Annotated in this window: 42 protein-coding genes, 2 pseudogenes and 1 riboswitch (1 of these 45 only partly in view); of the genes and pseudogenes, 25 read left to right on the top strand and 19 right to left on the bottom strand. The window is 69.7% G+C overall.

Features of this window, described 5'->3' with window-relative positions:
- Positions 1-452: 452 nt before the first annotated feature.
- Positions 453-663, bottom strand: a pseudogene (locus tag V2J18_RS18385) (rubredoxin).
- Positions 664-711: 48 nt separating this feature from the next.
- Here V2J18_RS18385 and thiE point away from each other — a divergent pair.
- Together thiE and hemL are read left to right on the top strand one after the other, a co-directional pair.
- Entirely contained in the window at positions 712-1,353 is a 642-nt protein-coding gene (gene thiE / locus V2J18_RS18390; RefSeq protein ID WP_064748479.1) for a thiamine phosphate synthase, read from the top strand.
- Positions 1,346-2,629 (top strand): glutamate-1-semialdehyde 2,1-aminomutase, encoded by a 1,284-nt coding sequence (hemL, locus tag V2J18_RS18395; protein ID WP_336132541.1) that lies wholly within the window; start codon positions 1,346-1,348, stop codon positions 2,627-2,629. Before thiE ends, hemL begins: the two co-directional genes overlap by 8 nt.
- Positions 2,630-2,717: 88 nt before the next feature.
- Here hemL and V2J18_RS18400 read toward each other — a convergent pair whose 3' ends face one another.
- Positions 2,718-4,838, bottom strand: a complete 2,121-nt coding sequence (locus V2J18_RS18400) for a TonB-dependent siderophore receptor (protein ID WP_336132542.1) — start codon at positions 4,836-4,838, stop codon at positions 2,718-2,720.
- A gap of 526 nt (positions 4,839-5,364) precedes the next feature.
- Positions 5,365-6,585: an acetylornithine/succinyldiaminopimelate transaminase gene (locus tag V2J18_RS18405; RefSeq protein WP_064748474.1), complete on the bottom strand. Its 1,221-nt coding sequence runs from the start codon at positions 6,583-6,585 to the stop codon at positions 5,365-5,367.
- Positions 6,586-6,744: 159 nt separating this feature from the next.
- Here V2J18_RS18405 and V2J18_RS18410 point away from each other — a divergent pair, with 159 nt between their 5' ends.
- Complete coding sequence (locus tag V2J18_RS18410; RefSeq protein WP_064748473.1) at positions 6,745-8,337, top strand: M20/M25/M40 family metallo-hydrolase; 1,593 nt, start codon at positions 6,745-6,747, stop codon at positions 8,335-8,337.
- Between the two features lie 397 nt (positions 8,338-8,734).
- Entirely contained in the window at positions 8,735-10,009 is a 1,275-nt protein-coding gene (locus tag V2J18_RS18415) for a DUF3472 domain-containing protein (RefSeq protein WP_336132543.1), read from the top strand.
- A gap of 82 nt (positions 10,010-10,091) precedes the next feature.
- On the opposite strand, the gene V2J18_RS18420 is transcribed toward V2J18_RS18415, so the two are convergent.
- Together V2J18_RS18420 and V2J18_RS18425 are read right to left on the bottom strand one after the other, a co-directional pair.
- The gene (locus V2J18_RS18420) at positions 10,092-10,907 is read right to left on the bottom strand and encodes an SDR family oxidoreductase (RefSeq protein WP_064748471.1); all 816 of its coding nucleotides are present in this window, start codon (positions 10,905-10,907) and stop codon (positions 10,092-10,094) included.
- Between the two features lie 285 nt (positions 10,908-11,192).
- Positions 11,193-11,861, bottom strand: coding sequence for a protein kinase family protein (locus V2J18_RS18425; protein ID WP_336132544.1), 669 nt, complete (start codon positions 11,859-11,861; stop codon positions 11,193-11,195).
- 190 nt (positions 11,862-12,051) lie between these two features.
- Between V2J18_RS18425 and V2J18_RS18430 the strand changes: the two genes are divergently transcribed.
- The gene (locus tag V2J18_RS18430) at positions 12,052-14,070 is read left to right on the top strand and encodes a bifunctional DedA family/phosphatase PAP2 family protein (protein ID WP_064748469.1); all 2,019 of its coding nucleotides are present in this window, start codon (positions 12,052-12,054) and stop codon (positions 14,068-14,070) included.
- A 27-nt stretch (positions 14,071-14,097) separates the two neighbouring features.
- Here the strand turns inward: V2J18_RS18430 and V2J18_RS18435 are convergent, their stop codons facing one another.
- The 3 genes from V2J18_RS18435 to V2J18_RS18445 all read right to left on the bottom strand — a co-directional run bounded on the left by V2J18_RS18435 (position 14,098) and on the right by V2J18_RS18445 (position 16,989).
- The gene (locus V2J18_RS18435) at positions 14,098-14,679 is read right to left on the bottom strand and encodes an LON peptidase substrate-binding domain-containing protein (RefSeq protein ID WP_336132545.1); all 582 of its coding nucleotides are present in this window, start codon (positions 14,677-14,679) and stop codon (positions 14,098-14,100) included.
- A 104-nt stretch (positions 14,680-14,783) separates the two neighbouring features.
- Positions 14,784-16,169, bottom strand: coding sequence for a UDP-N-acetylmuramate:L-alanyl-gamma-D-glutamyl-meso-diaminopimelate ligase (gene mpl / locus V2J18_RS18440; protein ID WP_336133137.1), 1,386 nt, complete (start codon positions 16,167-16,169; stop codon positions 14,784-14,786).
- Between the two features lie 241 nt (positions 16,170-16,410).
- On the bottom strand, positions 16,411-16,989 hold the full coding sequence (locus V2J18_RS18445) for an adenylate kinase (RefSeq protein WP_064748477.1): 579 nt from the start codon (positions 16,987-16,989) through the stop codon (positions 16,411-16,413).
- Between the two features lie 178 nt (positions 16,990-17,167).
- Between V2J18_RS18445 and V2J18_RS18450 the strand changes: the two genes are divergently transcribed.
- The 5 genes from V2J18_RS18450 (at position 17,168) to V2J18_RS18470 (ending at position 21,864) form a co-directional block, all read left to right on the top strand.
- Positions 17,168-18,424: a 6-phosphofructokinase gene (locus V2J18_RS18450; protein WP_064748467.1), complete on the top strand. Its 1,257-nt coding sequence runs from the start codon at positions 17,168-17,170 to the stop codon at positions 18,422-18,424.
- 40 nt (positions 18,425-18,464) lie between these two features.
- Positions 18,465-19,463 carry a hypothetical protein gene (locus tag V2J18_RS18455; protein ID WP_141233504.1) on the top strand — a complete coding sequence of 333 codons (999 nt, stop codon included), beginning with the start codon at positions 18,465-18,467 and terminating at the stop codon, positions 19,461-19,463.
- Positions 19,464-19,486: 23 nt separating this feature from the next.
- Positions 19,487-20,284 carry a helix-turn-helix domain-containing protein gene (locus V2J18_RS18460; RefSeq protein ID WP_141233503.1) on the top strand — a complete coding sequence of 266 codons (798 nt, stop codon included), beginning with the start codon at positions 19,487-19,489 and terminating at the stop codon, positions 20,282-20,284.
- A gap of 110 nt (positions 20,285-20,394) precedes the next feature.
- Positions 20,395-20,835: a VOC family protein gene (locus V2J18_RS18465; protein WP_064748464.1), complete on the top strand. Its 441-nt coding sequence runs from the start codon at positions 20,395-20,397 to the stop codon at positions 20,833-20,835.
- A 225-nt stretch (positions 20,836-21,060) separates the two neighbouring features.
- A complete protein-coding gene (locus V2J18_RS18470) occupies positions 21,061-21,864 on the top strand; it encodes a hypothetical protein (RefSeq protein ID WP_141233502.1) in 804 nt (267 codons plus the stop codon).
- A gap of 129 nt (positions 21,865-21,993) precedes the next feature.
- On the opposite strand, the gene V2J18_RS18475 is transcribed toward V2J18_RS18470, so the two are convergent.
- The gene (locus V2J18_RS18475; protein ID WP_064748462.1) at positions 21,994-22,512 is read right to left on the bottom strand and encodes a hypothetical protein; all 519 of its coding nucleotides are present in this window, start codon (positions 22,510-22,512) and stop codon (positions 21,994-21,996) included.
- Positions 22,513-23,022: 510 nt separating this feature from the next.
- On the opposite strand from V2J18_RS18475, the pseudogene V2J18_RS18480 reads away from it, so the two are divergent.
- Positions 23,023-25,062 (top strand): annotated as a pseudogene (locus V2J18_RS18480) (sodium-translocating pyrophosphatase); the annotation flags it as partial.
- Between the two features lie 246 nt (positions 25,063-25,308).
- Complete coding sequence (locus tag V2J18_RS18485; RefSeq protein ID WP_425606121.1) at positions 25,309-25,545, top strand: OmpA family protein; 237 nt, start codon at positions 25,309-25,311, stop codon at positions 25,543-25,545.
- Positions 25,546-25,666: 121 nt separating this feature from the next.
- Here V2J18_RS18485 and V2J18_RS18490 read toward each other — a convergent pair whose 3' ends face one another.
- Together V2J18_RS18490 and V2J18_RS18495 are read right to left on the bottom strand one after the other, a co-directional pair.
- On the bottom strand, positions 25,667-26,158 hold the full coding sequence (locus tag V2J18_RS18490) for a discoidin domain-containing protein (protein ID WP_336132546.1): 492 nt from the start codon (positions 26,156-26,158) through the stop codon (positions 25,667-25,669).
- On the bottom strand, positions 26,155-27,150 hold the full coding sequence (locus V2J18_RS18495; protein WP_336132547.1) for a sterol desaturase family protein: 996 nt from the start codon (positions 27,148-27,150) through the stop codon (positions 26,155-26,157). The genes V2J18_RS18490 and V2J18_RS18495 overlap by 4 nt, the downstream gene beginning before the upstream one ends.
- A 361-nt stretch (positions 27,151-27,511) precedes the next feature.
- On the opposite strand from V2J18_RS18495, the gene ppa reads away from it, so the two are divergent.
- Complete coding sequence (gene ppa, locus V2J18_RS18500; protein WP_064748458.1) at positions 27,512-28,060, top strand: inorganic diphosphatase; 549 nt, start codon at positions 27,512-27,514, stop codon at positions 28,058-28,060.
- Between the two features lie 89 nt (positions 28,061-28,149).
- Here ppa and V2J18_RS18505 read toward each other — a convergent pair whose 3' ends face one another.
- The 7 genes from V2J18_RS18505 to thiC all read right to left on the bottom strand — a co-directional run bounded on the left by V2J18_RS18505 (position 28,150) and on the right by thiC (position 39,106).
- A complete protein-coding gene (locus tag V2J18_RS18505) occupies positions 28,150-28,587 on the bottom strand; it encodes a VOC family protein (RefSeq protein WP_064748457.1) in 438 nt (145 codons plus the stop codon).
- A 336-nt stretch (positions 28,588-28,923) separates the two neighbouring features.
- Positions 28,924-31,854: a TonB-dependent receptor plug domain-containing protein gene (locus tag V2J18_RS18510; protein WP_064748456.1), complete on the bottom strand. Its 2,931-nt coding sequence runs from the start codon at positions 31,852-31,854 to the stop codon at positions 28,924-28,926.
- Positions 31,855-32,013: 159 nt separating this feature from the next.
- Positions 32,014-32,334 carry a hypothetical protein gene (locus tag V2J18_RS18515; protein ID WP_141233501.1) on the bottom strand — a complete coding sequence of 107 codons (321 nt, stop codon included), beginning with the start codon at positions 32,332-32,334 and terminating at the stop codon, positions 32,014-32,016.
- Between the two features lie 321 nt (positions 32,335-32,655).
- The gene (locus V2J18_RS18520; RefSeq protein ID WP_064748455.1) at positions 32,656-33,576 is read right to left on the bottom strand and encodes a helix-turn-helix domain-containing protein; all 921 of its coding nucleotides are present in this window, start codon (positions 33,574-33,576) and stop codon (positions 32,656-32,658) included.
- A gap of 143 nt (positions 33,577-33,719) precedes the next feature.
- The gene (locus V2J18_RS18525) at positions 33,720-36,056 is read right to left on the bottom strand and encodes a winged helix-turn-helix domain-containing protein (RefSeq protein WP_336132548.1); all 2,337 of its coding nucleotides are present in this window, start codon (positions 36,054-36,056) and stop codon (positions 33,720-33,722) included.
- A gap of 289 nt (positions 36,057-36,345) precedes the next feature.
- Positions 36,346-37,026 carry an ion channel gene (locus tag V2J18_RS18530; protein WP_336132549.1) on the bottom strand — a complete coding sequence of 227 codons (681 nt, stop codon included), beginning with the start codon at positions 37,024-37,026 and terminating at the stop codon, positions 36,346-36,348.
- A 202-nt stretch (positions 37,027-37,228) separates the two neighbouring features.
- On the bottom strand, positions 37,229-39,106 hold the full coding sequence (gene thiC, locus V2J18_RS18535; protein WP_064748452.1) for a phosphomethylpyrimidine synthase ThiC: 1,878 nt from the start codon (positions 39,104-39,106) through the stop codon (positions 37,229-37,231).
- 64 nt (positions 39,107-39,170) lie between these two features.
- Positions 39,171-39,273: riboswitch (TPP riboswitch) on the bottom strand.
- A 167-nt stretch (positions 39,274-39,440) separates the two neighbouring features.
- Between thiC and V2J18_RS18540 the strand changes: the two genes are divergently transcribed.
- Positions 39,441-40,100, top strand: coding sequence for a hypothetical protein (locus V2J18_RS18540; RefSeq protein ID WP_336132550.1), 660 nt, complete (start codon positions 39,441-39,443; stop codon positions 40,098-40,100).
- Positions 40,101-40,164: 64 nt separating this feature from the next.
- Here the strand turns inward: V2J18_RS18540 and V2J18_RS18545 are convergent, their stop codons facing one another.
- Entirely contained in the window at positions 40,165-41,322 is a 1,158-nt protein-coding gene (locus V2J18_RS18545; protein WP_336132551.1) for a M23 family metallopeptidase, read from the bottom strand.
- A gap of 775 nt (positions 41,323-42,097) precedes the next feature.
- Between V2J18_RS18545 and thrA the strand changes: the two genes are divergently transcribed.
- The 11 genes from thrA to leuC all read left to right on the top strand — a co-directional run.
- Positions 42,098-44,674, top strand: coding sequence for a bifunctional aspartate kinase/homoserine dehydrogenase I (thrA, locus tag V2J18_RS18550; protein ID WP_336132552.1), 2,577 nt, complete (start codon positions 42,098-42,100; stop codon positions 44,672-44,674).
- Positions 44,671-45,648, top strand: coding sequence for a homoserine kinase (locus V2J18_RS18555; protein ID WP_425606059.1), 978 nt, complete (start codon positions 44,671-44,673; stop codon positions 45,646-45,648). Before thrA ends, V2J18_RS18555 begins: the two co-directional genes overlap by 4 nt.
- Positions 45,649-45,838: 190 nt before the next feature.
- The gene (gene thrC / locus V2J18_RS18560; RefSeq protein ID WP_336132554.1) at positions 45,839-47,137 is read left to right on the top strand and encodes a threonine synthase; all 1,299 of its coding nucleotides are present in this window, start codon (positions 45,839-45,841) and stop codon (positions 47,135-47,137) included.
- A gap of 674 nt (positions 47,138-47,811) precedes the next feature.
- The gene (gene ilvD / locus V2J18_RS18565; RefSeq protein ID WP_336132555.1) at positions 47,812-49,545 is read left to right on the top strand and encodes a dihydroxy-acid dehydratase; all 1,734 of its coding nucleotides are present in this window, start codon (positions 47,812-47,814) and stop codon (positions 49,543-49,545) included.
- 54 nt (positions 49,546-49,599) lie between these two features.
- Entirely contained in the window at positions 49,600-50,628 is a 1,029-nt protein-coding gene (ilvC, locus tag V2J18_RS18570) for a ketol-acid reductoisomerase (RefSeq protein WP_064747193.1), read from the top strand.
- A complete protein-coding gene (gene ilvG, locus V2J18_RS18575; protein WP_064747192.1) occupies positions 50,628-52,397 on the top strand; it encodes an acetolactate synthase 2 catalytic subunit in 1,770 nt (589 codons plus the stop codon). Before ilvC ends, ilvG begins: the two co-directional genes overlap by 1 nt.
- Positions 52,381-52,617 carry an ACT domain-containing protein gene (locus tag V2J18_RS18580; protein ID WP_064747191.1) on the top strand — a complete coding sequence of 79 codons (237 nt, stop codon included), beginning with the start codon at positions 52,381-52,383 and terminating at the stop codon, positions 52,615-52,617. The genes ilvG and V2J18_RS18580 overlap by 17 nt, the downstream gene beginning before the upstream one ends.
- Before the next feature lie 185 nt (positions 52,618-52,802).
- Complete coding sequence (locus V2J18_RS18585; RefSeq protein WP_336132556.1) at positions 52,803-53,663, top strand: aminotransferase class IV; 861 nt, start codon at positions 52,803-52,805, stop codon at positions 53,661-53,663.
- Between the two features lie 3 nt (positions 53,664-53,666).
- Positions 53,667-54,830: a threonine dehydratase gene (locus V2J18_RS18590; protein ID WP_425606061.1), complete on the top strand. Its 1,164-nt coding sequence runs from the start codon at positions 53,667-53,669 to the stop codon at positions 54,828-54,830.
- Between the two features lie 5 nt (positions 54,831-54,835).
- Positions 54,836-56,434, top strand: a complete 1,599-nt coding sequence (locus tag V2J18_RS18595) for a 2-isopropylmalate synthase (protein ID WP_336132557.1) — start codon at positions 54,836-54,838, stop codon at positions 56,432-56,434.
- Positions 56,435-56,514: 80 nt separating this feature from the next.
- Positions 56,515-57,671, top strand: partial view of a 3-isopropylmalate dehydratase large subunit gene (gene leuC, locus V2J18_RS18600; protein WP_336132558.1) — the 5' portion only. Its footprint extends 292 nt past the window's final position; only the first 1,157 of its 1,449 coding nucleotides appear in the window; its start codon is at positions 56,515-56,517; its stop codon lies off the right edge, out of view.

Below are 57,671 nucleotides of genomic sequence, written 5' to 3' on the forward strand. Positions count from 1 at the left end.
TCGATTCGTCAACACTCGTCGAAACCGCTGCTTTCCGCGCTTCCCACCGGCGATCTTCCTGCCAGCGGGCCGCGCATCTTACAGCCTGTTTCCGATCCGTCAACACGTATCGAAACCGCCGCCTTCCGCGCGCCCCCGAAGCAATCCAGCTCGTCCCGGGGAGCCGCACATTATGCAGACATGAACAGGGCTTGGGAAGAGGTCGCGCGCCACTTCAGCGAAGTTTTTTCGAACCACCGAGTCACCCCGTAGGTAGAAGGGACCGCTTTTTTGCCGCCCGCCGTCGGGCTACTGCTTGCTGCCCTCACCTCCCGCCAAGCGCGACAGGGGCGCTACTAACAGGATGGCAGCGAATGGGTCCGCAGATTCCCCGCTAGGCCCGGAAACCATATGAACGAAAAGGCCCGCGCAGTCGCGCGGGCCGTTCGGCGATGCGGGAGGGACTTAGCCACTCAGACCTGCATCATCTCGAAGTCGTCCTTGGTCACCCCGCAATCGGGGCAGGTCCAGGTATCCGGCACGTCTTCCCAGCGCGTGCCCGGGGCCAAGCCCTCTTCCGGCAAGCCCTTGGCTTCGTCGTAGATGAAGCCGCAGACGACACACATCCAGGTGCGGTAGGCGGTGGTCGCGGCGGACTCGGACATGGGCGGATAATGCGTGGATTGCGGGACGCGCATTGTCCCATTCCGCCCTCCCCTACGGAAGCCGCCCATGACCTCCCGCTGGCCGCGCCGCGGCCTGTATGCGATCACGCCCGACGAAGCCGACACCCCGCGTCTGCTGCGCCGGGTCGAAGCCGTGCTGGGCGCCGGCGCGCACTGGCTGCAATACCGCAACAAAGCCGCCGACGCCGCGCTGCAACGCGCTCAGGTGCAGGCGCTGCAGCCGCTGTGCCGCGCCCACGGCGTGCCGCTGATCGTCAACGACGACTGGCGCCTGGCCGCCGAGCTCGGCGCCGATGGCGCGCACCTGGGCGAGGACGACGGCGAACTGCCCGCCGCGCGCGTCGCGCTCGGCAGCCGGGCCATCCTCGGCGCCTCTTGCTACGACGACATCGCCCTGGCTCGCGCCGCCGCCGCGCAGGGCGCCAGCTATGTCGCGTTCGGCGCGTTTTTCGTTTCGCCGACCAAGCCGCATGCGCGCCGCGCTTCGCCCGCGTTGCTCGCGCAGGCGGCGGCGCTGGGGCTGCCGCGGGTGGCGATCGGCGGCATCGCCCCGGACAATGCCCGGCCGCTGGTCGATGCGGGCGCCGACCTGCTCGCGGTCATCAGCGGCGTGTTCGACGCCCCCGACCCGGCCGCCGCGGTACGCGCCTACCTTTCCTGTTTCGAAGAAGACTCCCGCCATGACTAACGCTCGTTCCCACGATCTGTTCACCCGCGCCCAGGCGCTGATTCCCGGCGGCGTCAATTCGCCGGTGCGCGCGTTCAAGTCGGTCGGCGGCGAACCATTCTTCGCCCAGCGCGCCGACGGCGCCTATCTGTACGACGTCGACGGCAACCGTTACGTCGACTACGTCGGCTCGTGGGGGCCGATGATCGCCGGTCATGCGCATCCGCAGGTGCTGGCCGCGGTCGAACGCACCATGCGCGACGGCCTCAGTTTCGGCGTGCCGAACGCGCTGGAAGTGACCATGGCCGAAGTCATCACCCGGATCGTGCCGAGCTGCGAAATGGTGCGGATGGTGAACTCCGGCACCGAGGCGACGTTGTCGGCGATCCGGGTCGCCCGCGGCGCCACCGGCCGCAGCCGCATCGTCAAGTTCGAGGGCTGCTACCACGGTCACGGCGACAGCTTCCTGGTCAAGGCCGGCAGCGGGGTCATGACCCTGGGCCTGCCGAATTCGCCGGGCGTGCCCTCGGCCCTGGCCGACCTCACCCTGACCCTGCCCTACAACGATTTCGACGCCGCAACGAAGCTGTTCGACGAAGCCGGCGGCGAAATCGCCGGACTGATCATCGAACCCATCGTCGGCAACGCCAACTGCATCCTGCCTCGCGAAGGCTATCTGCAGCACCTGCGCGAGCTGTGCACGAAGCACGGTACCGTGCTGATCTTCGACGAGGTGATGACCGGCTTCCGCGTCGCCCTGGGCGGCGCTCAGCAGCGCTACGGCATCGCCCCGGACCTGAGCACCTTCGGCAAGATCATCGGCGGCGGCATGCCGGTCGGCGCCTACGGCGGCCGCCGCGAGCTGATGCGGCAGGTGGCGCCGGCCGGCCCGATCTACCAGGCCGGTACGCTGAGCGGCAATCCGGTGGCGATGGCCGCGGGCCTGGCGACGCTCGAGCTAATCCAGGCCCCGGGCTTCCATGCCGAACTCGAACGCCGCACCCATGCCCTGTGCGACGGTCTGGAAGCGGCCGCGCGCGAGGCCGGCATCGCCTTCGTCACCACCCGCGCGCCGGGCATGTTCGGGCTGTATTTCCGCGACGGCGCGATCGAGAGCTTCGACGACGCCAAGGCCTCCGACAGCGCGCGTTTCAACCGCTTCTTCCACGCCATGCTCGAGCGCGGCGTGTATCTGGCGCCGTCGGCGTTCGAAGCCGGCTTCGTGTCGAGCGCGCACGGCGATGCGGAAATCGCCCACACCCTGGAAGCGGCGCGGGCCGCCTTCGCGACCCTGTAAACCCCGCCGCGCGTTGGCGAAACGAAAAGGGGCCGACCGCGTCGGCCCCTTTTTTTGTCGGCTCATGCCGCGATCGCCCGTCGCCGGCTCAGAACCGGTAGGTCGCGCTCAAGCCGATGTTGCGGCGGGCGCCGAACCAGCAATCGCCGCGGCCCATGCAGATGCTGAAGTAGCGCTTGTCGGTCAGGTTGTTGACGTTGAGCGCCCAGCGCCATGCGCCGGCGTCGAGCGACACCATCGCATCGGCCAGGGTCACCGACGGCGTGGTCGGCGCGGGCGGGCTGTCGAACGCGCTCATGTAGCGCAGGCCCAGGCCGGCGGCGAAGCCGTCGCGGCCGCCGATGCTGAAACGCTGCTTGCCCCAGACTGCGGCCTGATGGCGCGGAGTGGCCTCAAGCTGCTTGTCGTTGTCGAGATAGTTGTAGTGCGCGGTGAGGTCGAAGCGAGAGGTCAACCGGCCGGTCAGCTCCAGCTCGAAACCGCCGACCGTGGTCTTGCCCGCCTGCACGTTGACGTTGGGGTTGGCCGGATCGGGGACCAGACGATTCTCTTCGCGCAGCTCGTAGGTCGCGGCCGTGAAGCTCAGATCGCGGCCGGCGGGCTCGAACTTGAGTCCGGCTTCGATCTGCTCGCCCCGTTGCGGCTTGTAGCGCGCGCCGGTCAGCGCATGGGTGCCGGCCACCGGGGTGAACGACTCGCTGTAGCTCAGGTAGGGCGACCAGCCGGCCCAGTCGTGGAACATCACGCCTAGGCGCTTGGTGGTGGCGCTGGACTTCTCGTCTCCGGCGCCGGCCAACCCGCTCTTGGCGCGATCGTGGCGCAGCCCGGCGACGACGATCCAATGCTCGCCGATGCGCATCTGATCCTGCAGGTACAGGCCGACCTGGCGCTGGCGGGTCTTGACCGCCGGGCCGAACGCCGGCGGCGTGTGCGGCAAGTACACCGGGGCGTAGATGTCGATCGCCGGCATGGTGCCGCCGCGGTCTTGCGCGCTCTCGAACAGCTGCCGCTCGTCCTGCTTGAAGCGCACCGCGTCCACGCCCGCCAGCATCTGGTGCGCGACCGCGCCGGTGTCGAATCGGCCTTCGACATGCTGGTCGATGTTCTGCATCCGCACCCGGGTATCGGCGAACCAGCCTTCGCGCCGGATGACCCGCTGCTGCGCATCCACGAAGGGATTCGACGGACCGCTGAACGGATCGCCGTAGGCGCTGGCGTAATCGACCTTGTTGCGGGCGGCGCGGAAGGCCTGGCGCAGGGTCCAGTTTTCGTTGAGGCGGTGTTCGAATAGCCAGCCTGCGGTGGTGCGGTCGGTGTCGTAGTGGTCGCCCGGATTGCCGATAAAACGGTGCGACGGCACGCGCCCGTTCGGGTTCGACGCCAGCAATCCGCTCCAACCGAAGAACTGCGAGGTCGAGCCGGTGCGGTCCTGCTGCCAGCGCAGCTGCAGGGTCAACGAGGTGTCTTCGCTGGGCCTCCAGGTCAACGAGGGCGCGATCAGGCGACGGTCGTCGTCGACGTGATCGACCTGGGTTTCGCTGTCGCGGTAGACGCCGACGATGCGGTACAGCCAAGTGCCGTCCTCGGTGAGCGGCCCGGTGAAGTCGGCATTGAGCTGACGGCGATCGAAGCTGCCGACTTGCACGCCGATCTCGCGCTGCGCCTGAGCCTGCGGGCGCTTGCTGACCAGGTTGATGACGCCGGCGGTGCTGCCTTGCCCGAACAGCATCGACGAAGGGCCGCGCAGCACTTCGATGCGCTCGAGCAGGTAGGGATCGGTGCGCGCCGAGCTGGTGTAGTAGTTGAACGAGCTGCGCAGACCGTCGAGGTATTCCTGCGGCGAGCTGCCGCGGATCAAGGTCCAGTCGCCGCGCGAATCCAGGCCGTAGGCGTCGGAGCGCACGCCGGCCGCGTAGTTGAGCGCGTCCTGGACGTTGAGCGCGCCTTGGTCGGTCATGCGCTCGCGGGTGACCACGGTGATCGCTTGCGGGGTTTCGTCGATCGGCGTGTCGGTCTTGGTCGCGGTGACGGCGCTGCCGGCCTTGTAGCCATCGCCCGCCCCTTGCACCACGACATGGTCGAGCGTGGTGGCCCGGTCGCGATCGGCTTCGGCCGGCGCAGAGTCGGCGCTCGCGGCGAACGCCGACAGGCTCAGGGGGACAGCGATGGCCAAGGCCAGGGGCGCCAGGCGCGGACGGCGGCGGGACATGAGGGGGCGGCTCCGAAGGGTTGTAGCAAACGAGAATTATTATCGTTTGAATCGACCGCACGGGTAAAGACCCGTATTTTCCAGAGCTTCCGCGTCAGACCGGGCTGCCGGTCAGCGCCGAGCGGCGAAACGCGCGTCCCCTCATTCGACGCGGCAGTCGCGCGGACTCGGCATCGGAACGCGGCCGAGCTAGATACGCAATGAGCGGACGCCGATCCGGCCCGGCTGCAGAGACATGTACGGGACTTGCTGTTCGCCGGCGCGGCCGTCGCATAGCCGCAGGCTGGGCCGGGACGGCGGCGAGCGCACGCGCCACCGTCAGCGCCATCCTCCGACCAGCGACGGGGTCGAGGTCGAACGGCGATTCGACGTGCCGGCGCGGCGCGATCGGCGCCTGGCCTTCGTCCGTCCGGCGCGGACCGACGAAAGCGGCGACGTGTTCGTCCGCGATGGGCAAAGCTCGCCGGCGCACGGCCGGCGAGCAGGCCGCAGAAGACGCAGCGCTTCGTCGCTGCGTCCAGGGGCCTCAGCGGCCGAGGAACTTCAGCAGCGCCGCGCGCAGGCGCGACAGGCCTTCGGCGACATCGGCGTCGCCGATATTGAGGGCCGGCACGAAGCGCAGCACGTCCGGGCCGGCCTGCAGCAGCAACAGGCCTTGCCCGACGCACAGGTCGAGGATCTCCCCCGCCTTTCCGGCATGCGCCTCGCGCAGCTGCGCGCCGATCATCAGGCCGCGGCCGCGGACCTCGGCGAACAACGCCAGCTCGGCGTCGAGGGCGAGCAGACCGGCGCGGATCGCCGCGGCCTGACGCTCGACGTTGGCCATCAGCGCCGGCGAACGCAACTCGCGCAGCGCCGCGCCAGCGACGGCGGCGGCGAGCGGGTTGCCGCCGAAGGTGGTGCCGTGGGCGCCGAACTGCATCGCCTGCGCCGCCTGGGCGCCGACCAGCATGGCGCCGATCGGGAAGCCGCTGCCCAGGGCCTTGGCCAGTGTGACCACGTCCGGGGTCACGCCGTAGGCATGGCAGGCGAACAACTGGCCGGTGCGGCCCATGCCGCACTGGATCTCGTCCAGGATCAGCAACGCTCGATGGCGGTCGCACAGCGCACGCAGGCCCTGCAGGAACGCCTCGTCGGCGGCGGTCACGCCGCCCTCGCCTTGCACCGGCTCGACCAGCACCGCGCACACCGCACCGTCGGCCATGGCCGCTTCGGCCGCGGCCAGGTCGTTGAAATCGCTGTAGCGGAAGCCCGGCGGCAGCGGTTCGAAACCTTCGTGGTACTTGGGCTGCGCGGTGGCGGTGACCGCGGCCAGGGTGCGGCCGTGGAAACTGCCGCGGAAGCTCAGGATCACCCGCCGCTCGGGTTCGCGGCCCTGTCCGGTCGCCCACTTGCGCGCGAGCTTGATCGCCGCTTCGTTGGCTTCGGCGCCGGAGTTGCACAGGAACACGCGCTCGGCGAAACCGGAAGCCGACACCAGTTGCTCGGCCAGCTGCAGCGGCGGCTGGCTGACGAAGACATTGCTGGTGTGCCAGAGCTTGCCGGCCTGTTCGGTCAGGGCCTGAATCAGCGCCGGATGGGCGTGGCCGAGCGCGTTGACCGCGATGCCGGCGCCGAAATCCACGTATTCGCGACCGTCCAGGTCCCAGATGCGCGAACCCTGGCCACGATCGAGAACGATCCGACGCGGGCGGTAGACAGGCAGGTAGTAGCGCTCGGAGAGGGCGTAGAGCGAGGCGGTGTCCATGGACGGCGGCGGTTCGCGGTGCGGGGAGGAAGCGGCCATTGTCGCGCATCGTGCCGGGCCGCGCAGCGGCGCCGGCCCGGCTGCGGCAGAATCGCCGCTGCCGCGTCCGCCGGCCGCAACCGCCCGCCGGCCCGCGCTGCCGTCATCGAGGGAGTTCCGATGCGCATCCGCCGTCGCCCCGCCGCCCCGTCGCTCCGCTTGCTGCCCGCCGCCTTGGCCCTGGTGCTCGGTCCCGCCTTCGCCGCACCGCCGGCGCCGCTGTCCATGGACACCGATCAGGCATTCGATTCGGCCTCGGTGGCGCCGTTCGCCGGCGCCTATCCGGACGTCTACGCCCGGCTCGAACAACGCCGCGAACAGGATCTTGCGCATTTGCAGCGCTGGCTGCGCCAGCCCTCGGTCAGCGCGCAGAACCGCGGCATCGGCGAGATGGCCGAACTGCTGCGCAGCGATCTGCAGGCGCTGGGCTTCCGCGATACCGCTGTGGTGCCGACCGCGGGCCATCCCGGCGTGTACGGCTATTACGACGCCGGCGCCGAACACACCCTGATCGTCTACATGATGTACGACGTGCAGCCGGTCGAACCGAGCGGCTGGAAAGTCGACGCCTTCGCCGGCGAACTGGTCGACGAACCCGGCCTCGGCCGGGTGCTGATGGCGCGCGGCGCGACCAACCAGAAAGGCCCGCAGCGCGCTTTCCTCAACGCCTTGGACGCGATCGTGCGCGCGCGCGGCAAGCCGCCGCTGAACCTGATCGTACTGGCCGAAGGCGAGGAGGAACTCGGCTCGCCGCACTACCCGCAGATCGTCGCCCGCTACGAGCAGCGGCTGCGCCGCGCCGACGGCGTGTTCTTCCCGATGAGCACCCAGGACCGCGACGGCCAGGCGTCGATGTTCCTCGGCGTGAAAGGCATTCTGTACATGGAGCTGGAGGCCAAGGGCAACCCGGTCAGCGGCGGCCCGCAGCGCAGCGAGGTGCACGGATCGCTCGCGGCCAAGCTCGATTCGCCGAGCTGGCGGCTGGTGCAGGCGCTGGCGACGCTGACCACGCCCGACGGCGAGATCGCCGTGCCCGGCTATCGCGATGCGATCCGCAAACCCAGCGCGGAAGAGCAACGCTTATTCAATGGCCTGGTGCTCGGACGCAAGGCCGACGAGGCCAAGCAGCTGGCCGCCGTCGGCGCGGCGCGCTGGAAGAACGGCCGCCGCCTGCGCGATGCCGCGGCGGCCGAAGTGTTCGATACCACGCTCAACATCGACGGCCTGGTCGCCGGCTACACCGGCGAAGGGGTCAAGACCATCCTGCCGCACCGCGCGCTGGCCAAGGTCGATTCGCGACTGGTACCGGACCAGACGCCCGAGCAGGCGCTGGCGCTGATCCGCAAGCACCTGGACGCGAACGGCTTCAACGACATCGAGGTACGCCGGCTGTCGGGCTATCCGCCGGCGCAGACGTCGATCGAGGCGCCGCTGAGCCGCGCCGTGTTGAGCGTCTACCGCAAGTACGGGCAGACCCCGCCGGTGGCGCCGCGCATCGGCGGCAGCGCACCGTATTACGTGTTCACCCAGACATTGGGGCTGCCGATGCTCGCCGGCGGATTGGGCCACGGCGCCGGCGCGCACGCCCCGAACGAATACACGGTGATCGACCCCGCGCCGGGCTCGAAGGTGGCGGGACTGGTGGAAACGGAGAAGTTCTACGTCGACTTGCTGTACGCGTTCGCGCAGGCCTTGCAACAACCGCAGCGCTGAATCGGGGGCGGCGGCGGTCGGCCTCTGCGCCGGCCCTGCGGCGGCATGGCGTCGCCATGACCGGCAACGCCCCCGCGCGCATCGTTGCGAATCTGCGTCACGTTTCTCGCGACCCCGCGAGCCGACGGGCCTGCGCGCAGGTCCGGACGCCGGCGCAAAACCCGATCTGCCTCCGCCACGGACGAGGCGCGCATCGGCGCAATTTCGTCCGTTTCTCCCATTGCGCAAGCCACCGACGACTTTCACGGACGCCGGTTTTCGGCGCAACGCCCCGTCGCTGCGTACTGGCGGATTTACACGGCGTTGCGTCCATTGACGCGTTCGGAAAAGCAGTGACGTAATCGCCGCCGCGCTCCGCCGCCCCGCGTCATCCACTGTCCGCCCACGGAGAACGACCATGCGAAAAGCCGCCGTCTGGCTGTTGCTGTCCCTGAGCCTGTTGTCCGCCCCATCGTTCGCGCAAACCAAGACCCTCGTACCGCTGGGCGGAAACGCCTTCATCACCCGACCCGCGCCCGCGGGCGAGGAACTCGTCGACGACACCGGGTTGCACAACTGGAGCTCGGACAAGGCGGTGGCCAGCGTCTATTTCTTCACCCATCGCGTCGGCAAGGTCGAGCTCTCGCTGGTAGGGGCGCTGCACGGCGCGACCCGCAGCACGGTCGAAGTCTCGATCGGCGGCCAACGCCGGCTCGCGGCGTTGTCGGGCACCGCGACGTCGTCCTTCCATGTCGGCAGTTTCGCCATCGCCCGCCCCGGCTACGTCAAGGTCGACCTGCGCGGCGTCAGCACCGACGGCGGCTACTACGGCGATATCTCCGGGCTGGAAGTAAGCGGCAGCGCCGCGTCCGCCGGCCTGGTGTTCGCCGACGATCCGGCCAACTTCTACTGGTCGCGGCGCGGTCCGTCGGGCCATCTGGGCTTCGCCGTGCCGGAGAACACCGAATACTTCTACAACGAGGTCACGGTGCCGAAGGGCCACGACCCGATCGGCTCCTACTTCATGGCCAACGGCTTCTCGCAGGGCTATTTCGGGATCCAGGTGAATTCGGCCAGCGAACGCCGCGTGCTGTTCTCGGTGTGGGACTCGCCCGCCGGCAAGACCACCTTGCTGAAGAAAGGCCCCGACGTGATCGCGCAGGACTTCGGCGGCGAAGGCACCGGCGGGCAGAGTTTCCTGCGTTACGACTGGAAGCCCGGCCACACCTATCGCTTCATCACCCGCGCACGTCCGGACGGCCAGGGCAACACCCTGTTCTCGGCCTGGTTCGGCACGCCCTGCGTGCTCGGCCGCGGCGATTGCCGGTGGAAATTCATCGCCAGCTGGAAGTACGAAGGCGTCTCCACCTACCAGAAGGGGGTGTACTCCTTCATCGAGTCGTTCAATCCGGACTACGGCTACCTCGACCGCCTGGCCCTGTACGGCAATCAGTGGGCGGTGTCCGCCGACGGTCTGTGGACGGAAGTGAAGTCGGCGCGCTTCACCGTGGATGCGACGGCGCAGAACCGCCAGCGCCTGGACATCACCGGCGGCGCCGTCGCGCCGGCCTTCTATCTGCGCAATACCGGCTTTTTCAGCAGCGCGGCGGCGCCGGGCAGCGTGTTCGCCCGCAGCGCCTCGTGGTTCAAGCCGCGCGTGAACCTGGCGGCGCTGCCCGAATCCGCTCCCTGAGCCGAGCCGAGCAGCGCATCGTCCGGTCGCGTGCCGCAAGAAGAAGCCCCGCGTTCGCGGGGCTTTTTCCTGCGCTGGCGCCTCAGCCGAGGAACAGGTCCGGCAACAACGGCTTGTCCGGATCGACCGCGTAGCGGCCGAAGTCGGCGACGCCGGCCTCGCTCAGCACTTCTTCGTCGATCAGGAAACGGCCGTAGAACCCCTGCGCCGGCCGGATCAGCACCTCGCGCACCGCATCGGCGACGATCTCCGGCTTGCGGCAACGGTCCACCGGAACGCCGGGGATGAGGTTCAAGGCATCGGTGGCGATGATGGTCTTCGGCCAGAGCGCGTTGACCGCGATGCCGCTCGGGCCGAATTCGCCGGCCAGGCCCAGGGTCACGAAGCTCATGCCCATCTTGGCCAGGGTGTAGCCGGTATGCGGCGCCCACCACTTGACGTCCAGGCTCGGCGGCGGCGCCAGGGTCAGGATGTGCGGGTTCGCGGCCTGGCGCAGATACGGCAGGCAGGCCTGGGCGCACAGGAAACTGCCGCGCGCGTTGACCTGCTGCATCAGGTCGAAACGCTTCATCGGCGTGTCCAGGGTGCCGCGCAGCCAGATCGCGCTGGCGTTGTTGACCAGGATGTCGATGCCGCCGAACGCGTCTGCGGTCGCCGCGACCGCGGCCTGGACCTCGTCTTCCTCGCGGATATCGCATTTGAGCGCCAGCGCGCGCCCGCCGGCCGCCTCGACTTCGGCGGCGACGCTGTGGATGGTGCCGGGCAGCTTGGGATTGGCGACCGCCGACTTGGCCGCGATGGCCACGTTGGCGCCGTCGCGCGCCGCGCGCAGCGCGATCTCGCGGCCGATGCCGCGCGAGGCGCCGGTGATGAAGAGAGTTTTGCCTTGGAGGGTCATTGGGGGGCCGGGATTGGAGATTCGGGATTCGGGATTCGCAAGCCGGGATTCGGGATTCGAGAATCGGGATTCGGCAAAGCGGGCTCTTTCACATCCTAATCCCTACGCCAGCGTCTGGACGAGACGAGGAGTCTGCATCGCACCCGTCGCGGGCACGATCGCTCCATCGATCCAGACTCGTCGATCGACGGCAACGATTCAGCCCTCACCCGCAAGCCGGCGAGGGCTCCGCCACCTCGCCTGCGCTCGAGCGAATCCCCAATCCCGAATCCCCAGCCCCGGCTCTCAGGGCTTCGGCCCCTGCCCCTCGTTGTCTTCCCAATGCAGGATTCGGCGGGTGACGAAGCGGTAGACCGGTTTGCCGGTGGCGAACCAGGCCTCGCGCAGCCAGGAGCGGCGCTGGAGCAGGCGGCGCTCTACCGGAGTGAGCGCTTGTGCGCAATAAGTGCGCTTGTGTTTGAGCAGATGGCGCAAATCCTCGCGCGCGAGCAAACGCATCCAGCGCGCGCGCGGATCGCCGCGGGTGGCGAGCTGGAAATCGATGATCGCCGGACGGCCGTCGGCGAGCACCAGCCAGTTGGCTTCCTTGGCCAGGTCGTTGTGCGCCAGGCCGCGCCGGTGCAGCCGCTGCAGCAGCCGCCGGGCCTGACGAAAATAGGCCAGGTCGCCGTGCGGCGGGCGCTGGTACATCGCCGCGCCGTCGAGGTAGCTGCGATCCAGGCAGCGGCCGTCCCAGGCCAACAACTGCGGTGTCGCTTCCAGGCCGTCGACGCGCCGCAGCGCGCGCGCCTCGCGCCGCGCCAGCCACCACGCCGGCAGCCGCAGCCACCACGGCACGCGACCGAGATCGCGCCGCACGAACAGCCCCTGCGGCCCACGCATCAGAGCGATGCGGCCGAAGCTGTCGGCCTTGAGCGCCGCGACTTCGCTGGGCAGGGTGGGGTCTGTGGGCATGGCGGCAAGTGTACTTGTAGCGGGGATTGGGGATTGGGGATTGGGGATTGGGGATTGGGGATTCGGGATTCGGGATTCGCAAAGCCAAGGCCAAAGCCGAGCCCTGGCTCTAGCCGATCCTCAATCCCGAATCCCCAATCCCCGCCGTCCGGTCATCCTCGCCACAGCAGGCCCTGCCTATAATCGGCCGATGGAACCTGCCTGGCTCGAAAGCGCGACCGCATGGATCGCGGCCAATCCCATCGCCGCCGGCATCGTGATCTTTCTGATCGCGTTCTGCGATGCGCTGGTCATCGTCGGCATCGTCGTACCCGCGTTGCCGCTGCTGTTCGCGGTCGGCGCGCTGGTCGGCCTGGGCCACATCAACGGCCCCTATGCCTTGGTCTGTTCGACCCTGGGCGCCTTCGCCGGCGACGGGTTGAGTTACTGGGTCGGCTATCGCTGGGGGCCGACCTTGCGCGAACGCTGGCCGTTCTCGCGTTATCCGCAATGGCTGGACCGCGGCGAGAATCTGTTCCGCCGCCACGGCAGCAAGAGCATCGTGATCGCGCGCTTCGTCGGCGCGGTGCGGCCGTTCGTGCCGGCCATCGCCGGCATGCTGCGCATGCCGATGCGGCGCTATGCGATCCCCAGCCTGCTCGCCTGCGCCGCCTGGTCGGGGCTGTTCCTGGCGCCGGGCTGGATCCTGGGCGCATCCTACGACGCGGTCGCCGCGGTCGCCGACCGGCTGGCGGTGGTGTTGGGCGGCTTGCTGGCCGCCCTGGCCTTGGTCTGGGCCGGCGTGCTCTACACCTGGCGCTGGTTCGCCAACCACGCCGACAACCTGCTCGCGCGCGCGCTGCGCTGGACCCGCGCGCATCCGCGCCTGGGCCGCTACGCCGCGGCGCTGATCGATCCCAACCGGCCGGAGTCGGCCTCGCTGGTGATGCTGGCGGTCTGCCTGCTCGGGATCAGCTGGATCTGGTTCACCCTGCTGGCCACGCTGCTGGCCAGCGGCGGGCCGCTGGCGATCGACCACAGCGTGCACGAGTTCATGTGGACCCTGCGCAATCCGCTCGCCGACCGGCTGATGGCCGGCCTGGCCAGCCTCGGCGATCCGGCCGTGCTGGCGCCGGCGGCGTTGGCGGTGCTGGTCTATCTGGCCTGGCGCCGGCGCTGGATGGCGGCGGCGCATTGGGTCGGCGCGATCGTGTTCGGCCTGGCGCTGACTTCCTTGCTGGAGGCGGCGATCGACATGCCGCGTCCGCCGACCGCGCCGGCCGGCTTCGGCTTCCCTTCGGTCGCGGTGACCATGACCACGATCGTGTTCGGCTTCTTCGCCGTGCTGATCGCGCGCGAGCTGCCGGGCCGGCAGCGGGTCTGGCCGTATTTGTTGGCCGGCGTGGTCACCACCCTGGTCGGCTTCTCGCGCCTGTACCTGGGCGCGCACTGGCCCAGCGACCTGGTCGGCGGCACCTTGTTCGGCATCGTCTGGCTGCTGGTGCTGGGCATCGCCTACCGCCGCCACGTCGCCCGCTCGTTCTGGATGCGGCCGCTGGCGGTGCTGTTCTACACCGTGTTCGCGGCCGCCGCGCTGTGGCATGCGCCGCGTTCGGCCGATGCCTTGCTGGCCAAGTTCGCCGCCGCCCAACCCACCGCGGTGCTCGATGCGCAGGCCTGGTGGCGCAGCGATTGGGCCAGCCTGCCGGCGCAGCGCAACGAGCGCGATGCGCGCGGGCGCTGGCCGCTGGACGTGCAGGTCGCCGGCCCGCTGCCGCCGCTGCGCGCCAGCCTGGAAGCCGCCGGCTGGCGGGTGCAGGAACAGGCCAACTGGCTGTCGACCATCGCCTTGCTCGACGACGACACGCCGGCGCGCGAACAAGCGGTGCTGCCGGCCACCCTCGATGCCCAGGCCGAGGCCCTGCTGATGCTCCGCGACGGCCCCAGCCCGGACCTGCAATACGCGCTGCGCCTGTGGCCGGCGCCGGCGGTGCTCTCCGACGGCACGCCGCTGTGGGTCGGCACGGCGCAGACTTTGCGCCTGACCAAGCCCTTCGATGCCGCGACGCTGTGGCTGCCGCAATCCGACGGCGGCCGCGCCCATGCCGAAGTGCGCAAGGCGCTGACCGGCTTCGTCCTGCTCGAACAAGCGCATCCGAAGAACGGCGCGCCGGTGCTGCGCCTGCGTTCGCAGTACCGGTTGCCGCAAACCGTCGCGCCCGCGCCTTGATCCGGCTGCCGCGCCGAGCGCGGCGGCTCAGTGCAACAGCGTCAGCAGGTGGTCCAGGCGCCGGTGCGGGTCGTCGAGCTGCAGCAGCCATTGCCGCTGCGCCGGCGCCAGCGGCAGCAGTTCGGCCAGGCGCCAGCCGACCCAGGCCGCTTCGTCGCGGCGCGCATGCGGCGCCAGATGGTGCTCGCCGCCGGCCTTCTCCAACAGCCCTTCGAGCAAAGTCGCCAGCAACGAATGCTCCGGACGCAGTTCGTCGTCAGGGTCCGGCGCGCACCATTCGACTTCGGCGACTTGCAGACCGTTGTCGCGCACCCGCACCCGACCGGCATGGAAACGGCGGGCGCCGCGCACACGCAGCAACAACAGGCCGTCGTCGCCGGTGCCGAAATCCTCGATCAACGCCTCGGTGCCGAATGCCGCCGCGGTAGCGGGCGCGCCGGTCTCCTGGCCTTCCATGATCAGGCACACGCCGAAGCCGCGTCCCTCGCGGCCGCAATCGCGGATCAGGTCGAGATAGCGGCGCTCGAACACGCGCAGGCCGATCGACGCGCCGGGCACCAGCACCGTATGCAGCGGAAACAGTCCCAGCGGTTCGCGGTCGGCGGACATGGCCGCAGTGTACTCGCGGCCCGCTCGGCGTCGAGAGACGACGGACGCGTTCGCAGGACGACGCGGTCCGCAGAGCGCCGGCCGCGGCGCGGCCGGCGCAGGGCTCAGCCCGTACGGGCGTCGCGCAGGGCGGCGAAGAAGCGGCGCGGCGCGCCGTCGAACCCGCCGTTGGACATGAACACCACGTGGTCGCCGCTACGCACGCGTTCGCGCAGCGCGGCGATCAAGGCATCGGCGTCGGCCACCGCGACGCCTTCGCCGCGCAGGCCGGCGACGACCTTGCCGGCGTCCCAGGCCAACTCGGGGCGATGCAGGAACACCACCGCATCGGCGCCGTCCAGCGACGGCGCCAGCGCCTCGGCGTGCGCGCCCAGGCGCATGGAATTGCTGCGCGGCTCCATCGCCACCACGATCCGCGCCGTACCGACCCGGGCGCGCAGCCCGGACAGGGTGGTCGCGATCGCGGTCGGATGGTGGGCGAAGTCGTCGTAGACGGTGACGCCGCCGGCCTCGCCGATCACTTCCAGGCGCCGCTTGACGCTGCGGAAGCGGGCCAGCGCCGGCAGCACCGTGGCGACTTCGACGCCGACCGCGTGGGCGGCGGCCAGGGCGGCCAGGGCGTTCATGACGTTGTGGCGGCCGAGCAGCGGCCAATGCACTTCGCCGATCTCGCGTCCCTGGTGCAGCACGGCGAACGCGCTGCCGTCCTGGTGGATCAGGCGCGCGCTCCAATCGAACGCCGCGCCGTCGCCGGCGTCGAGGCCGAAACGTTCGACCGGGGTCCAGCAGCCCATCGCCAGCACTTCGGCCAGGCGCGCGTCCTCGCCGTTGACGATCAGGCGGCCGCGGCGCGGCACGGTGCGCACCAAATGGTGGAACTGGCGCTGGATCGCGGCGACATCGGGAAAGATGTCGGCGTGGTCGTATTCCAGGTTGTTGAGGATCGCCACCAGCGGCCGGTAGTGGACGAACTTGCTGCGCTTGTCGAAGAACGCGGTGTCGTACTCGTCGGCCTCGACCACGAACTCGCGCCCCGACCCGACCCTTGCCGACACGCCGAAGTCCTCGGCCACGCCGCCGATCAGGAAGCCCGGCCGGCGACCGGCGGCTTCCAGCAGCCAGGTCAGGATGGTGGTGGTAGTGGTCTTGCCGTGGGTGCCGGCGACCGCGAGCGTGTCGCGGCCCGGCAGGACCCGCTCGGACAGCCACTGCGCGCCGGAGGTGTAGCGGCGGCCGTCGTCGAGCACCTGTTCGACCGCGGCATTGCCGCGCGAAAGCGCGTTGCCGACCACGACTTCGTCGCAATCCGGCGAGATGTTTTCGGGGCGGTAGCCCTGGCTCAGGACGATGCCGAGCTGCTCGAGCTGGGTCGACATCGGCGGATACACCGCCTGGTCGCTGCCTTCCACGTCGTGGCCGAGTTCGCGCGCGAGCGCGGCGACGCCGCCCATGAACGTACCGGCGATGCCCAAGATATGGAGCTTCAAGATCCGAGTTTCCAAAAGAGTTTGCGAATGCTCGACCAAGCGACTCCCGCTGGCACCGACTCCCCGCTCCCGCTGGCGGGAGCGGGATGGGTGAGGGCACGCGCAAACGGCCGACGACGAAACCATCCTACCGACGCGCCTGGGCCTTCAATACCGGGATCTGGATTCGAACGAACGGAGCGGGCGGCCGCTCGCGGCCCACGCCCCAGCCCTCTCCCGCCGACGGGAGAGGGAGCGAAGCGGCTCAGCCCACCGTCGGCGCCGGTTCCAGCGCTTCGATGATGCGGGTGAACACGTCGTCGAGCGAACCCACGCCGTCGACCACGGTCAGCCGGCCGTGCTGGCGGTAGTACTCGATCACCGGCGCGGTCACGTCGTCGTAGACCTTCAGGCGGGTGCGCACGGCGTCCGGGCTGTCGTCGGGGCGGCCCTGGGCGGCGGCGCGGCCGGCGATGCGGTCGACCAGCAGTTCGGTCGGCACCTCGAGCTGGACCGCGAAGTCCATCGGCTGGCCGATCTTCTTCAGCAGCACGTCCAGCGCATCGGCCTGGGCCAGGTTGCGCGGGTAGCCGTCGAGGATGAAGCCGCCGGCGGTATCGGGACGCGAGAAACGGTCCTCGAGCATGCCGAGCAGGATCTCGTCGCTGACCAGGTTGCCGGCGTCCATCACCGCCTTGGCCTCCAGGCCGAGCTTGGTGCCGGCCGCGACTTCGGCGCGCAGCAGGTCGCCGGTGGAAATATGCGGCACCTGCAGATGCTCCTTGAGCCGCGCAGCCTGAGTGCCCTTGCCGGAACCCGGCGCGCCCAGAAGTACCAATCGCATCAACATCGCTCCTAAGACACATGAAACCGCGCCCGGCGCGGCGCGCCGGACCAGGCCCGGGCCAGCCCCAGGCTGGCCTGCTCGCGGGGCGGCGCTACACTCGGAAGCTGCCGACCACCCGCCGGGCGAAAGATTGCGGCCAGCTTACCGCACTCCGGCGCAAATCTCTGGAATCCCCATGCCCCAAGGAACCCTGCTGTACGCACAGTCCGGCGGCGTGACCGCCGTCATCAACGCCACCGCCGCGGCGGTCATCGAGACCGCCCGGGCCCGCAAGGTGAAGGTCCTGGCCGCCCGCAACGGCATCCTCGGCGCCCTGCGCGAGGAACTGATCGACACCTCCAAGGAGTCGGCGGCGGCGATCCGCGCCCTCGGCCATACCCCCGGCGGCGCCTTCGGCTCCTGCCGGCTCAAGCTCAAGTCGCTGGAGGCCGACCGGGCCCGCTACGAGCGCCTGCTGGCGGTGCTGCAGGCCCACGACGTGCGCTGGTTCCTCTACAACGGCGGCAACGATTCGGCCGACACCGCGCTCAAGGTCTCGCGCCTGGCCGCCGAATTCGGCTATCCGCTGACCTGCGTGGGGGTGCCCAAGACGGTCGACAACGACCTGGCGGTGACCGACTGCTGCCCGGGCTTCGGCTCGGCCGCCAAGTACACCGCGGTCTCGGTGCGCGAGGCCGCGCTGGACGTGGCGGCGATGGCCGAGACCTCGACCAAGGTGTTCGTCTACGAGGCCATGGGCCGCCATGCCGGCTGGCTGGCCGCCGCCGCCGGCCTGGCCGGGGACGGCCCGGACGCCGCCCCGCACCTGATCCTGTTCCCCGAGCGGCCGTTCGACGAGGCCGACTTCTTCGCCAAGGTGAAGGCCACGGTCGAGCGGGTCGGCTACTGCGTGGTGGTCGCCAGCGAGGGCATCCAGACCGCCGACGGACGCTTCGTCGCCGACGCCGGCGGCGGCAAGGACTCCTTCGGCCACACCCAGTTGGGCGGGGTCGCCTCGCACCTGGCCGGGCGGGTCAAGGACGCGTTGGGCTACAAGGTCCACTGGACCCTGCCCGACTACCTGCAGCGCTCGGCCCGCCACCTGGCCTCCAAGACCGATGTCGATCAGGCCCGCGCGGTCGGCAAGGCCGCGGTCGAGCTGGCGCTGAAGGGCCGCAATGCGGTGATGCCGGCGATCGTGCGCACCTCGCAGGCGCCGTACCGCTGGAAGATCGAGCCGGTCGCATTGGACAAGGTCGCCAACCACGAGAAGAAGATGCCGGCCGGTTTCGTCCGCAAGGACGGCTACGGCATCACCGCCGCCGCCCGCCGCTACCTGGAGCCGCTGATCCGCGGCGAGGCGCCGCCGCCGTACGGCCGCGACGGCCTGCCCAAGTACGTGACGCTGAAGAATGTCGCGGTGAAGCCCAAGCTGCCGCCTTACCAGGACTGAGCGCCCCCAGCCCCTCCGTCGCCCCTCAGGAACCGTTCGAATGGAATCCGGAACGTTCTGCCCGCGCTTGCCCTGGACTGCCGCCCTCGCGCTGGCGCTGATCGCCGCCCCGGCCCTCGCCGGCGAGGGCTACGTGATCCACCGCGAAGGCGCCAAGCCCAAGCGCAGCCTGATCTACGCCGACGCCGGCTCGGTCGAGCCGGCGCTGACGCTGGAAGAGCAGACCCAGCTGCTGTTCGAGCGCGGCCCCGACGCGGTCGAGGCCGCGCGTGCCGCGGCGCCGCGCGCGCTGCAACTGATCGAGGTGCGCGAGCACCGCGACGCCCCGGACAAGCTGATCCACGAGCTTCAGATCGACTGCGCGGCCGGCCGGGTGCGGGTGATCGCCGGCGAGGCCCACCTGCGCAACGACACCCGCCGGCCCCTGCCGGCCCGGGACTGGGCGCCCGCCTCCGCCGGCTGGCTGCAGCAGGCGCAGCGTTTCGCCTGCGAGCCCGCCGCGCGCGACGCCGCGCACGGCATGCAGGTCCTGTCGCAGCCGATCGGCCTGCTCGATGCGGTCGACCGGACTTGGGCCGAGCAATGGCCCGACGGCCGCCGCCCGCCCTACACCGGCGACCGCAGCGAGGCCGCGGTGCAGGCCCAGGAACAGAAGATCGACCAAGCCATCAGCCAGCTGTCCAGCAGCATGGAACAACTGCGCAGCAATCTGCAGGCGCAGGAGCGCGACGCGAGCGAGCAGGCCGCGCAGGCCGCGCGCCAGGCCGAGCGGCGCGCGCAGACGCCGGCGCCGGCCCTGGAGCAATGGATCGAGGCGCCGGTGCAGTTGCTGGTCGGCACCTGGGGCGAGCCCAAGGCCTATCGCGACGAGGCCGACGCGCGTTGGCTGGACTACGTGATCGCCGCCGACGGCGGCGCGTCGTCCGCGCGCTGCTCGGTGCATTTCCTGGTCCGCGACGGCCGGGTGCGCGATTACCAGACCGGCGGCTCCAGCGCCCATTGCCGGCAGGCGCAGCTGCCGCCGGGGCCGAGCCTGTGAAACCGCCGGCACCGACCGCGCCGGTGCCCGCGCCCTTGCGGCCCTGGGTGGCGCAGGTGTGGTCGTGCGCGCGTCCGCACCGGCCGGAGCCGGGCGCGCGCGAACACGGCCTGCCCAGCGGCGCGATGCATCTGGCGGTGCGCCTGGACGGTCCGCCCCTGCGCCTGTACGCCGACGCCGGCGACATGCGCGGCCGCGACTTCGGCCCAGCGATCGTGGCCGGCGTGCGCAGCGGCTATTGCATCAAGGACCTGTCCCGGCCCGCGGCTTCGGTCGGCGCCGTACTGCGGCCCGGCGCGGCGCTGGCCTTGTTCGGCGTGTCGGCGGCCGAGCTGGCCGGCCAGCACGTCGATCTGCGCGAGCTGTGGGGCAGCCGGGCCGAGTCCCTGTACCAACAACTCGCCGCCTGCCCCGATCCGCAGCGCCGCCAGGCGCTGTTCGAACGCTTCCTGCTCCGACGCCTGCGCGGGGCGCGCGGCCTCGATCCGCAGATCGCCCTGGCCGCGCGCACCCTGCAGCGCGAACCGGCAGCGGTGGCGGCGATGGCGGCCGGCGCCGGACGCAGCCATCGCCATTTCATCGCCGCTTTCCGCGACGCCACCGGCCTGTCGCCGAAACGCTACGCGCGGGTGCAGCGCTTCCGCCGCCTGCTCGAACGCCTGAGCGCGCTGCCCGATCCGGACTGGGCCGGGCTGGCCCTGGATGCCGGCTATGCCGACCAATCGCATCTGATCCGGGAATTCGGCGAGTTCGCCGGAGTCAGCCCGGGGCGCTATGTCGCCGCCCGGGTGCGCTCGCCGCATCATCTGCCGATCGGCTGAACCGGCGCTCCGGAAACGCCGCGGTCAATTTCGTCCAATCCGCCCGCCGCGCACGGCCCTAACCTGCGCCTACCGTCGATCCCCCGACTTTCCCGCCTCCGGAGCCCGCCATGGCCGTGCACGAACTGTTCCCCTATCTGTGCGTCGCCGACGCACGCGCTGCGGTCGAGTTCTACTGCGGCGTGTTCGGCGCCACCGAGAAATTCCGCCTGGTCGAGCCCGGCGGGCGCGTGGGCCACGTCGAACTGGATTTCGCCGGCGCCACCTTGATGCTGTGCGAGGAGTTCCCCGAGATCGACGTGCGCCGGCCCGATCCTGCGCGCGGCCACAGCCACAGCCTGCACCTGCATGTCGACGACGCCGACGATGTGGTCGCGCGCGCCGTGGCCGCCGGCGCGCGGCTGGCGATGGCGCCGCGCGATCATTTCTACGGCGAACGCTCCGGCACCGTGATCGACCCGTTCGGCCATCGCTGGAACATCGGCCACAGCATCGAGCAGGTGACGCCGGAGGAAATGCAGCGGCGCTATGAGGACGAGCCGGGTTGCTGAACCGTGCCGCGGCGGACGCCGGTCCGGCGTCCGTTCAGGCACACATCGCGTGCGAACGAACGATGACAAGGTGTGCGCTGCGTCGGAGCTTCGGCGCATAAGCACATTCGTCCATCTCAAAAACCGTTGATTCGACCCGGCGATTGCGGCAATCTGCCGGCGCGCGCGTTCATGCGAATGATGGCGGGACGCACGGATGCCGTTTCGACTTACAAGGAGGCCTTCGTGAAAGGCAAGTTGCTGACGCTGTTCGCCCTGTTGCTTCCCTCCACCTCGGCCCTGGCCGGCCAGTGCGAGGACAACTTCACCAAAACCGGCAACCCGCTCAAGGGCACCGAGTATTCCACCACGCTGACCGTGCCCGGCCTGGGCGTGCCCAGCGCGATCGCGCAGATGCACAACATCGCGCTCGAAGACGGCATGAACATCATCGACGAGAACGCCGAGTCCGGCGCGATGTTGCTGGAAGTCTCGCCGAACGTGGCCCATCGCGGCCTGCAGGTGTACTTCACCGCTGCGCCGGGCGGTTTGACCAAGATGCTGCTCAAGACCCGCCGCGGCTCGCTGGCCAACGCGGACTCGATCAAGACCTCGATGTGCAAGATGCTGTACCAGCTCAAGCCCGGTAAGGCGCCGGCGACCAAGAGCGTGGGCGCCAAGCCGATCACGATCTCGGCGATCAAGCTCGGCGACCAGGTCGGCCAGACGGTGAAGGACAACGCCGGCCTGATCGACGCCCGCTTCAAGGGCAAGACCTACCGCATCAGCGGCTACTTCGCCGGTTCCGAGCCGAGCAGCCGCGGCATGGAAGTGTTCTACGACATGACCCCGTCGCTGCTGCCGGGCTACGTGCAGAGCGAGTCGACCAAGCTGTTCTACACCCGCATCATGTGCGTCATGGCCAAGGACCAGCGCGGCCATGCGCTGAGCCTGCGCGAAGGCGACAAGATCGATCTGACCGGCACCTTCGCCGAGTACCAGAGCAATACCCGCACGGCGGTGATCAGCGACTGCCGGCCGTCCAAGTAAGCGGACGCCGCGACGAACGAGACAGGGGCCGCATTCGCGGCCCCTTTCTTTTGCGCGCATTCTTGCGCGAGGGTAGCGCGCGGTTTCTGCGCCGGACGCCGCGCGGCCGGGCCGCGCGCTCGGACGGGTTCAGGCGCCGCAGGCCTTGCCTTCCACGCTCATCGAGGCGGCGAACATCGGAATCGCGGCGAGCTGGGCGGCGCCGGCCTTCTGCTTCTCGTCCTGCAAGTACAGGCGCGAACGGCCCTGCGCGTCCAATCGCGGCGGCGCGGCCGCGGCCGGCTTGCGCCAGATCCGCAACACCGCCTGCTGCTGCGGGCAGGCCGCGTTCGGCACCCGGATCAGATCGTTGAACGTCCAGCCCGCCTGTTCCGACGGCTGCGCCTTGGCCGCATCGACGAAACGCGCGCGCGGCTGGCAGGTCGGGCTGGTGCGCACGACCGCGAACTTGTAGGGCTCGGCCGCCTGGCCGGTGAACAGGCCCTCGATGCGCGCGCAGGCCTCGGGGATCTGGCGCAGGGTGTGCACGCGCCCGGCCGCTTGCGCCGGTATCGGCGCGCGTTTGATTTCAGGGACCGGGTCGGCGGCGGCATGCGCGCCGCCGGCCAGGCCGGTGCATAGCAGGGAAGCGATCAGCACGCGTCGCATCGTCGGCTCCGTTCTGTTCAGGCCATTCGTTCAGGCCGGGGCAGACTGGCACGCAGCGGCTGAACCGGTCCCGGCCGCCCGGGCGCGCTCCGATCGGCAAGCGCCGCGCCCGGGCCTGGGCGGGCTGCGCGCGCACATGCCGCGAGACGTCCCGCCACGCGATCGTCCGCGCGCGCATCGGCGGATCGATCCGCGCTTGTCCGGCACACCGGCGCGCTCGCCTGCGCAGCGCGCGCAGGCATCCGCGCAACGGCACGGCGGCGCAGCCGATCCGTGACTGGGGTCGCAGCCGCTCGCGTGCGCTCGGCGGCGCACCGCGCGCGGCGAGGTTTCGCCCTACCGGCCCCTATGCCATAGTCGCTACGACGCCGTGTCCGCAACACGGCGTCGCTGCAATGCAGCACCTGCAGCGCAACACGCGATCCGCGGAATCGCCCCACGCGCAGCCCGCGGCAAAACCGATCGACCTGTTGTCCCGTGATGTCCACTTCTACGTTCGGGGAGGGGTTCATGCTGGAGCAGTACGGTTTGACCTTGGCGCTGGGCTGCGCCGTCATCGCGATCCTCTACGGTATCGTCTCCGCGCGCTGGATCAGCGCACAACCCGCCGGCAACCAACGCATGCAGGAGATCGCCGGCGCGATCCAGGAAGGCGCACGCGCCTATCTCAACCGCCAATACACCACCATCGGCGTGGCCGGCGCGGTCTTGTTCGTGGTGATCGGACTGTTCCTCAATTGGCCGACCGCGATCGGTTTCCTGCTCGGCGCGGTGCTGTCCGGCGCGGCGGGCTACATCGGCATGAACGTATCGGTGCGCGCCAACGTGCGCACCGCCGAAGCCGCGCGCAAGGGCATGGGCCCGGCGATGGACGTGGCGTTCCGCGGCGGTGCGATCACCGGCATGCTGGTGGTCGGCCTCGGCCTGCTCGGCGTCGCCGGCTACTACGCCGCGCTCGGCCATTTCGGCATCCTCGGCGAAAAGGCGCTGCATGCGCTGGTCGGCCTGGCGTTCGGCTCCTCGCTGATCTCGATCTTCGCCCGCCTCGGCGGCGGCATCTTCACCAAGGGCGCCGACGTCGGCGCCGACCTGGTCGGCAAGGTCGAAGCCGGCATTCCCGAGGACGATCCGCGCAACCCGGCGGTGATCGCCGACAACGTCGGCGACAACGTCGGCGACTGCGCCGGCATGGCCGCCGACCTGTTCGAGACCTACGCGGTCACGGTGATCGCGACCATGCTGCTCGGCGGCCTGATGGCGGCCGACATCGGCCGCCACGGCGTGCTGTATCCGCTAGTGCTGGGCGGCGTGTCGATCATCGCTTCGATCATCGGCACGTTCTTCGTCAAGGTGGGCGACTCCAATAACGGCCGCGGCGGCTCGATCATGGGCGCGCTGTACAAGGGCGTGATCGTCTCGGCGGTGCTGGCGGCGATCGCGTTCTATCCGATCACCGCCGAACTGATGCGCGACGCCAAGTACGGCGCGACCAACCTCTATGTCTGCGCCCTGATCGGCCTGATCCTGACCGGCGCGATCGTCTGGATCACCGAGTACTACACCGGCACCCAGTACGGCCCGGTCAAGCACGTCGCCGCCGCTTCGACCACCGGCCACGGCACCAACATCATCGCCGGCCTCGGCGTATCGATGAAGTCCACTGCCTTGCCGGTGATCGCAGTGTGCGTGGCGATCTACGCGTCCTACGCGTTCGGCGGCCTGTACGGCATCGCCATCGCCGCGACCTCGATGCTGTCGATGGCCGGCATGATCGTCGCCCTCGACGCCTACGGCCCGATCACCGACAACGCCGGCGGCATCGCCGAAATGGCGGAACTGCCGTCGGAGGTGCGCGACGTGACCGACCCGCTCGACGCGGTCGGCAACACCACCAAGGCGGTGACCAAGGGCTATGCGATCGGCTCGGCGGCGCTGGCCGCGCTGGTGCTGTTCGCCGACTACACCCACAACCTGCACACCGCGCACCCCGGACACACGTTCGCGTTCGACCTGTCCGACCACATGGTCATCATCGGCCTGCTGATCGGCGGCCTGATTCCCTACCTGTTCGGCGCGATGGCGATGGAAGCGGTCGGCCGCGCCGCCGGCGCGGTGGTCGAGGAAGTGCGGCGCCAGTTCCGCGAGATCGCCGGGATCATGGAGGGCACCGGCAAGCCGCAGTACGACAAGGCGGTCGACATGCTGACCAAGTCGGCGATCAAGGAAATGATCCTGCCCTCGTTGCTGCCGGTCGCGGTGCCGGTGATCGTCGGCCTGCTGCTCGGGCCCAAGGCGCTGGGCGGCCTGCTGATCGGCACCATCGTCACCGGCCTGTTCGTGGCCATTTCCATGACCACCGGCGGCGGCGCCTGGGACAACGCCAAGAAGTACATCGAGGACGGCCATCACGGCGGCAAGGGCTCGGAGGCGCACAAGGCCGCGGTCACCGGCGATACCGTCGGCGATCCGTACAAGGACACCGCCGGCCCGGCGATCAATCCGCTGATCAAGATCATCAACATCGTCGCCCTGTTGCTGGTGCCGCTGTTGCCGGTCGCCGGCACGGCCGGCGATGCCGCCACGGCGACCCACGGCACCAGTTCGGCCGTGGCCGCGGCCACCGGCGAACCGGCGCCGACGCCGGGCGATGCCGCCGCCGACACGGCGGCGCCCGCGTCCGGCGAGCCGGCGGCGAGCGCGGACGCGAGCGCCGGCGCCGACTCGCGCAACGCCAAGCTGTACTTCGACGTGGGCTCGGCGACACCGCCGGCCGATGCCGCCGCCGAACTGGCCGGCGTGGTCGCCGCGCTCAAGGCCGAGCCCGAGCGCAAGGCGCGCATCTCCGGCTTCCACGACACCAGCGGCAGCGCCGCGACCAATGCCGAACTGGCCAAGCAGCGCGCGCAAGCCGTGCAGGCCTGGTTGGAAAGCCAGGGCATCGTCGCCGGACGCATCGCGCTCGACAAGCCGGCGGTCACCACCGGCAGCGGCGACGCCAGAGAGGCCCGGCGGGTCGAAGTGACGGTCGAGTAAAGCGCACCCGAACCCGGACGACGACGGCGGCTGCGGCCGCCGTCGTCGTCGATGCCGAGGAGAAACGCACGCAACGCGGGAGGCCGCCTTCGCTGCGATGTCGCGATCCGTTGCGCCCTGCTCAGCGCACCTCCAGCTCGTAGATGCGCGTGGCCGGGTCCGCCGGGTCCTGCGCCGGCTGATGGACGTCCAGGCGCACGTAGCGCGCCCAGGTCGGCGCGATGACATGGGTGCGCACCCCTTGCCGGTTGTCGCGCACCTGCACGACCTCGCGCCAGCGCTCGCCGTCGTCGGACAGCGAAAGCGCGTAGGCGCGGGTGTTCATCGCCGCCGGTTCGCCGCCGGCCGCGGCGTGCTTGAGCACGAACTCGCGCACCGGCCGCCGCGATTGCAGGTCCACCTGCAACCGGCCTGGCCGTTGCAAGGTGCAGAACTTGTGTTCGGTCTTGCTGCTGAGCCGGCCGTCGACGGCCTTGCCGGGCTCCTCGCCGGGCTTGCAGACCGGCGATCCGGTGGCCGGCCGGCCCAAGGCCAGGTTAGGCGCCGCCGGTGCGCAGGGTACGGCCGTGAGCGCAGCGCAGGCCACAATCCATGCTGCGGATGCGCGCCTCATGCCGCCTCCTGCCGTTGCGCCAGCCAATCGCGCTTGCTTTCCAATGCCGTCTTGTAGCGGCCGTCGTGACTCCATCCTGGCGGCATCAACAGATAGCGCAGCTTGTTGCCCAGGCCGGGCGCGGCGATCACGTCGCGCGCCAACGCGACGAACTCGCCGAGGTAGGCGTCGAGAAAACTGCCGGGCCACATCGGCCGGGTGATGCCGTACTCGATGCTTATGTCCTCGCGCTGCGGCTGGTAGGTGCCGAATGCGCGATCCCAGATATTGAGCAGGTTGCAGAAGTTGGTATCCATGTACAGCGGATTGCGCGCATGGTGCACGCGATGGTGCGCCGGGGTGAGGACCCAGCGGTGCAGCCGGCCCAGCCGCCCATCGCGCAACGCGTGTTCGCCCAGGTGGATGAACTGCCCCCAGAATCCGTCGATGAACATGATCAGCAACAGCAGCGGCGGGCTGACCCCGGCCAGGATGCAGATCGTGGTGCGCACGATGTCGGCGTACGGCGCCTCCAGGAACAGGTGGGCGTAGTTGACCGACAGGTTCATCGCGGTCGGGGCGTGATGGGTCGAGTGCAGGCACCACAACAGCCGCACCTTGTGCGCGAGGTAGTGGTAGACGAAGTGGGCGAACTCCCACACCACATAGCCGTAGATCAGGCCGTACCAGCTCGGCTCCGCCTGGAACGGCGCGTACGGCTGGAACAGCGCGATGCACGCGGCGACCATGCCGAAACTCAGCAGCGCGCCGATCAGCCGGTTGGCGACCAGGGTCAGGAACGGGACCCGGTAGTCTTCGAGCTTGAACCTGCGCTGGACCAGCGCCCGCGCCAGCTCGTAGACCAGCAGAAACGGGATCACCGGGTACAGCAGCGCCTTGGCGCCTTCGGCGCTGAGCAGGGCGCGGTAGCCGTCGGCGGCCACCAGCTCCAGCAACGCCCCCAGGCCGAAGAAGCCGATCACCTCATGCAGCGCCTGCGCTCCCCAGTCCATTCCGCCCCCCGGATTTAGATCGATCTATATCCGTATAGCCACGACCCCGGCCGAGCTCAAGCGCAGCCCGGGGCCGGCCGTTTCGGAACCTTGGACGGGCGCTTGGCGCTTATTGGCGGCCCGACCGGACCGAGGCCGGCGAGCCCCTCGGACCGGTTCGCCGGGGCGCCGTTCGGCGCCGAAGGCGGCTGCTTCGCGGTAGTTCGACACTTCCGCGCGAAGTGGGCGTCGCGGCGGGCGGCCCTGCCGACTCCGAGCCCCCTGCTGCATCGCAACACCCGGCCGCGTAGAATGCCCCACCCTTTCTTTTCATCGCCGTGCCCGCCGCCCCCGCCGCGGGCCCGCCAGGAGTCGGAGCATCATGGGTCTGGATCACGTTTCCACCGGCAAGAATCCGCCGCACGAAATCAACGTCATCATCGAAATCCCGAAGGACGCCGAGCCGGTGAAGTACGAGGTCGACAAGGCCTCCGGCGCGATCTTCGTCGACCGCATCCTCTCGACCCCGATGCGTTATCCCTGCAACTACGGCTACGTCCCCCACACCGTCTGCGGCGACGGCGACCCGGCGGACGTGCTGGTGATCCTGCCGCTGCCGCTGATCCCCGGCTCGGTGATCCGCTGCCGTCCGGTCGGCGTGCTGAAGATGTCCGACGAAGCCGGCAGCGACGAAAAGCTGCTGGCGGTGCCGGTCGACAAGGTCTTCGCCGGCTACAGCCACATCCACGACATCGACAAGGTCAGCCCGCACTGGCTGGAGCGCATCGGCCACTTCTTCGAGCACTACAAGGACCTGGAGAAGGGCAAGTGGGTCAAGCTCGACGGTTGGGGCAATGCCGAAGAGGCCAAGAAGATCCTGGTCGAGGCGATCGAGCGCTACGCGGCCGAGGAAGACAAGCCGAAGTTCTGAGCGACGCGACGGCGGCCGAAGAACCCGTCGCGCCCGGTCGATTCGATGCAGAAAGGCCGCCTCCGGGCGGCCTTTTTGCTGGTTCGCGCTCAGCGCAGCTCTTCGGCCAGCCCGATCAGCAATCCCTCGGGGCCGCGGATGTAGCAGAGCCGATACGTGTCCTGGTACTGGACCACGTCGCCGACCAATTGCGCGCCGCGCGCGCGGAGCCGTGCGAGCGTCTCGTCGATGTCGTCGACGGCGAACATGACCCGCAGGTAGCCCAGGGCATTGACCGGAGCCGTGCGGTGATCCGCGACGACCGGCGGGGCGAGATAGCGGCAAAGCTCGAGCCGGCCGTGTCCGTCCGGGGTGCGCATCATGGCGATCTCGACCCGCTGATCGACCAGCCCGGTGACCCGTCCGGCCCATTCGCCTTCGATCGTGGCCCGCCCTTCCAGCTCCAGGCCCAGTTCGCGAAAGAAGTCGATCGCCCCCGTCAGGTCCTCGACGACGATCCCCACGTTGTCCATCCGCTTGAGCGCCATGTCCGGTCTCCGGGTTGAGCCTGGGTGCTCTACCGACGCTTGGGGTGTGTCCACACCATAGACGATTCCGGGTGGCGGCGCGACGCGGATGAGCCGGAACGCGTGGACGGGAAAGAGGAGCGCGTTGCGCAGTCCGTCGGTCCGGCATGGCGTGAAAAAGGCCGCTTTCGGAGCGGCCCTTGTAGTTCGTTGCGGATGGGCGGTTCGTCGGACCTCGGTCGCGGCTCACGCCGCTCCTACAAGAGCGGTGCCGCCCGCCCTCGCCGATCCCAAATCCCAAATCCCAAAAAACTACGGCCCCAAAAGGGGCCGTAGTTTTCGACGCTGACGCTCAGATCAGAAGCGCTGGGTGTACTTCATGTACACGAAGCGACCGATGTCGAAGCTGCCGTTGTAGACGAAGCTGCTGTTCGGCTGGCTGTACATGGTCTGACCCTGGTGGTCGAACACGTTGTTGGCGCCCAGGGCCACCGTGGCGTTCCACGGGGTGTTGTAACGGACCTGGACGTCGTGGAACGTGTTGGCGCCCACTTCGCGCACCGGCTGCTGACCGCGGTAAGCCGAAGCGTAGTTCGGGTTGCCGCACTCCGGACCGCCGGCGGTGTCGTACGCGCAGTCTTCCTTCAGACCCGAGTAGTAACGCACGTTCCAGGTCGCACCGAAATCGCCGTACTGCCAATCGGTGTTGAAGTTCGAACGGACGCGGAAGTTGGCCGTGCCGTCGATGGCCCAGCTGGTCTTCTGCTCGACCGGGGTGGTCGATTCGCTGTCGCGCTTGTACTCCAGGTAGTCCACGTAGCTGGTCTTCCAGTTGAACGTGAAGTTACCGAAGCGGGTATCGGTCAGACGGTAGGCGACGCCGAGGTCGTAACCGGCCGTTTCCTGGTAGCCGCCGTTGATCAGGGTACGGGTCACGTCGACCACTTGGCCCAGATCGTCGGCGTCGCCGCTGCGCTCGAAGCGGCTGCACGCCGACTGGATGCCCAGCACGTAGCAGTTGTTGAGCAGCGAGGTCACGGTCTCGGCCGCGATCACGTCTTCGATCTTGATCTTCCACCAGTCCAGGCTGATGTCCAGACCGCCGACGAAGCTCGGGCTGTAGACGAAACCGATGGTGGTCGACTTCGAGGTTTCCGGCTTCAGCAGCGGGTTGGAGCCCGACTCGAAAGCCGAATTCGACTGCGCGTTCGGACCGGTCGCCGGACCGCCCGAAGCGGCCTGGCGGAAGTTCGCCGGCACCACGGCCGCGCAGCGAGCGGCGACCTGCGGGTTACGCACAGCGGCGCCGAACGAGGTGTCGCACGGGTCGGTGTAGTTGTCGAAGGTCTCGTTGGTGCCGCCGTACAGGTCGGCCACGGTCGGGGCGCGGAAGCCCGTCGCGTAGGTGCCGCGGATCAGCAGGTCGTCGATCGGCTTCCACTTCAGGCTGAACTTGCCGTTGGTGGTGTCGCCGAAGGTGTCGTAGTCCGAGTAACGGCCGGCGATGTTGAACGACAGTTCCTTGGCGAAGGCGACGTCGGCCAGCACCGGCACGCTGAGTTCGGCGTAGAACTCGTCGAGCTTGTAGCCGCCTTCGGTCATCGCGCCGGCGAGGTCCGAGCTCAGGCCCGACTGCAGCAGCGCATCGGGTTCGTAACGCGCGGTTTCCTTGCGGTGCTCGTAACCCACGGCCAGGCCGAGGTCGCCGGCCGGCAGCGAAGCCAGCACGCCGCTCAGGTTCAGGCTGTAGACCTGGGTTTCGGTTTCCGAACGGTCGTGGGTCGGCAGGAACAGGTACTTCTGCAGTTCCGGGTTGTTGGTCAGCGAGCCCGGGCCGGTCTGGCCGTAGCCGAGCAGCGGGTTCCACGGCACGCAGCTGGCGATCACCGCGCCCGGGGTGCCGCAGTGGGCCACGCCGGCGGCGTCGATGAACGACGGGCCGACGGCCTTAGCCACGTTCGGCAGGAACAGGTTGCCGGTGCCGGTCTTGCTGCCCTTGTTCTGGTTGTAGATGTAGCCCACGTCCCAGTCCCACGGCTTGCCGGCCAGTTCGAACGAACCTTCCAGGCCCGCGCTGAAGCGGTAGGTGGTCAGCTCGGACTTGGTCTGACGCGGCATTTCCCAGGTACGGCGGATGTAGTCGACGTTCTCGCCCTTGAACGGGTTGAACGCGCTGTCGCCCGACAGCGACAGGTCGCCGTCATAGCGGCGGAAGCCGAACGAACGGAACGGGTAGCCGGCGATCTGCTGGGTGGCTTCGCGGTCCGTGTACAGGACGTCGGCCTTGGCGCGCAGGTTGTCGGTGATGTCGAACTCGGCGTTGGCGAACACCGAGCGACGCTCCAGACCCGTCTGCAGGTACATCTGCTCGTTGGTGTTGGTGGCGTCGGTGAGCGGGTTGTAGGCGCGGAAGTCGGCCTGCGAACCGGTGGTGGTGCGGCCCGGCAGCGCGGTCAGGTCGCCGCTGTCGCGGACCAGGATGCCGTTGCGCGAGATGTTGCTCCAACCGTTGTCGCGGTAGTCGCCGTTGGCGTCGAGGTCCGGAACCGGGTGGCCCTTGCCGTTCGGGTAACGGGTGAAGCTGCGGTCCTTGGCCAGGACCGGGTCTTCCTTGCTGTACTCGGCGCCGAGGGTGATCGAACCGCGCTCGCCGGTCTGGCCGATGACGAAGTTGTAGATCTCCTTGTTGCCGTCGCCCTGGCCGTACTGGCCGAGGTAGGCGCTGGCTTCCAGGCCGTCGAAACGCTTGCGGGTGATGATGTTGATCACGCCGGCGATGGCGTCCGAGCCGTACAGCGCCGAGGCGCCGTCGGTCAGCACTTCGATGCGCTCGACGATCGAGCTCGGGATCGAGGCCAGGTCGGAGTAGCCGGCCGAGCTGATGCCCATGCGCTTGCCGTCGATCAGGACCAGGGTGCGCTCCGGACCGAGGTTGCGCAGGTCGACGTACTGGCCACCGACTTCTTCGCCCGAGGACAGCGCGTCGGCACGCGAGATCGCCGGCGAGCCCGAAGCGGTGATGTTCTGGACGATGTCGGCGACGCTGGTGAAGCCCTGCTTCTGGATGTCGGCGCGCGACATGGTGACCACCGGCTGCGCGGTTTCCAGGTTGGCCTGGCGGATGCGCGAACCGGTGACTTCGATGCGGTCGAGGGTGGTGGTGCTCTTGGAGGCATCGGCTTCCTGAGCGCCGGCAACCGCCGGGACCAGAGCCGACACTAACGCCGCGGCGATGGCGGTCGGCAGCAGGCCGGACCGCGCCTCGAGGCGCAGACTGCGATGGTTCATCTATCTCTCTCCAGTAATCTCGTTATAGGCGTGTTAAAACGCCTCGCAAAAGTACGGCCCGTGCGCCGAGACTGCTTTGCGGCTGACGTTGAGAGAATTTGCTGAGTGAGTCGTCGCGGACGCACGCGAACGCACATGAAAAAAGCAAGCGCAAAGATGTCATCGCATTGCGGTTTCGCGCCTGCATTCGCAATCGCAGCGACGTTCACGTTGCATTGTGTTTGGCGATTGCGCGCTTGGACGCCGCGCTGCGCGAACGTAGAACATCGCCGCAGCACGCATGCGGCAAGCGTGCGCATTCGGTCGGCGCGTCGCTTCGCGCGGCTCGCGGCGCGCCTTCGTATCGCGCCGGGCCGGCACCTGGAACGATTTCGGATGCGCATCGGCCGCATTCGGCAAATGCCGCCGCATCCGCGATCGCCGCGCGCCGCTTTCGTTCATGCTCGGTTTGGCGACGCCGCGATATTCGCGCGCGTGCATATATATGCGCGCCTGCGCGCAGCGGCCCCCATCGCGCAGGCAGGCCCACGCGCACGCGCTGCGCACGCGAACGCGTTTGCGCGCGCAACGGGTCGAGTTCGGGTTCGGAGAGCGCGCTCGGGAAGTGCGATCGGCCGGGCCGAGCGGCCGGCTTGCGCGGCGCCGAAGTTTCGATCGCGCGTATCGCGCGTCGAAACTTCGGCGGGGCTATGGCGTCACGGGGACGGCTTCAGACGGTCTGCGACTTGGGGGAGTCGTGTTGCTGGCGTTGCGGTAAAGCGTGCTGGCGTTGAACGAACGGCTGAAACGTTGCGGCGGCGATCAGGCCGCGAGCTTGCGCACCATCGCCACGACCGGCGCGGGCTGGGGCTTGGCCGCCTCCTGCTTGGCGGTGGCCGCGGCGCTGCGGTAGCGGGTCGCCGAGGTGCCGAAACGGGCGCGGAACGCACGGGCGAAGCTGCAGCAGTTGTCGAAACCGCTGGCGGCCGCGACCTCGCCGATCATCATCGAGGTGTTCTCGAGCAGATCGGCCGCGTGCTCCAGACGCATCCGCGCCGAGGCGGCCTGCGGGCTCTCCTCGTACAGGCTGTGGAAGGTCTTGGAGAAGTACCAGCTGGAGAAGCTGGTCAGCTCGGCCAGTTCGCTGATCCGCACCACCCGGTCGCAGTTGCCTTCCAGGTACAGGCGGGCGCGCTGCAGACGGCCGAACACTTGGCGCTTGCGGCTGCGCGAACGACCCGGGCAACGCTGGATACGCGCGGTCAGCTCGCGCTGGACGCCGGCCAGGTGCAGCAGGATCGGGCGCAGGGCGTTCAGGTCGAAACCGGTGTCGGCCTCGCCGTTGCGGGCATGGGCCTGGCGCCACAGGCGCAAGGCGATGCGGGCGTCGTGCACGCTCATGCGGCCGCGGCCGGAGTACAGGGTGCAGTCGGCCAGGCGGGCCATGGCCTTGATCGCTTCGCCGGTCAGGTTCAGGCCGATGCAGACGCCGTAACGGTCGGCCTGCAGCACCGGCTTGGAGTCGCGCTCGAACGCGATCCAGTCGCCGCGCTTCAAGCGGAACTTACCTTCCTTGGCTTCGACCCAGGAGCTGCCGCGCAGCTGGACCCAGATCGAAAAATGAGCCCCGGCCAGCTGCGCGCTGCCGAGACGCGAGACGCCGACGCAACTGGCCTGGGCGGCGGGATCCTGCGCGTCCAGCTGCAACAGCTGTCCGCGATCCGCCCACAATGCTTGCTCCATTGGTCCACCTCATTTGCGGGGAATGAGGTTTTTATTTGCCTGAGCAAGGACCGCCCTGCCGGAAATTTGACGGAGAGTTAGGCGAATTCGGAACGAGGTCACAACCGAAGCTTTTCCGAAAGCCAAATTTACTGCCAAATCAATCAGTTGAGCCAGCCCGGAACGAAGGTCTTCGGCTCTTCGGGCAGATCCATGTAACCGATATCAGCGCCGTCCCACTTGGCCAGGGCCAGATAGACCGTGTCGCCGCGCGGACTCAGGCTGAAGCCGTTGATCGCCGAACGCCGGCTTTGGTCCAGGCACAGCACCGATGGCGGCGCACTCGGGTCGGCGACCCGGCGCAGCAGCGACAGGCAGGTCGGCTGTTGATCGAGGTAGCGCAGCTCGCCGGTGCCGGCGGCGACATCCCACAGCCGATAGCGATCGGAGACCGGCTCATTGGCATCGATGCGTCGCACGCTGGTCGGAGACAACTGCAGATCGACCTGCCACAGGCCGGCCTCGGTCTGGCGAGTGAACAGCAGCCGCGCCTGGGCCCGGTCGAGCCGGAGCTGGGACACGTCCGGCAAAGTGGCGATCCGACGCCAGGGTGCGCGGCGGCGGTCGAACAATTGCGCCTGCATGCGGCCGTCGTTGCCGCCGACCAAGACCAGCAGCTGGTTCGGGTCCGGCAGCTGCACCACCTGCAGCGGTTCGGCCACCGGCGCCGGCAGACGGGTCACCTTGCCGCTCGTCGGAACGATTTCGTACAAGGCGTTGCGGCCTTCGGCGTCGGTGCCGACCACGGTCAGGTGCTGGCTGTCGTCCGACCACGACGGCGCATAGCGGATGTTGGGCAGCACCCCCTGCAACATGCGCAGCGAGTCGGGCTGGTCCAGGTCGGCCCACCACAGATGGGTGCTGCCGGAGCGGTCGGAGGCGAACACGATCTGACGCCCGTCCGGGGCCACCGTCGGCAGGATGTCGCGCGCCGACGAGGGGAACAGCGGGTCGACCACGTGCACCGCACCCTGGGAGGTGTCGCCCAGCACGACCCGGAACAGGCCGAAGTAAGGTTTGCGCTGGACGAAGGCCGCCGCCGGCCGCGCCGCCGCCACCGCCGGTGCCTGGGCCGACTCGATGCCGAGGTCGCGGGCCTGGCCGCCGTCGAGATCGAGGCGGAACATGCGTGTATCGCCGTCGATCATGCGCCCGAACAGCAGGCCGCGGCTGTCCGGCAGCCAGTCCCAGCCGCGCACGTCGGCGCCGAGCTTGCTCAGCCGCTCGGGGGTGCCGCCCTCGGCCGGCAGGCGCCAGAAGTCGCCCTGCGGGTTGTTGCGCACGAACACCAGCCAGCGCCCGTCCGGCGAGAAGCGCGGCCACAGGTCCAGATTGCCGACGCCCGGGTCGTAGGGCACCGCGCGCCACTCGCCGCTGGCCAAGTCGAGCACGCGCATGCCGACCGTGCCCTGCGACGTCCACATGCTGCCGAAGATCAGGCCGCGCCCGTCGGGGGTCCAATCGAAGGTCGGCGGGCTGCGCGAGTCGCAGTCGCCGAGCTCGCGCTCGGCGCCGCCGTTGGCGGCGATCATCAGGATCCGGCACGACACGCCCGGCTCGACCCGCAGGAAGGCGATCGAGCGCCCGTCCGGCGACCACGCCGGGGCACTGTCCTCGGCCAGGCCGCTGGGCTGGGTCAGCTGTCGCGGCGGGGTCTGGTCGGTGGTCTGGACCAGGATCGCCGTGCCGCGCTGGCCTTCCGGAATGGCCACATAAGCGACCATCGCCGCGTCGGGCGATAACGTCGGCGCCAGTTCGAAGCCCGGCATCGAGGTGATCAGGCGATAGGCGCGCGCGGTATTGGCCGCGACCCGTGCCGGGTCGGCGGTCGGCAGCGCCGCTTGCAGGTTCGGCTGGCGCGCCAGCGACCACCAGACCAGGCCGGCCACCAGGCCGATCACCGCCGCGATCACCCCGAGTATCGAGCGCCAGTTGCCGCGCGGCCGGGCACTGCCCGGCAACGGCGGGATGGGCTCCAGCCGCTCGGCCGCGGAGCGGGCGGCGTAGCCGGAGGCCGTCGCAGTCGCAGTCGCCGCCGCAGCGTCGACAGCGGCCGGCGGCGCAGCGGCCGCGCTGTCGCCGGCGGGCGCGGGCGCGCCTTCGGGCTGCAGCCATTCCACTCGCGCCAGCAGGCGGTAGCCGTTCTTGGCGATGGTCTCGATGTAGCGCGGATTGCCGCGGTCTTCGTCGAAGGCCTTGCGCAGCTGGGTGATGGCCTGGGTCACCACGTCGTCGGTCGGCAGGGTGTCCGGCCAGACCTCGGCCAGCAGCGCGTCGCGGCTGACCACCCGATCGGCGTGCTCGACCAGCACCAGCAGCACGCCCATGGATTTGGGCGTGATCCGGCGCGGACGACGCGCCCCCGGTGCGCGGATCTCGCGCAAGGGGATGTCGACCAGGCAATCGCCGACCCGCAGGTGCTCTGCGGGCAAAGGCGGCATCGATGGCTCGTGAACTCGGGGCATGAATCCTGCTGATGGTGCGCACTCGCCCACCGCCAGTCATGTGCCTGAACGCATGGGCGGCCGAACGACAAACCGACAGATCCGGCATGGCGCGGTGGCGCGATCGGAAAAGCGCACCACAAGCACACTATTCTAGCGCTCCGGAAGCCGGCGCGGATCGGTTTGGCTGGGCGAAAACGCCTGGCTAGCATGAAGGCGCCGAAACGTATCGTTCCAAAAGGCGCCCGGAAGTGTGTGTTTTTCTGTAAGAAAACCCGCCAACGGCTTAACGCGGGTCGTGGCGCAGGATGGTCAGGCCGATCAGGCGCGACACCACCGCGGCGATGTAACCGACCCCGGCGAACTGCTCGAACATGGTCAGTACGCGCGCCGCCGGGCTCATCGGCAGGATATCGCCCAGGCCCACCGCCGACAGATTGGTGAAGCTCAGGAACAGCAGCTCGATCCAGGTCCGCGGCTCGCCCGGGCGCTCGGCGCCGACGAAGCTGCCCGGGTACCAAGCCTGGCAGACCAGAAAAGCATAGGCGAAGCCCCAGGCCAGCAGGGTGAAGGTCGCCCCGGCGGCGAACAGTTCGTCGGCGGTGACCCGGTGGTCGCTCATCATGTAGGCGATCAACGCGCCGGCGGCGTAGAAGTACAGCGCCGCCTCCAGCGCCGAAGACATCACCAGCAGGACCGGACTGGCGTAGAGCACCGACAGCACCGACAGCGCGAACGCCGGTATCGCGATGATCCAGGCGATCCACTTGATCGCCGGGCTGCGGTTGACCACCCACACCGCCAGCGCCAGCACCAGCACCCCGAACGCGCCGAACACCACGCGCCCGCCGCCGGCCGGCTCGAACAGCGGATAGGCCAGCATGCTCAGCAGTTGCGCCGCGAGCAGGAAGGCGGACGGATGCCGGCGCGCGAGGGCGCGCCATTTGAGCGAAGCGTAGCTGGCCATGGAGCGGGGAGCCGGGAGGTCGCGGGCTGGAGTCGGCGGATAGTAGGGGCCAAAGCCGGGGCCGCGGCAAGCCTGCCCCGCGTCGCCGGCGTCTGTGCGCCATCCGGGGCCGCCGGCCGCGTCCTCAGGCGCGGCGATGCATCGCGCCGCAGCCGGGGCGGAAGGCATCCAGCACGTCCGATGCCTCCGTCCCGGCGCGCCCTCAGGCGCGGTGATACACCTCGGCGCCCTGGGCGCGGAACTCGGCCGACTTCTCGGCCATGCCCTCGTCCAGCGCGGCCTGCTCGTCGACGCCGTGTTCCTTGGCGTAGTCGCGCACGTCCTGGGTGATCTTCATCGAGCAGAAATGCGGGCCGCACATCGAGCAGAAGTGGGCGACCTTGTGCGCGTCCTTGGGCAGGGTCTCGTCGTGATACTCGCGCGCCCGCTCCGGGTCCAGGCCGAGGTTGAACTGGTCTTCCCAGCGGAACTCGAAGCGCGCCTTGCTCATCGCGTTGTCGCGCGCCTGCGCGCCCGGATGGCCCTTGGCCAGGTCGGCGGCGTGGGCGGCGATCTTGTAGGCCATCAGGCCTTCGCGCACGTCGTGCTTGTTGGGCAGGCCCAAGTGCTCCTTCGGCGTCACGTAGCACAGCATCGCGGTGCCGTACCAGCCGATCATCGCCGCGCCGATCGCGCTGGTGATGTGGTCGTAGCCCGGGGCGATGTCGGTGGTCAGCGGGCCGAGGGTGTAGAACGGCGCTTCGCCGCAGACCTCCAGCTGCTTGTCCATGTTTTCCTTGATCAGCTGCATCGGCACGTGGCCGGGGCCTTCGATCATGGTCTGCACGTCGTGCTTCCAGGCGATCTGGGTCAGCTCGCCGAGGGTTTCCAGCTCGCCGAACTGGGCCGCGTCGTTGGCGTCGGCGATCGAGCCCGGGCGCAGGCCGTCGCCGAGCGAGAAGGCCACGTCGTAGGCCTTCATGATTTCGCAGATTTCCTCGAAATGGGTGTAGAGGAAATTCTCCTTGTGATGCGCCAGGCACCACTTGGCCAGGATCGAGCCGCCGCGCGAGACGATGCCGGTGACGCGCTTGGCGGTCAGCGGCACGTAGCGCAGCAGCACGCCGGCGTGGATGGTGAAGTAGTCCACGCCCTGCTCGGCCTGTTCGATCAGGGTGTCGCGGAAGATCTCCCAGTTGAGCTCTTCGGCGCGGCCGTCGACCTTCTCCAGCGCCTGGTAGATCGGCACCGTGCCGATCGGCACCGGCGAGTTGCGGATGATCCACTCGCGGGTTTCGTGGATGTGCTTGCCGGTGGACAGGTCCATGACCGTGTCCGCGCCCCAGCGGATCGACCACACCAGCTTCTCGACTTCCTCGGCGATGCCGGAGGACACCGCCGAATTGCCGATGTTGGCGTTGACCTTGGTCAGGAAGTTGCGGCCGATGATCATCGGCTCGCTTTCCGGGTGGTTGATGTTGTTGGGGATGATGGCGCGGCCGCGCGCGACTTCGTCGCGGACGAATTCGGGGGTGATGATCTTCTGGATGTCGGCGCCGAAGCTGTGGCCCGGATGCTGATTCAGCAGGTGCGCCTCGCGGATCGCCTCCAGGCGCTGGTTCTCGCGGATCGCGATGTATTCCATTTCCGGGGTGACGATGCCGCGGCGCGCGTAGTGCATCTGGGTCACATTGGCGCCGGCGATCGCGCGCCGCGGCAGCGGCCGGTTGCCGAAGCGCACGTGGGCCAGCTTGGGGTCGTGTTCGCGCTTGCGGCCGAACTCCGACGACAGGCCGGCCAGCGCCTCGGTGTCGCCGCGCTCGGCGATCCAGGCCGCGCGCAGCGGCGCCAGGCCGCGCGCGAGGTCGATGGCGGCGGCCGGATCGGTATAGGCGCCCGAGGTGTCGTACACCGCCAGCGGCGCGTTGTCTTCGCCGCCGAAGATGGTCGGCGTGCGCGCCAGCGCGATTTCGCGCATCGGCACCTGCAAGTCCGCGCGCGAGCCTTGCACGTGGATCTTGCGCGAACCGGGGATCGGGCGAGTGACGTCGGCCGAGAGCTGCTCGGCTTGCTGGATCAGTTCGGAGGGCACCGCATTCATGGCTGTCGTCCTGAGATTCGCTCTTTCGAGCCGGGACGAAGCGGGCGCGCGCGGCCGCGCCCGCGGCGCGTCCGGCGAAGCTTCCCTACGGCGGTCTCAACCGCATCAGGTTCGAAGGGACTGTCTCAACCGTCGATCCGAAGACCGCGGTACCCCCGCTTCAGTGCGCATTAGACATGGAAACCGCGGCCGGCGCCAATGCGCGCCGGCGCCGGTCCCGTTCAGGCCCCGCCCGCCAGACCGGTCCCACAGGCCTCATCGGCCGGGCCGTCCGCCGCCGGAGCGCCCGGCCGCCGCGATTGCCGGCCAACGCCGCCGCGGCTAGCGTGCACGCATGCGCCCACATTCCCTGATTCGTTCCGCCCGCACGCGCCGCGACGCGCTTGCCTCCGTCCTGGCCCTCAGCTTCGGCCTGGGCATCGCCGCCTGCGCCGCACCGACGCCGCGCCCGCCCGCTTCCGGCGCCGGAACGACGGCGATCGCCGTCGCCGATCCGCTGGCGCCGCTGCGCGCCTTGTGCGGCCAGGCCTATGCCGGCCGGGTCGTAGCCGACACGCCGGCCAGCGCCGACGATCCCTTCGCCGGCAAGTCCCTGGTCATGCACGTGCGCGATTGCCGCAGCGGCGAGATCCGCATTCCCTTCCAGGTCGGCGAAGACCGCTCGCGCACCTGGGTGATCGACGTGCTCGCAGACGGCCGCCTGCGGCTGAAGCACGATCACCGCCACCGCGACGGCAGCGCCGATGCGTTGACCCGGTACGGCGGCGAACAGCGCGCCGGCACGCCGGCCGGCCGCTACGAGTTCCCGGTCGATGCCGAAAGCCAGGCGCTGTTCCGCCGGCTCGGGCGCGAGGTCTCTCTGGGCAACGTGTGGGCGCTCGAAGTCGCGCCGCAACGCTTCGTCTACGAACTCGCCCGGCCCGGACGTCTGTTCCGGGTCGAATTCGATCTGAGCGCACCGGTCGCGGCCCCGCCGCCGCCGTGGGGCGGCTGAGCGCGCGGCGGCACGGCGACGCCGCCCGGCCGGCCGAGCGCCGGCCGGGCGCGCCGCGTCGCGCTTACGGGTTGGTGAACCAGCCCGAGCAGTAGCGCGTGCCGTTCTTGGTCAGATAGAAGCGGCTGCAATTGGTGTCGTAGCTGCTGCCGGTCGCGGTGATCTGGAAGCCGGACAGGTAGACGCCGTTGAGGTGGTAATGGCTGCCGTTGCTCTTCAGCGACCAGTGCTCGTGCGGACCGGTCGACGCCCCGCCGTTGCACAGCGCCTGCGCGCGGGTGTTGGCCGGATTGGCGATGCGGGTGTTGGCGGCGACATTGGCGCCGGTGCCGTACTGGATGTTCATCAGGTGGTAGTAGGTGGTCGACCAACCGCCGCTGTGCACGACCTCGGCGAAACACGAGGAATGGCGCTTGAATGAACCCGACGCCGACGAGGACACCCACACGTTGCTCTGGTTGCTGCCCCAGCCGCCGCCGAGCGACATGTCCAGCGACGACATCGGGTAATTGCCCGAGCCGGTGTTGGTGTGCGCGCCGCCGACGTGCCAGCGCTGGCCGCGCGGATACGGGAACTGCAGGAAACCGTTCGGCGGGCCGGCGAGCGCGGCGACGTCGCCCTGCGCGGCGAAGCGCGGCGACGGCGCCTTGGCCTTGCGCGGTTCGTTGAACAGGCGGCCGTAGACCAGTTGGAACTGGCCGTCGCCGAGCAGCGCGGCATTGGCTTCGTTCTCGCCCGACTGCGCGTACAGCGCCTGCAGCGGATTGGCCCGCGCCAGCGGCACCGGTCCCTTCGCCGCGAGATCGGCGTCTTCGCGTTCGTACAACGCCTGACGCAGCGCCAGCGCGACCTCGCGGGTCTGGCCGTTGAAGTCGCCGGCCTGGGCCAGCTTGCCGAACGGACGCCGCAGCGCATCGCGGCTGGCCTGCTTGCGGCTGACCGCGCCGCTCTGCTGTTCCATCAACGCGATCAACACCTTCGGGCTGATCGCGCTGTAGCCGGCCCAATGCGAAATCGTTTCGGCATACGGCCGCAGGTGCGGCGCGTGCTTGTCCAGGTAGCGCTCGATGTCGAAATCGAACATCTCGTCGTAGGAATACACCAGGTCGCGGCTGTTCAAGCCGCCCGCATCGGCGCGTTCGCCCGCGGCCGCAGCGCCGCCGAACGCCGCCAGCACGCCGCCGGCCAGCACCGCACAACCCACTTTGGAAATTCGCTTCATGTCGCCCTCTTCGCTGATGGATGTAGGCGACTGCGCGCGTACCTCAGCGCACGGACAACGCTCGCTTCCGCCGCCCTGAAGAACGCGAGCGGCCCGACTCTGCCCGCTGTCGTGCGCCGATGCCGCGCGATTGACGCGTCGCGTCTAGTCGCGAATGCGATGGCTTCGACGCTTTGGTTATTCCAATCGGCGCGATGCGCCGCAGCCCGGGAATACGCGAAACAGCCGAGGTATGGAGTGAGACGCAAGACCTTGCAAAAGCACACCTGTTCGCTCGCCGCGGGCGACGCAACGCCTGCGTCGCCCGCGTTTGCTGCAACGCATGACGAATCCGCGTGAACCGCGATCCCGGCCGCCGCGCATTTGCGGACGCGGGGCGGCCACCTCGAAGCGGGGCGACCGGCGTCGCCGCACGCGCGTTGCGCACCGCCTGCGGCTGATCGCGCGGGCGAGCGCCGCCCCTCGCCCCGGCCCGGCGGGCGGACGACCGTCCGCCGGAAACCCGCGCGCGCCCTCTTGACGCGCCGCACAACGCCGGGTTATTGCTAGCCCCATGCACCCCGCCATCGCCCTCGTCCGCCACGCCTCGACCCGGTCCGCCGGCTCGTCGTCGTGCGCGTCGATGTCGATTACCACCACCGGTACCGGTACCACCTCGCCAGGGGTGCGGACGGGCGTGTCCAGGTAAACCACCACGCCGCTCCGCACCCGACCAGGGTGCGGGCTGGCAGCCTGAACCCGGAACCGGACGCGGAGCTCCACCAGGAGCCTCCCCATGTCGTCCGCCCTCTCCCAAGCCGCACTCGAATCCCCCGCGCTCGATCGCGACGCCGATGCGTCCGCGCCGGACGCCTCCGATCCCGACGCCTGTCTATCCGGGCCCATCGCCCGTCCGGCGCCGCTGCCGCAGCGCCATGCGCATAAATTCGGCGGCAGCAGCCTGGCCGATGCGGACCGCTATCGGGTTGCGGTCGGCCTGCTCGACGACGGCGCGCCGCAGCGGCTGGCGGTGGTCTCGGCCATGCAGGGCGTCACCGACGCGCTGGTCGCCCTGACCGCCGCCGCACGCGCGGGCCAGGACTGGGCGCCGGCCTGGTCGGCGCTGCGCAAGCGCCATGTCGAAACCGCCGATTCGCTGGACCCGCACCGCCGCCACGGCACGCGCGAGGCGATCGAGGCCGAGTGCGAAGGCCTGCGCCAAGCGCTGGAACGGCTGGCCGCGCAGGACGACGCCGCACTCGCCGCAGCCCTGCCCGGTCTCGGCGAAGTGCTGTCCTCGTACCTGATCCTGGCCGCCCTTGGCGGCGCGGCGGCGGGGTGGAGCCGGCTGGACGCGCGCGAAGTGCTGGTGGTGCACCCGGGCGAGATGGGCGTGGGCGTGGACTGGGCCGCGAGCCGCGAACGCCTGGCCGATTGGCGCCGCCGTCACGACGACCGCCACGTGGTGATCACCGGCTTCGTCGCCCGCGACGCGCAGGGGCAGGACACCACGCTAGGCCGCAACGGCAGCGACTTCTCCGCGGCGATCTTCGCCAACCTGTTCGACGCCGACGCGCTGACCATCTGGACCGACGTCGACGGCGTGCTCTCGGCCGACCCGCGGCTGGTGCCGGATGCGGTCTGCCTGCCGTCGATGTCCTATGCCGAAGCCTGCGAACTGGCCTACTTCGGCGCCAAGGTATTGCACCCGCAGACGCTGGCGCCGGTGCAGCAGCGCGGCATCCCGCTGCGCATCCGCAACACCCGCAATCCGCAGGCGCCCGGCACCTTGATCAGCCTGCACAGCCAACCCGACGCGGTGCCGGTCAAAGGCCTGAGCCTGGTCCACAACCTGGCCGTGCTGGAACTGGTCGGCAACGGCATGGTCGGCGTGCCCGGCACCGCCGAACGGCTGTTCGGCGCGCTGCGCGGCGCCGGCGTGTCGGTGACGATGATTTCGCAGGGCTCGTCCGAGCATTCGATCTGTTGCGCGGTGCGCGCCGATCAGGCCGAACGCGGCCGCGCGGCGATCCTGGCCGCGTTCGCCGACGCGATGGCCGACGGTCAGGCGCAGGACGTCACGGTCACCCCCGACGTGTGCGTGCTGGCCGCGGTCGGCGACGGCATGGTCGGCCTGCCCGGCGTCGCCGCGCAGTTGTTCGACGCCCTGGCCAAGGCGCGGGTGAACCTGCGTGCGATCGCTCAGGGCGCCGGCGAGCGCAATATCTCGGTGGCGATCGCCGCGCGCGACGCGACCCGCGCCCTGCGCGCAGCGCATTCGGCGTTCTGGCTGTCGCCGCACTGCATCTCGATCGGTTTGATCGGCCCCGGCAAGGTCGGCCGCGCCCTGCTCGCCCAGCTCGCCGCCGCGCAGCCGCGCTTCCAGCGCAACTCGCGCCTGGACCTGCGCTTGCGCGCGCTCGCCGACAGCCGGCGCATGCATCTGGCGCCGCGCGCGCTGGCGTTCGAGGACGGCGCCGCGGCCTTGTCCGAAGAGCACGAAGCGCTGGACTTGGAGCGGTTCGCCGAGCACGTGCGCGCCGAGCACATTCCGCATGCGCTGATCGTCGACTGCAGCGGCAGCGACGCGGTCGCCGCGCATTACCCGCAGTGGATCGCCGCCGGCATCCACGTGGTGACGCCGAGCAAACACGCCGGCGCCGGCCCGCTGGAGCGCTATCAGGCGATCCGCGAAGCCTCGCGCAACGGCGGCCAGTTCCGCTACGAGGCCACGGTCGGCGCCGGCCTGCCGGTGATCCAGACCCTGCGTTCGCTGCTCGACACCGGCGACGAACTGACCGAAGTCGAGGGCATTCTGTCCGGCACCCTGGCCTGGCTGTTCAACCGTTACGACGGCCGCACCGCGTTCTCCGAACTGGTGCGCGAGGCGCACGCACTGGGCTATACCGAACCCGATCCGCGCGACGATCTGTCCGGCACCGACGTCGCGCGCAAGCTGGTGATCCTCGCCCGCGAAGCCGGCCGCGCCTTGTCGCTGGAGCAGATCGAGGTCGAAAGCCTGGTGCCCGAGGCGCTGCGCGAGGTATCGAAAGAGGAGTTCTTCGAACGCCTGCACGAACTCGACGCGCCGCTGCAGCAGCGCTTCGACACCGCCCGCGCCGCCGGGCTGAGCCTGCGCTATCTGGCCCGGCTCGGCCGCGACGGCCGCGCCAGCGTCGGCGTGGTCTCGCCGCCGCCGGGGCATGCGGCTTTGCACGGCGCGCTGACCGACAACCTGATTCAGTTCCGCACCCTGCGTTACGCGGATAATCCGCTGGTGGTACAAGGGCCGGGCGCCGGCCCGGACGTTACCGCCGCCGGCGTGTTCGGCGACCTGCTGACGATCGCGCAAGCTTTGGGAGCCCGTGCATGAGCGCTGCTATGTCTTCACCCGCCGCCGAACCGTCCGCGTCCGCGGCGCGGCAGGCGCGGGCCTTCGCCCCGGCCAGCGTCGGCAACATCGGCGTCGGCTTCGACGTGCTCGGCCATTCCATCGCCGGCCCGCGCGACGTGGCGACGGTGCGGCGCATCGACGAGCCGACGGTGCGGATTCGCGCGATCCGCGGCGAGGTGCCGGGCGCGGATGCATTGCCGCTGGAGGCGGCGCGCAACACCGCCGGACAGGCGCTGATCTGCCTGCGCGAAAAGCTCGGCCTGGACTACGGCTTCGAACTCGAACTCGACAAGGGCATTCCGCTCGGCTCCGGCCTCGGCGGCTCGGCCGCGTCCTGCGTCGCTGCGCTGGTCGCCGCCAATGCCTTGCTCGACCGGCCGCTGTCGCGCGAAGCGCTTTACGAATTCGCCCTCGACGGCGAGTCGGTGTCCAGCGGCAGCCGCCACGGCGACAACGTCGCGCCGATGCTGCTCGGCGGCGTGGTGATGGCGACTTCGACCAAGATGATTGCGCTGAGCGTGCCCTCGTTCCTGCATGCGGTGGTGGTGCATCCCGATCAGGTGCTGGAAACCCGGCGCGCGCGCGCGGTATTGGCCGAGCCTTATCCGTTGGCGCAGGTGGTCAGGCAGAGCGCGCATCTGGCGCTGTTCCTCACCGGCCTGCAACGCGGCGACGTCGAGTTGTTGCGCGAAGGCCTGGTCGACCTGTTGGTGGAGCCGCGCCGCGCGCCGCTGATTCCCGGTTTCGCGCAAGTCAAGGCGGCCGCGCTGGCCCAGGACGCGCTCGGCGCCAGCATTTCCGGCGCCGGCCCGAGCTGTTTCGCCTGGTTCGCGTCGGAAGCGCAGGCGCAGGCCGCAGCGGCCGCGATGCGCGCGGCGTTCGCCGCCGCCGGTTTCGATTCGCGCGCCTATGTCGGGCCGGTGGCGGGGCCGCGGGCGGAGGTGATCGGGTAGGCGCTGCGGGGAAGCAACAGCCCGTCCCCTGTCCCCTGTCCGACGGGGGTAACGGCAAAGGCAACGGCAGCGGCGACGACAAGAGCCACGGCCTCCATCCATTCGACATGCTTGTCGCCCCCCTTTGGAAAAAGGGGGCAAGGGGAGTCGCTCTCCCGGCAAGCATCAACGCCCCATCACCGGACCTCGCATGAACTTTCTCAGCACCCGCGGCCGCACCGCCCCGACCCCGATCGACGCCGCCCTCGCCGCCGGTCTCGCGCCCGACGGCGGGCTCTACGTTCCCGAACGCATTCCCGCACTGGACCAGCCACTCGCCGCCGAGCGCCTGCCCGACACCGCGCATGCGCTGCTCGCGCCCTACTTCGAACAGTCGTCGCTGCGCGAACGGCTCGGCGAGATCTGCGCGCATGCGTTCTCGTTCGATGCGCCGCTGCGCCCGCTGGCCGGCGCCGACGACTGGCTGCTGGAGCTGTTCCACGGCCCCACCGCGGCGTTCAAGGACTACGCCGCGCGCTTCCTCGCCGGCGCCCTGGCCGGCCTGCGCCGGGACGGCGACGCGCCGACCACGATCCTGGTCGCGACCTCGGGCGATACCGGCGCCGCGGTCGCCGCCGCTTTCCACCGCCGGGCCGGCTTCGAAGTGGTGATCCTGTATCCCGACGGGCGGGTCTCGCCGCGCCAGGCCCACGGCCTGGGTTGCTGGGGCGACAATGTGCGCGCGCTGCGCGTGGACGGCGATTTCGACGCCTGCCAACGCCTGGCCAAGCAGGCCCTGGCCGACGAAGTGCTGCGCACGCGGTTGCCGCTGAGTTCGGCCAACAGCATCAGCCTGGGCCGGCTGCTGCCGCAAGCCGCCTACTACGCCCACGCCGCCGGCCGGCATTACGCGCAGCGCGGCGAGCCGCTCAACTTCATCGTCCCCACCGGCAATCTCGGCAACGCCTGCGCCGCCTTCGTCGCCCGCCGCATGGGCCTGCCGATAGGCGAAATCGCCCTGGCCACCAACGCCAACGACACCTTGCCGCGCTACTTCGCCGGTGCCGACTACGCTGCCCAACCGACCCGCGCCACCCTGGCCAACGCCATGGACGTCGGCGCGCCGAGCAACTTCGAGCGCCTGCGCCACTGGCACCGCGACGACGCCGAACTGCGCGCGGCGGTGCGCGCGGTCGGGGTCGACGACGACACCATCCGCGCCACGATCGCCGCGGCGCCGCAACGCCATGGTGTGGTCCCCTGTCCGCACACCGCGACCGGCCTGCGCTTGCTCGAGACCCTGCGCGCGCAGGGCGACGAACGGCCGTGGGCGGTGGTCGCGACCGCGCATCCGGCCAAGTTCGACGGCATCGTCGAGCCGCTGGCCGGGCATGCGGTCGAACCGCCGCCGGCATTGGCCGCATCGCTGGCGCGGCCTGCCTCGGCCGAGCCGCTGGCGGCGGATTACGCCGCATTGCGCGATCGCCTGCTCGCCACCGCCTGGGCCTGAGCGGCCCAGCGGAGGAGCGGGTTGGGCCACCGGCTTAACCCGCCCGATCCCTTTAGCGGTGCTCCATCGTCGCTTTCGCGATCGCTGGGCCGCCCCGGCACACACGCGGCAAGCGGCTGAACGCACTGAACGTAAGCAATGCTGCGATGTTGCAACGCGAGCGGCGAGTTGCCGGCCTTTTTTCTCCTGGAAGCACACTAGTTTCGGATCTACTCAGCGCGAACGTGCCAGGAATGAAGGGGGCCAAGCCTTAGCGGCCCCCTTTCGTTCCCAGGTTCCCTGTGACTGCTCGCACGCCCCGCGATGGTTTTCCAAGAAACTATTGACAAGCCGCGAACGGGCATGTTCTTCTCGTTCGCATGACGCAGCGCAGCACTCACTCGCAGACGACTTCGCTCCGGGCCGCCCAGGCCTCGAACGGCGCCGCGCGCGTTGCGCTCAAGGTCGCGCCCGCGATCGCCACGATTATTCTCGTCCTCGTACTTATTACCTCGCTTACCAGCGCGGGAGTCGGGTTCGTGTAGCAAAACCACACAACCCAAGGTCGAAAGAACCTCGAACCCCGCGCCCCAAAGGCGCGGGGTTTTTCGTTTTACGGCCCTGGGTTCCTGCAAACGCCGCACGCGGATCGTGCGGACACGCGCCACGGACGCGCAACACAGGAACCGTTGTACGTGAGAAGCAACGCCATCAAGCAAGGCCCGGCCCGAGCCCCCGCGCGCGCGATGCTGCGCGCCACCGGCCTGGACGACGCGGCCATCGCCAGACCGCTGGTCGCCGTGGTCCACACCTGGTCCGACGTGTCGCCGTGCAACATCACCCTGCGCGATCTGGCCCAGCACGTGCGCCGCGGCGTGCACGACGGCGGCGGCACGCCGATCGAGTTCAACACCATCGCCGTCACCGACGGCATCGCCATGGGCAGCGACGGCATGCGCGCTTCGCTGGCCTCGCGCGAGACCATCGCCGATTCGATCGAACTGGCCGTGTCCGGCCACTGCCTGGACGCGATGGTGCTGCTGGTCGGCTGCGACAAGACCATCCCGGCCGCGGCGATGGCCGCCGCGCGCCTGGATATCCCGACCGTGATCCTCTACGGCGGCACGATCATGCCGGGGCATTGCCCGTCCAAGCGCGGCACCGGCGAGGACAAGCCGCTGACCGTGCAGGACGTGTTCGAAGCGGTCGGCGCGCACTCGGCCGGGCGCATCGACGACGCCGAACTGCACCGCATCGAAGCCCATGCCTGTCCCGGCGCCGGCGCCTGCGGCGGCCAGTTCACCGCCAACACCATGGCCATGGTGCTGACCTTCCTCGGCCTGTCGCCGCTGGGCCTGAACGACATTCCGGCGATCCACGCCGACAAGCCCGAAGCCGCACGCGCCTGCGGCGAGATGGTGATGCAACGCCTGCGCGACGGCGGGCCGGGACCGCGCGAACTGCTCTCTCCCCAGGCGCTGCGCAACGCCGCGCGCGCGGTCTCGGCCACCGCCGGCTCGACCAATGCCGCCCTGCACCTGCTGGCGATCGCCCACGAAGCCGGCGTCACTTTCGACCTGGAAGAGTTCGAAGCCGCCGCGCACACGCCGGTGATCGCCGACCTGAAACCGGGCGGCCGCTACACCGCCGCGGAAATGTTCGAATTCGGCGGTGCGGCACTGGTGGCGCGCGAACTCAAGGCGGCCGGTCTGATCGAGGACATTCCCACGGTCACCGGCCGTTCCTTTTTCCAGGAGCTGGCGCAGGCGCGGATGAGCGACGCGCAGGACGTGGTGCGTCCGGTCGCCGACCCGATCAAGCCGCGCGGCGGCTACTCGATCATCTACGGCAACCTGGCGCCGGACGGCTGCATTCTGAAACTGGCCGGCCACGGCCGCGAGCATTTCGCCGGTCCGGCGCGGGTGTTCGATTCCGAAGAAGCCGCGTTCGCCGCGGTCCAGGCGCGGCAGATCCATGCTGGCGACGTGGTCGTGATCCGCTTCGAAGGCCCGACCGGCGGTCCGGGCATGCGCGAGATGCTGGCGGTCACCGCGGCCCTGGTCGGCCAAGGGCTGAGCAACGACGTCGCCCTGATCACCGACGGCCGCTTCAGCGGCGCGACCCACGGCTTCATGGTCGGCCACATCTCGCCGGAGGCCGCGCACGGCGGCCCGATCGCGCGGCTGCGCGAAGGCGACGTGGTCAGCATCGACGTCAAGACCCGCACCCTCAACGTCGCCGCCGACCTGGCCGCGCGCGAACCGGCGCGGATGGCGCCGCGCGTGACCACCGGCGCGCTGGCCAAGTACGCGCGGCTGGTCGGCTCGGCCTCGCGCGGCGCGGTCACCGCGCCGGGCCCGTTGCAATCGCCGGCGACGAAAAAGATCGACGCGGCGTTGATCGACAGCGCCGTCCCCGAACCCGCCTGACGCAACTCGTTCCTCTCCCCTCGCTCCTCTCCACTCACTTCTCCCGAGACCACCATGACCACCAGCACCGCCTCCCGCCCCAAGATCGCCATCGTCGGCTACGGCAGCCAGGGCCGCGCTCATGCGCTGAACCTGCGCGACTCCGGCTTCGACGTCACCGTAGGCCTGCGCCCGGGCGGCCCGACCGAGATCAAGGCCAAGGCCGACGGTTTCGCCGTCGCCACGCCGGCCGAAGCGGTCGCCGCCGCCGACCTGGTCGCGGTGCTGACCCCGGACATGGTCCAGCCGCAGCTGTACCGCGACGTCATCGAACCGAACATCCGCCAGGGCGCCTGCCTGCTGTTCGCGCACGGCTTCAACGTCCACTACGGCCAGATCGCGCCGCGCGCCGACCTCGACGTGGTCCTGGTGGCGCCCAAGGGTCCGGGCGCGCTGGTCCGCCGCGAGTACGAAATCGGCCGCGGCGTGCCCAGCGTCTACGCCGTGCACCAGGACAAGAGCGGCCGCGCCGAGGAGTTCGCCCTGACTTACTGCGCCGGCATCGGCGGCGCGCGCCAGAACGCGATCAAGACCACCTTCAAGGAAGAGACCGAGACCGACCTGTTCGGCGAGCAGGCGGTGCTGTGCGGCGGCGCGACCAAGCTGGTCCAGGCCGGCTGGGAAACCCTGGTCGAAGCCGGCTACCAGCCGGAAGTCGCGTACTACGAGTGCCTGCACGAACTGAAGCTGATCGTCGACCTGTTCTACGAAGGCGGCGTGACCCGCATGCACGAATTCATCAGCGAGACCGCGCAGTACGGCGCGCTGACCCGCGGCCCCTACGTGGTCGACGACAACACCAAGGCGCAGATGCGCAAGGTCCTGGCCGAAATCCAGGACGGCACCTTCGCCAAGCAGTGGATCGCCGAATACGCCGCCGGCAACGCCCACTACAAGGCGCTCAAGCAGGGCGACCTGGAGCATCCGATCGAGGCGGTCGGCAAGAAGCTGCGCGCCAACATGAAGTGGCTGGACACCGCGCCCAAGGCGCAGCCCGCCGCTCCCGCCGCGACCCGCGGCGAACGACAGGAAGAGGCCGCCTGATGAACGGTGCCCGCTGGCTGGTGCAAGCACTGGCCGCAGAAGGCGTGGACACGCTGTTCGGTTATCCGGGCGGCACCATCATGCCTTTCTACGATGCCCTGCACGGGTCGGACCTCAAGCATGTGCTGGTCCGTCACGAGCAAGGCGCGGCTTTCGCGGCCAACGGCTATGCCCGTGCCAGCGGGCGAGTCGGCGTCTGCGTAGCCACGTCCGGTCCGGGCGCTTCCAACCTGGTCACCGGCATCGCCGACGCGATGCTGGACTCGGTGCCGATGGTCGCCATCACCGGCCAGGTCGCGACCACGCTGATGGGCACCGATGCGTTCCAGGAGCTGGACGTGTTCGGCATGACCCTACCGATCGTCAAGCACAGCTTCCTGGTGCGCAGCGTCGACGAGCTGCCGCGGACGGTCGCCGAGGCGTTCCGCCTGGCCCGTTCCGGCCGCCCCGGCCCGGTGCTGATCGATCTGCCCAAGGACGTGCAGAACGCCGACGCCTCGCATCTGGCCGCGCACGCGCCGCTGCCGGTCGACCCGGTGCCGCGCGCGCCGGACGCGGCCTACCACGAAGCCGCGGCGCTGATCGCGCACGCGCGCAAGCCGCTGATCTACGGCGGCGGCGGCATCGCCCTGGGCGGCGCGGTCGAATCGTTCCGCGCCTTCGTCGAAGGCAGCCAGATCCCGGCGGTGCTGACGTTAAAAGGCCTGGGCGCGCTGCCGGCCGAGCACGCGCTGAACCTGGGCATGCTCGGCATGCACGGCAACCGCGCGGCCAATCTGTCGGTGCAGGAATGCGATCTGCTGATCGTCGTCGGCGCCCGCTTCGACGACCGCGCCACCGGCAAGCTGGCCGAATTCGCGCCCAACGCGCGGGTCGTGCACATGGACCTGGACGCCTGCGAGATCGGCAAGCTGCGCTACGCCGACGCCGCGGTGCAGGGCGACCTGCGCCGTTCGCTGGACGCGCTGACAGCGCCGGTCACCGCCCAGTTGCAGGGTCGCAACGGCGGCGCCCGCCGCGCCTGGCGCGACACCTGCCTGCAGCGCAAGCGCGATTGCGCGCCGCGCTACGACGCGCCCGGCGAAAGCGTGTACGCGCCGGCGCTGCTCAAACGCCTGTCGGAACTGGCGCCGGAGGCGGTGGTCGCCTGCGACGTCGGCCAGCACCAGATGTGGGTCGCCCAGCACTGGCGCTTCGACGACCCGCGCAAGCACCTGACCAGCGGCGGCCTGGGCGCGATGGGCTTCGGCGTGCCGGCGGCGATGGGCGCGCAGCTGGCCCATGCCGACGGAGGCGAGCCGGAAGCGCGGGTGATCTGCGTCAGCGGCGACGGCTCGTTCCTGATGAACGTGCAGGAGCTGGCGACCATCGCCCGCTACCGCCTGCCGGTGAAGATCGTCCTGCTCGACAACCAGGCCCTGGGCATGGTGCGGCAATGGCAGGAGCTGTTCTTCGAACGCCGCTATTCCGAAATCGATCTGTCCGACAACCCGGACTTCTGCGCCCTGGCCGCCGCATTCGGGGTCAAGGCGATGTACGTCGACCGCGCCGACTCGGTCGACGAGGCCCTGGCCTACATGCTGGAAACCCCGGGCCCGGTGCTGCTGCACGTCGCCATCGACCAGGCCGCCAACGTCTGGCCGCTGGTGCCGCCGAACCACAACAACGCCCAGATGCTCGATCCCGAAGCGGCCGACGCCGACGCGATCGTCAGTCTGAGCCCCACCACCCCCAACGCGACGGAGGACGCCCATGCGATACCAGCTTGATCTGACCCTGCGCCAGGCCGAAGGCGCGCTGGCTCGCGTACTGGGCGCCGCCGAGCGCCGCGGCTTCCGTCCGCTGTCGGTGGACGGCGAAGCGCAACCCGACGGCGATCGCTGGCACCTGCGCATGACGGTGGAGGGCGATCGCGCCGACACCGCGCTGCAGACCCAGCTCGCCAAGCTCTACGACTGTCTTGCCGTTGAGGTTTCCCCATGCACCTGACCGCCGAAACCCTGGAACGTCCGGCCGCGGCCGAAAACCAATCGCCCGCGCAAGCCGCGGCTGCGACGCGCGAGCGCGCGTATGTGCCGGCGCGCAGCGAGGCGGCGCGCGCTGAAGTCGAACCGTCGACCGCGGCTCGTAGTCCTGAGTCCCGCGCTCGTAGCGAAGTCCCGACTTCCCAGCGAATGCCGCTCATTTGGTTCGATGGCCAGTTCATCCCCGGCGACGCGCCGGAAGCGCCGCTGACCACCCACGCCATGCATTACGGCACCGCGGTGTTCGAAGGCATCCGCAGCTACGCCACCGCCGACGGCGGCGCGGCGGTGTTCCGCCTGCCCGAGCACATGGAGCGCATGCGCAAGGGTGCGGACATGTTCGGCATCGACTTCGACGTCGAGCGGGCCAGCCAGGCGACCCTGGCCACCCTGCGCGCCAACGGCCACCGCGACGCCTACATCCGCCCGCTGACCTGGATGGGCACGGGCAGCATCGGCCTGGACGTCGATCCGCTGAGCCAGCATCTGATGATCGCGACCCTGCCCAAGGTCGTGCATCTGGGCGGCGCGCGCACCCGCCTGACCGTGTCGCCGTGGAAGCGCAACCCGGCCACCTCGCTGCCGGCGCTCAAGCTCAGCGGCGCCTACGTCAATTCGATCCTGGCCAAGCGCGAAGCCAAGCAGCGCGGCTTCGACGAGGCCTTGTTCACCGACGACAAAGGCTATGTGGTCGAGTGCACCGGCGCCAATGTGTTCATGGTCAAGAACGGCGTGGTGACCTCGGTCGAACATCGCGACGCCCTGCCCGGCATCACCCGCGACACCATGATCGAGCTGTCCGGCGCGCAATCGCGCGAGGTCACCCTGCACGAACTGCTCGACGCCGACGAAGTCTTCGTCTGCGGCACCGCCGCCGAAGCCACCCCGATCAGCGTGCTGGACCGCCGCGAATTCGGCGACAACCCGGTCACGCGCGAGCTGGCCGCCCTGTACGCACGCGTCGTGCGCGGCGAAGAGCCGCGCTACGCCGCCTGGCTGACCGCGGTCTGAGCCATGGACTGCGACGTAGCCAGCCTGGCCACGCTCAGCGCCGCCGACCTGTTGGCGGCGCAAGTGCGGCTGAGGCGTTATCTGGAGCCGACTCCGCTGCACCACGCCGAGCGCTTCGGCTGCTGGTTGAAACTGGAGAACCTGCAGCGCACCGGCTCCTACAAGGTGCGCGGCGCGCTCAACGCCCTGCTGGCCGGGCGCGAACGCGGCGATCATCGTCCGGTGATCGCCGCCTCGGCCGGCAATCATGCCCAGGGCCTGGCCTGGGCCGCGTATCGCCTGGGCGTCCCCGCGATCACGGTCATGCCGCGCACCGCGCCGCAGACCAAGGTCGCCGGCGTCGCCCATTGGGGCGCCACCGTGCGCCTACACGGCGACGGCTACGACGACGCCAAGGCCTTCGCCAAGGAACTGGCCGAGCAGCACGACTACCGGCTGCTGTCGGCCTTCGACGACCCCGACGTGATCGCCGGCCAGGGCACGATCGGCCTGGAACTGGCGGCCTTCCTGCCCGACGTGGTGCTGGTGCCGATCGGCGGCGGCGGCCTCGCCGCCGGCGTGGCGATGGCGTTGAAGTCGCAGCTGCTGGCGGGCGGCGCCGCCGGCCGCAAGGTGCGGGTGATCGGCGCCCAGGTCGAAGGCGTGGACTCGATGGCGCGCGCCCTGCGCGGCGATCGCCGCCTGCTCGAGCCGGCCGCGACCCTGGCCGACGGCGTGCGGGTCAAAGAGCCCGGCCGCCTGACCGAGCGCGTGCTCGGCGAAATGCTCGACGACGTGGTGATCGTGCGCGAAGCCGAGCTGCGCGAAACCCTGGTCCGGCTCGCGCTGGAAGAACACATCATCGCCGAGGGCGCCGGCGCCCTGGCCCTGGCCGCCGGTCGCCGCATCGTCGGCAAGCGCAAATGCGCGGTGGTGTCCGGCGGCAACGTCGACGCCGGGGTGCTGGCGCAGCTGCTGTCGGACGTGCGGCCGCGGCCGCCGCGGCGCCCGCGCCGGCGCAACCGCGAAGCGCTCGGTCGCGAAGCGGCCACCGTCGAGGCGGACATTTACAAGCTCGCCAATCTCGATCCCGCGATGCGACTTAGTCGGGGCCGCCGCGGCCCCGACTCCCGCCCCAGCGACGATGCCACGACTTCCAACCCGCGTTACGCCGTATTAGAGGATTGATTCCCATGAACGACACGTCCGGACCGGTAGTACCGACCGACCCGCCGCAACAACAGGTCACGATTTTCGACACCAGCCTGCGCGACGGCGAGCAGTCGCCGGGCTGCAGCATGACCGCCAGCCAGAAGCTGCGCTTCGCCCATGCCTTGTCCGAACTCGGCGTCGACGTGATCGAGGCCGGCTTTCCCGCCAGTTCCGAGGCCGACCTGGAAGGCACCCGGGCGATCGTGCGCGAAGTGCGCGGCTCGACCCTGGCGACCCTGGCCCGCTGCCACCCCGGCGACATCGAAGCCTGCGCGCGCGCCCTGGAAGGCGCGGCCAAGCCGCGTATCCACGTGTTCATCTCCACCAGCCCGCTGCACCGCCAGCACAAGCTCAACCTGGACAAGCAGCAGGTGACCGAGCGCGCGATCGCCGCGATCGAGCAGGCGCGCCGCTACGTCGACGACGTCGAGTTCTCCTGCGAGGACGCGCTGCGCACCGAGCACGATTATCTGGTCGAGATCTGCAGCGCCGCGGTCGCCGCCGGCGCGCGCACGCTGAATATTCCCGACACCGTCGGCTACACCACCCCGAGCGAGATCCGCGCCCTGTTCGAACACCTGCGTGGCAACGTGCGCGACGCCGACAAGGCGGTGTTCAGCGCCCACTGCCACAACGACCTGGGCCTGGCCGTGGCCAACAGCCTGGCCGCGATCGAAGGCGGCGCGCGCCAGGTCGAATGCACCATCAACGGCATCGGCGAACGCGCCGGCAACTGCGCGCTGGAAGAGCTGGTGATGGCGCTGCGGGTGCGCAACGCCTACTACAACGTCGGCACCCGCATCGACAGCCGCCGGCTGGTGCCGACCTCGCGCCTGCTGTCGCGCATCACCGGCATGGTGGTCCAGCGCAACAAGGCCATCGTCGGCCAGAACGCGTTCGCGCACGAATCGGGCATCCACCAGCACGGCATGCTCAAGCACCGCGGCACCTACGAGATCATGCACCCGGAGACCGTGGGCTGGGCGCAGTCGCAGATGGTCATGGGCCGCCACAGCGGCCGCGCCGCGCTGAGCGACCGCCTGCAGGCCTTGGGCTTCAGCCTGGACGAGGCGCGTTTGAACGCGGTGTTCGCCAGCTTCAAGGCGTTGGCCGAGAAGAAGCGCGAAGTGTTCGACGCCGACCTGGAGGCGCTGGTGCTCGGCGCCGACGCCAAGGCCGCGCGCGGCTACCGGCTGGTGCGCGCCCACGTCAGCACCGGCGTCGCCGACGGCAGCTTGCCGACCGCGAGCGTGCAGTTGGTCGAGCCCGACGGCGCCACGATCAGCGAAGCCGCGGTCGGCGACGGACCGGTGCACGCGCTGTTCGCCGCCCTGGCCCGCGCTACCGGCATCGCCCTGCGCATCGACAGCTACAACGTCTCCAGCGTGACCACCGGCGACGATGCCCAGGGGCAGGCCAGCGTGACCGCGCGCGTGGACGGGATCGAGCTGACCGGCTCCGGGACCAGCACCGACATCATCGAGGCCAGTGCGCTGGCCTGGCTGGAGTTGGCCAACCGCTTGCTGCGCACCCGTCAGCAAGCCGAGTCGCAGCCGCACAAGGTCGCCGCCACCGCCTGACCTGAGCCCTTCTCCCGCAACCGGGAGAAGGGACACCGAAGATCGAACCATTCAAGCCGAAAGCCATAGTCGCCCCCATCATGACTTCAGCCACCCAGCCCAGCACCCTGTTCGACAAACTGTGGGACGCCCACCTGGTCGCGCCCGAAAGCGAGGCCGCGCCCGCGGTGCTGTACATCGACCTGCACCTGATCCACGAGGTCACCTCGCCGCAGGCCTTCGCCGAACTCGAAGCGCGCGGCCTCAAACCGCGCCGCACCGATCTGACCAAGGGCACGCTCGACCATTCCACCCCGACCCTGCCCGCCGGCGCCGACGGCCGTCTGCCCTACTACACCGCCGAGGCCGAGCATCAGGTCGACACCCTGCGCCGCAACTGCGCGCGCCACGGCATCGAGCTGTTCGATTTCGACAGCGCCCATCGCGGCATCGTCCACGTGATCGGCCCGGAACTGGGTCTGACCCAGCCCGGCCAGACCATCGTCTGCGGCGACAGCCACACCGCCACCCACGGTGCGTTCGGCGCGCTGGCCTTCGGCATCGGCACCAGCGAAGTCGGCCACGTGCTGGCCACCCAATGCCTGCTGCAGCGCAAGCCCAAGACCCTGGCGATCAACATCGAAGGCGAGCTGGCCCCCGGCGTCGGCGCCAAGGACCTGATCCTGCACGTGATCGGCGAAATCGGCGTCAACGGCGGCACCGGCCACGTCATCGAGTACCGCGGCTCGACCGTGCGCGCGCTGTCGATGGACGAGCGCATGACGGTGTGCAACATGTCGATCGAGGCCGGCGCCCGCGCCGGCCTGATCGCGCCGGACCGGGTCACCTACGACTATCTGGCCAAGACCCCGCGCGCGCCGCGCGGCGCCGACTTCGAGCGCGCCGTGGCGCGTTGGAGCGAGTTCAAGACCGACCCAGGCGCACGCTTCGACCGCGAAGTGCATATCGATGCGTCCACGATCAAGCCGACCCTGACCTGGGGCACGCACCCGGGCCAGGTCGCCGCGGTCGACGCGGCGTTGCCGCAGGCCGGCGACGCCGACGAGGCCAAGGCCCTGGCCTACATGGGCTTCGAAGGCGGCAGCGCGCTGGCCGGACGTCCGGTCGACGTGGTGTTCGTCGGCAGTTGCACCAACTCGCGCCTGTCCGACCTGCGCCAGGCCGCCGAGGTGCTGCGTGGCCGCCACGTGCATCCGCGCGTGCGCATGCTGGTCGTGCCCGGCTCCGAGCAGGTCAA

The sequence above is a fragment of the Lysobacter firmicutimachus genome (assembly GCF_037027445.1).
GTDB lineage: Bacteria > Pseudomonadota > Gammaproteobacteria > Xanthomonadales > Xanthomonadaceae > Lysobacter > Lysobacter firmicutimachus.

Bases quoted from the DNA above. Each gene is read 5' to 3' on its own strand.
- thiE (WP_064748479.1), top strand. From the start codon at position 712: ATGACCTCCCGCTGGCCGCGCCGCGGCCTGTATGCGATCACGCCCGAC.
- hemL (WP_336132541.1), top strand. From the start codon at position 1,346: ATGACTAACGCTCGTTCCCACGATCTGTTCACCCGCGCCCAGGCGCTG.
- V2J18_RS18400 (WP_336132542.1), bottom strand. From the start codon at position 4,838: ATGTCCCGCCGCCGTCCGCGCCTGGCGCCCCTGGCCTTGGCCATCGCT.
- V2J18_RS18405 (WP_064748474.1), bottom strand. From the start codon at position 6,585: ATGGACACCGCCTCGCTCTACGCCCTCTCCGAGCGCTACTACCTGCCT.
- V2J18_RS18410 (WP_064748473.1), top strand. From the start codon at position 6,745: ATGCGCATCCGCCGTCGCCCCGCCGCCCCGTCGCTCCGCTTGCTGCCC.
- V2J18_RS18415 (WP_336132543.1), top strand. From the start codon at position 8,735: ATGCGAAAAGCCGCCGTCTGGCTGTTGCTGTCCCTGAGCCTGTTGTCC.
- V2J18_RS18420 (WP_064748471.1), bottom strand. From the start codon at position 10,907: ATGACCCTCCAAGGCAAAACTCTCTTCATCACCGGCGCCTCGCGCGGC.
- V2J18_RS18425 (WP_336132544.1), bottom strand. From the start codon at position 11,861: ATGCCCACAGACCCCACCCTGCCCAGCGAAGTCGCGGCGCTCAAGGCC.
- V2J18_RS18430 (WP_064748469.1), top strand. From the start codon at position 12,052: ATGGAACCTGCCTGGCTCGAAAGCGCGACCGCATGGATCGCGGCCAAT.
- V2J18_RS18435 (WP_336132545.1), bottom strand. From the start codon at position 14,679: ATGTCCGCCGACCGCGAACCGCTGGGACTGTTTCCGCTGCATACGGTG.
- V2J18_RS18445 (WP_064748477.1), bottom strand. From the start codon at position 16,989: ATGCGATTGGTACTTCTGGGCGCGCCGGGTTCCGGCAAGGGCACTCAG.
- V2J18_RS18450 (WP_064748467.1), top strand. From the start codon at position 17,168: ATGCCCCAAGGAACCCTGCTGTACGCACAGTCCGGCGGCGTGACCGCC.
- V2J18_RS18455 (WP_141233504.1), top strand. From the start codon at position 18,465: ATGGAATCCGGAACGTTCTGCCCGCGCTTGCCCTGGACTGCCGCCCTC.
- V2J18_RS18465 (WP_064748464.1), top strand. From the start codon at position 20,395: ATGGCCGTGCACGAACTGTTCCCCTATCTGTGCGTCGCCGACGCACGC.
- V2J18_RS18475 (WP_064748462.1), bottom strand. From the start codon at position 22,512: ATGCGACGCGTGCTGATCGCTTCCCTGCTATGCACCGGCCTGGCCGGC.
- V2J18_RS18490 (WP_336132546.1), bottom strand. From the start codon at position 26,158: ATGAGGCGCGCATCCGCAGCATGGATTGTGGCCTGCGCTGCGCTCACG.
- V2J18_RS18495 (WP_336132547.1), bottom strand. From the start codon at position 27,150: ATGGACTGGGGAGCGCAGGCGCTGCATGAGGTGATCGGCTTCTTCGGC.
- ppa (WP_064748458.1), top strand. From the start codon at position 27,512: ATGGGTCTGGATCACGTTTCCACCGGCAAGAATCCGCCGCACGAAATC.
- V2J18_RS18505 (WP_064748457.1), bottom strand. From the start codon at position 28,587: ATGGCGCTCAAGCGGATGGACAACGTGGGGATCGTCGTCGAGGACCTG.
- V2J18_RS18510 (WP_064748456.1), bottom strand. From the start codon at position 31,854: ATGAACCATCGCAGTCTGCGCCTCGAGGCGCGGTCCGGCCTGCTGCCG.
- V2J18_RS18515 (WP_141233501.1), bottom strand. From the start codon at position 32,334: ATGCACGCGCGCGAATATCGCGGCGTCGCCAAACCGAGCATGAACGAA.
- V2J18_RS18520 (WP_064748455.1), bottom strand. From the start codon at position 33,576: ATGGAGCAAGCATTGTGGGCGGATCGCGGACAGCTGTTGCAGCTGGAC.
- V2J18_RS18525 (WP_336132548.1), bottom strand. From the start codon at position 36,056: ATGCCGCCTTTGCCCGCAGAGCACCTGCGGGTCGGCGATTGCCTGGTC.
- V2J18_RS18530 (WP_336132549.1), bottom strand. From the start codon at position 37,026: ATGGCCAGCTACGCTTCGCTCAAATGGCGCGCCCTCGCGCGCCGGCAT.
- thiC (WP_064748452.1), bottom strand. From the start codon at position 39,106: ATGAATGCGGTGCCCTCCGAACTGATCCAGCAAGCCGAGCAGCTCTCG.
- V2J18_RS18540 (WP_336132550.1), top strand. From the start codon at position 39,441: ATGCGCCCACATTCCCTGATTCGTTCCGCCCGCACGCGCCGCGACGCG.
- V2J18_RS18545 (WP_336132551.1), bottom strand. From the start codon at position 41,322: ATGAAGCGAATTTCCAAAGTGGGTTGTGCGGTGCTGGCCGGCGGCGTG.
- thrA (WP_336132552.1), top strand. From the start codon at position 42,098: ATGTCGTCCGCCCTCTCCCAAGCCGCACTCGAATCCCCCGCGCTCGAT.
- V2J18_RS18555 (WP_425606059.1), top strand. From the start codon at position 44,671: ATGAGCGCTGCTATGTCTTCACCCGCCGCCGAACCGTCCGCGTCCGCG.
- thrC (WP_336132554.1), top strand. From the start codon at position 45,839: ATGAACTTTCTCAGCACCCGCGGCCGCACCGCCCCGACCCCGATCGAC.
- ilvC (WP_064747193.1), top strand. From the start codon at position 49,600: ATGACCACCAGCACCGCCTCCCGCCCCAAGATCGCCATCGTCGGCTAC.
- ilvG (WP_064747192.1), top strand. From the start codon at position 50,628: ATGAACGGTGCCCGCTGGCTGGTGCAAGCACTGGCCGCAGAAGGCGTG.
- V2J18_RS18580 (WP_064747191.1), top strand. From the start codon at position 52,381: ATGCGATACCAGCTTGATCTGACCCTGCGCCAGGCCGAAGGCGCGCTG.
- V2J18_RS18585 (WP_336132556.1), top strand. From the start codon at position 52,803: ATGCCGCTCATTTGGTTCGATGGCCAGTTCATCCCCGGCGACGCGCCG.
- V2J18_RS18590 (WP_425606061.1), top strand. From the start codon at position 53,667: ATGGACTGCGACGTAGCCAGCCTGGCCACGCTCAGCGCCGCCGACCTG.
- V2J18_RS18595 (WP_336132557.1), top strand. From the start codon at position 54,836: ATGAACGACACGTCCGGACCGGTAGTACCGACCGACCCGCCGCAACAA.